General features: G+C 71.8%; 52 protein-coding genes and 1 riboswitch (1 of these 53 running past the window's edge). Of the genes, 30 read left to right on the top strand and 22 right to left on the bottom strand.

What is annotated here, in order from left to right; genetic code table 11:
* From PSH03_RS12585 to PSH03_RS12575, 3 genes are all read left to right on the top strand, one after another.
* Positions 1-382, top strand: the 3' portion of a protein-coding gene (locus PSH03_RS12585; protein WP_238689210.1) for an ABC transporter permease. It extends 1,160 nt beyond the left edge of the window; the window shows 382 of its 1,542 coding nt (coding positions 1,161-1,542); the start codon falls outside the window, past its left edge; its stop codon occupies positions 380-382.
* 94 nt (positions 383-476) lie between these two features.
* Positions 477-905: a hypothetical protein gene (locus PSH03_RS12580; protein WP_210785243.1), complete on the top strand. Its 429-nt coding sequence runs from the start codon at positions 477-479 to the stop codon at positions 903-905.
* A gap of 2 nt (positions 906-907) precedes the next feature.
* Positions 908-3,025 (top strand): bifunctional polysaccharide deacetylase/glycosyltransferase family 2 protein, encoded by a 2,118-nt coding sequence (locus PSH03_RS12575; protein ID WP_238689209.1) that lies wholly within the window; start codon positions 908-910, stop codon positions 3,023-3,025.
* Between the two features lie 33 nt (positions 3,026-3,058).
* On the opposite strand, the gene PSH03_RS12570 is transcribed toward PSH03_RS12575, so the two are convergent.
* Complete coding sequence (locus PSH03_RS12570) at positions 3,059-3,214, bottom strand: hypothetical protein (protein ID WP_210785245.1); 156 nt, start codon at positions 3,212-3,214, stop codon at positions 3,059-3,061.
* Positions 3,215-3,232: 18 nt separating this feature from the next.
* Complete coding sequence (locus PSH03_RS12565; RefSeq protein WP_238689208.1) at positions 3,233-5,329, bottom strand: S9 family peptidase; 2,097 nt, start codon at positions 5,327-5,329, stop codon at positions 3,233-3,235.
* A gap of 96 nt (positions 5,330-5,425) precedes the next feature.
* Between PSH03_RS12565 and PSH03_RS12560 the strand changes: the two genes are divergently transcribed.
* Positions 5,426-6,784, top strand: a complete 1,359-nt coding sequence (locus PSH03_RS12560; protein ID WP_210785247.1) for an FAD-binding oxidoreductase — start codon at positions 5,426-5,428, stop codon at positions 6,782-6,784.
* Between the two features lie 65 nt (positions 6,785-6,849).
* Here PSH03_RS12560 and PSH03_RS12555 read toward each other — a convergent pair whose 3' ends face one another.
* Positions 6,850-7,257, bottom strand: a complete 408-nt coding sequence (locus PSH03_RS12555) for a hypothetical protein (RefSeq protein ID WP_238689207.1) — start codon at positions 7,255-7,257, stop codon at positions 6,850-6,852.
* A 49-nt stretch (positions 7,258-7,306) separates the two neighbouring features.
* On the bottom strand, positions 7,307-9,379 hold the full coding sequence (locus PSH03_RS12550; protein WP_238689206.1) for a SpoIIE family protein phosphatase: 2,073 nt from the start codon (positions 9,377-9,379) through the stop codon (positions 7,307-7,309).
* 295 nt (positions 9,380-9,674) lie between these two features.
* Here PSH03_RS12550 and PSH03_RS12545 point away from each other — a divergent pair, with 295 nt between their 5' ends.
* A complete protein-coding gene (locus PSH03_RS12545; RefSeq protein ID WP_238689205.1) occupies positions 9,675-14,042 on the top strand; it encodes a HAMP domain-containing protein in 4,368 nt (1,455 codons plus the stop codon).
* Positions 14,039-14,593: a response regulator gene (locus PSH03_RS12540; RefSeq protein ID WP_091395745.1), complete on the top strand. Its 555-nt coding sequence runs from the start codon at positions 14,039-14,041 to the stop codon at positions 14,591-14,593. The genes PSH03_RS12545 and PSH03_RS12540 overlap by 4 nt, the downstream gene beginning before the upstream one ends.
* 14 nt (positions 14,594-14,607) lie before the next feature.
* Here the strand turns inward: PSH03_RS12540 and PSH03_RS12535 are convergent, their stop codons facing one another.
* Positions 14,608-14,943 (bottom strand): STAS domain-containing protein, encoded by a 336-nt coding sequence (locus PSH03_RS12535; protein WP_088951070.1) that lies wholly within the window; start codon positions 14,941-14,943, stop codon positions 14,608-14,610.
* Positions 14,944-15,122: 179 nt separating this feature from the next.
* Here PSH03_RS12535 and hemL point away from each other — a divergent pair, with 179 nt between their 5' ends.
* The 6 genes from hemL to ccsB are packed head-to-tail and all read left to right on the top strand — an operon-like array spanning position 15,123 to position 21,118.
* Positions 15,123-16,460: a glutamate-1-semialdehyde 2,1-aminomutase gene (gene hemL / locus PSH03_RS12530; protein WP_210785251.1), complete on the top strand. Its 1,338-nt coding sequence runs from the start codon at positions 15,123-15,125 to the stop codon at positions 16,458-16,460.
* A 6-nt stretch (positions 16,461-16,466) separates the two neighbouring features.
* Positions 16,467-17,114, top strand: a complete 648-nt coding sequence (locus PSH03_RS12525) for a histidine phosphatase family protein (RefSeq protein WP_091395739.1) — start codon at positions 16,467-16,469, stop codon at positions 17,112-17,114.
* Positions 17,114-17,683, top strand: coding sequence for a TlpA family protein disulfide reductase (locus tag PSH03_RS12520; RefSeq protein ID WP_238689204.1), 570 nt, complete (start codon positions 17,114-17,116; stop codon positions 17,681-17,683). Before PSH03_RS12525 ends, PSH03_RS12520 begins: the two co-directional genes overlap by 1 nt.
* Positions 17,683-18,501, top strand: a complete 819-nt coding sequence (locus PSH03_RS12515) for a cytochrome c biogenesis CcdA family protein (protein WP_210785253.1) — start codon at positions 17,683-17,685, stop codon at positions 18,499-18,501. Before PSH03_RS12520 ends, PSH03_RS12515 begins: the two co-directional genes overlap by 1 nt.
* Positions 18,501-20,144, top strand: coding sequence for a cytochrome c biogenesis protein ResB (resB, locus tag PSH03_RS12510; RefSeq protein WP_238689203.1), 1,644 nt, complete (start codon positions 18,501-18,503; stop codon positions 20,142-20,144). The genes PSH03_RS12515 and resB overlap by 1 nt, the downstream gene beginning before the upstream one ends.
* Entirely contained in the window at positions 20,144-21,118 is a 975-nt protein-coding gene (gene ccsB / locus PSH03_RS12505; RefSeq protein ID WP_238689202.1) for a c-type cytochrome biogenesis protein CcsB, read from the top strand. Before resB ends, ccsB begins: the two co-directional genes overlap by 1 nt.
* Before the next feature lie 60 nt (positions 21,119-21,178).
* Here the strand turns inward: ccsB and PSH03_RS12500 are convergent, their stop codons facing one another.
* Complete coding sequence (locus PSH03_RS12500; protein ID WP_238689201.1) at positions 21,179-21,655, bottom strand: MarR family winged helix-turn-helix transcriptional regulator; 477 nt, start codon at positions 21,653-21,655, stop codon at positions 21,179-21,181.
* Between the two features lie 83 nt (positions 21,656-21,738).
* Between PSH03_RS12500 and PSH03_RS12495 the strand changes: the two genes are divergently transcribed.
* On the top strand, positions 21,739-22,293 hold the full coding sequence (locus tag PSH03_RS12495) for a carboxymuconolactone decarboxylase family protein (protein WP_238689200.1): 555 nt from the start codon (positions 21,739-21,741) through the stop codon (positions 22,291-22,293).
* 24 nt (positions 22,294-22,317) lie between these two features.
* Here the strand turns inward: PSH03_RS12495 and PSH03_RS12490 are convergent, their stop codons facing one another.
* A complete protein-coding gene (locus PSH03_RS12490) occupies positions 22,318-23,193 on the bottom strand; it encodes an alpha/beta fold hydrolase (RefSeq protein WP_238689199.1) in 876 nt (291 codons plus the stop codon).
* A 150-nt stretch (positions 23,194-23,343) separates the two neighbouring features.
* Between PSH03_RS12490 and PSH03_RS12485 the strand changes: the two genes are divergently transcribed.
* Both PSH03_RS12485 and mqnP read left to right on the top strand, forming a co-directional pair.
* A complete protein-coding gene (locus PSH03_RS12485; RefSeq protein ID WP_210785259.1) occupies positions 23,344-24,804 on the top strand; it encodes a menaquinone biosynthesis decarboxylase in 1,461 nt (486 codons plus the stop codon).
* Entirely contained in the window at positions 24,804-25,715 is a 912-nt protein-coding gene (gene mqnP / locus PSH03_RS12480) for a menaquinone biosynthesis prenyltransferase MqnP (protein WP_210785260.1), read from the top strand. The genes PSH03_RS12485 and mqnP overlap by 1 nt, the downstream gene beginning before the upstream one ends.
* 21 nt (positions 25,716-25,736) lie before the next feature.
* Here the strand turns inward: mqnP and PSH03_RS12475 are convergent, their stop codons facing one another.
* On the bottom strand, positions 25,737-26,723 hold the full coding sequence (locus PSH03_RS12475; protein WP_210785261.1) for a terpene synthase family protein: 987 nt from the start codon (positions 26,721-26,723) through the stop codon (positions 25,737-25,739).
* A gap of 152 nt (positions 26,724-26,875) precedes the next feature.
* On the opposite strand from PSH03_RS12475, the gene PSH03_RS12470 reads away from it, so the two are divergent.
* Entirely contained in the window at positions 26,876-27,505 is a 630-nt protein-coding gene (locus PSH03_RS12470) for a UbiX family flavin prenyltransferase (protein WP_091395700.1), read from the top strand.
* A gap of 146 nt (positions 27,506-27,651) precedes the next feature.
* Here PSH03_RS12470 and PSH03_RS12465 read toward each other — a convergent pair whose 3' ends face one another.
* Positions 27,652-27,918, bottom strand: a complete 267-nt coding sequence (locus PSH03_RS12465) for a BldC family transcriptional regulator (protein WP_007454516.1) — start codon at positions 27,916-27,918, stop codon at positions 27,652-27,654.
* Positions 27,919-28,188: 270 nt separating this feature from the next.
* Between PSH03_RS12465 and PSH03_RS12460 the strand changes: the two genes are divergently transcribed.
* From PSH03_RS12460 to cds1, 3 genes are read left to right on the top strand one after another with little or no spacing between them, the layout of a single operon-like run.
* The gene (locus PSH03_RS12460; RefSeq protein WP_238689198.1) at positions 28,189-28,647 is read left to right on the top strand and encodes an Lrp/AsnC family transcriptional regulator; all 459 of its coding nucleotides are present in this window, start codon (positions 28,189-28,191) and stop codon (positions 28,645-28,647) included.
* Positions 28,648-28,697: 50 nt separating this feature from the next.
* The gene (locus tag PSH03_RS12455) at positions 28,698-29,528 is read left to right on the top strand and encodes an SDR family NAD(P)-dependent oxidoreductase (RefSeq protein ID WP_210785263.1); all 831 of its coding nucleotides are present in this window, start codon (positions 28,698-28,700) and stop codon (positions 29,526-29,528) included.
* A 32-nt stretch (positions 29,529-29,560) separates the two neighbouring features.
* Complete coding sequence (cds1, locus tag PSH03_RS12450; protein WP_210785264.1) at positions 29,561-30,652, top strand: L-cysteine desulfhydrase Cds1; 1,092 nt, start codon at positions 29,561-29,563, stop codon at positions 30,650-30,652.
* 86 nt (positions 30,653-30,738) lie between these two features.
* Here cds1 and PSH03_RS12445 read toward each other — a convergent pair whose 3' ends face one another.
* The 4 genes from PSH03_RS12445 to PSH03_RS12430 all read right to left on the bottom strand — a co-directional run bounded on the left by PSH03_RS12445 (position 30,739) and on the right by PSH03_RS12430 (position 36,881).
* On the bottom strand, positions 30,739-31,359 hold the full coding sequence (locus tag PSH03_RS12445) for a putative glycolipid-binding domain-containing protein (RefSeq protein ID WP_124854297.1): 621 nt from the start codon (positions 31,357-31,359) through the stop codon (positions 30,739-30,741).
* A gap of 102 nt (positions 31,360-31,461) precedes the next feature.
* Positions 31,462-33,384, bottom strand: coding sequence for a DEAD/DEAH box helicase (locus PSH03_RS12440; RefSeq protein ID WP_238689270.1), 1,923 nt, complete (start codon positions 33,382-33,384; stop codon positions 31,462-31,464).
* Between the two features lie 353 nt (positions 33,385-33,737).
* Positions 33,738-35,222 carry a hypothetical protein gene (locus PSH03_RS12435; protein ID WP_238689277.1) on the bottom strand — a complete coding sequence of 495 codons (1,485 nt, stop codon included), beginning with the start codon at positions 35,220-35,222 and terminating at the stop codon, positions 33,738-33,740.
* A 114-nt stretch (positions 35,223-35,336) separates the two neighbouring features.
* The gene (locus PSH03_RS12430) at positions 35,337-36,881 is read right to left on the bottom strand and encodes a C40 family peptidase (protein ID WP_238689197.1); all 1,545 of its coding nucleotides are present in this window, start codon (positions 36,879-36,881) and stop codon (positions 35,337-35,339) included.
* Positions 36,882-37,120: 239 nt separating this feature from the next.
* Between PSH03_RS12430 and mqnE the strand changes: the two genes are divergently transcribed.
* From mqnE to PSH03_RS12415, 3 genes are all read left to right on the top strand, one after another.
* Positions 37,121-38,290, top strand: coding sequence for an aminofutalosine synthase MqnE (gene mqnE / locus PSH03_RS12425; RefSeq protein WP_210785266.1), 1,170 nt, complete (start codon positions 37,121-37,123; stop codon positions 38,288-38,290).
* Between the two features lie 23 nt (positions 38,291-38,313).
* Entirely contained in the window at positions 38,314-38,751 is a 438-nt protein-coding gene (locus PSH03_RS12420) for a hypothetical protein (RefSeq protein ID WP_091395682.1), read from the top strand.
* A 73-nt stretch (positions 38,752-38,824) separates the two neighbouring features.
* A complete protein-coding gene (locus tag PSH03_RS12415) occupies positions 38,825-39,100 on the top strand; it encodes a DUF4229 domain-containing protein (RefSeq protein WP_210785267.1) in 276 nt (91 codons plus the stop codon).
* Between the two features lie 97 nt (positions 39,101-39,197).
* Here PSH03_RS12415 and PSH03_RS12410 read toward each other — a convergent pair whose 3' ends face one another.
* On the bottom strand, positions 39,198-40,535 hold the full coding sequence (locus PSH03_RS12410) for a C39 family peptidase (RefSeq protein ID WP_210785268.1): 1,338 nt from the start codon (positions 40,533-40,535) through the stop codon (positions 39,198-39,200).
* A 210-nt stretch (positions 40,536-40,745) separates the two neighbouring features.
* On the opposite strand from PSH03_RS12410, the gene PSH03_RS12405 reads away from it, so the two are divergent.
* The 4 genes from PSH03_RS12405 (at position 40,746) to PSH03_RS12390 (ending at position 45,932) form a co-directional block, all read left to right on the top strand.
* On the top strand, positions 40,746-42,623 hold the full coding sequence (locus PSH03_RS12405; RefSeq protein WP_238689196.1) for a M14 family metallopeptidase: 1,878 nt from the start codon (positions 40,746-40,748) through the stop codon (positions 42,621-42,623).
* 188 nt (positions 42,624-42,811) lie between these two features.
* A riboswitch (cobalamin riboswitch) is annotated at positions 42,812-42,877 on the top strand.
* Positions 42,878-42,989: 112 nt separating this feature from the next.
* Complete coding sequence (locus PSH03_RS12400) at positions 42,990-43,919, top strand: ABC transporter substrate-binding protein (protein ID WP_238689195.1); 930 nt, start codon at positions 42,990-42,992, stop codon at positions 43,917-43,919.
* A 184-nt stretch (positions 43,920-44,103) separates the two neighbouring features.
* Positions 44,104-45,132 (top strand): FecCD family ABC transporter permease, encoded by a 1,029-nt coding sequence (locus tag PSH03_RS12395; RefSeq protein WP_238687154.1) that lies wholly within the window; start codon positions 44,104-44,106, stop codon positions 45,130-45,132.
* Positions 45,129-45,932 (top strand): ABC transporter ATP-binding protein, encoded by an 804-nt coding sequence (locus PSH03_RS12390; protein WP_210785271.1) that lies wholly within the window; start codon positions 45,129-45,131, stop codon positions 45,930-45,932. Before PSH03_RS12395 ends, PSH03_RS12390 begins: the two co-directional genes overlap by 4 nt.
* A gap of 16 nt (positions 45,933-45,948) precedes the next feature.
* Here PSH03_RS12390 and PSH03_RS12385 read toward each other — a convergent pair whose 3' ends face one another.
* The 5 genes from PSH03_RS12385 to PSH03_RS12365 form a co-directional block, all read right to left on the bottom strand.
* Positions 45,949-46,713, bottom strand: coding sequence for a VOC family protein (locus tag PSH03_RS12385; protein WP_091395664.1), 765 nt, complete (start codon positions 46,711-46,713; stop codon positions 45,949-45,951).
* 93 nt (positions 46,714-46,806) lie between these two features.
* Complete coding sequence (locus PSH03_RS12380) at positions 46,807-47,544, bottom strand: ABC transporter permease (protein ID WP_210785272.1); 738 nt, start codon at positions 47,542-47,544, stop codon at positions 46,807-46,809.
* A 10-nt stretch (positions 47,545-47,554) separates the two neighbouring features.
* Positions 47,555-48,496 carry an ABC transporter ATP-binding protein gene (locus tag PSH03_RS12375; RefSeq protein WP_238689194.1) on the bottom strand — a complete coding sequence of 314 codons (942 nt, stop codon included), beginning with the start codon at positions 48,494-48,496 and terminating at the stop codon, positions 47,555-47,557.
* On the bottom strand, positions 48,493-48,804 hold the full coding sequence (locus tag PSH03_RS12370) for a transcriptional regulator (protein ID WP_091395655.1): 312 nt from the start codon (positions 48,802-48,804) through the stop codon (positions 48,493-48,495). The genes PSH03_RS12375 and PSH03_RS12370 overlap by 4 nt, the downstream gene beginning before the upstream one ends.
* Positions 48,801-49,445, bottom strand: a complete 645-nt coding sequence (locus tag PSH03_RS12365) for a transporter (RefSeq protein ID WP_210785469.1) — start codon at positions 49,443-49,445, stop codon at positions 48,801-48,803. Before PSH03_RS12365 ends, PSH03_RS12370 begins: the two co-directional genes overlap by 4 nt.
* 134 nt (positions 49,446-49,579) lie before the next feature.
* Here PSH03_RS12365 and PSH03_RS12360 point away from each other — a divergent pair, with 134 nt between their 5' ends.
* The 4 genes from PSH03_RS12360 to PSH03_RS12345 are packed head-to-tail and all read left to right on the top strand — an operon-like array spanning position 49,580 to position 51,863.
* On the top strand, positions 49,580-49,975 hold the full coding sequence (locus tag PSH03_RS12360; protein ID WP_210785470.1) for a type VII secretion target: 396 nt from the start codon (positions 49,580-49,582) through the stop codon (positions 49,973-49,975).
* Positions 49,972-50,898, top strand: coding sequence for a WXG100 family type VII secretion target (locus tag PSH03_RS12355; protein WP_238689193.1), 927 nt, complete (start codon positions 49,972-49,974; stop codon positions 50,896-50,898). Before PSH03_RS12360 ends, PSH03_RS12355 begins: the two co-directional genes overlap by 4 nt.
* A 9-nt stretch (positions 50,899-50,907) precedes the next feature.
* Positions 50,908-51,252 (top strand): YbaB/EbfC family nucleoid-associated protein, encoded by a 345-nt coding sequence (locus PSH03_RS12350; protein ID WP_238689192.1) that lies wholly within the window; start codon positions 50,908-50,910, stop codon positions 51,250-51,252.
* Positions 51,252-51,863, top strand: a complete 612-nt coding sequence (locus PSH03_RS12345) for a hypothetical protein (RefSeq protein ID WP_238689191.1) — start codon at positions 51,252-51,254, stop codon at positions 51,861-51,863. The genes PSH03_RS12350 and PSH03_RS12345 overlap by 1 nt, the downstream gene beginning before the upstream one ends.
* Here the strand turns inward: PSH03_RS12345 and PSH03_RS12340 are convergent.
* The 3 genes from PSH03_RS12340 to PSH03_RS12330 all read right to left on the bottom strand — a co-directional run.
* A complete protein-coding gene (locus PSH03_RS12340; protein WP_238689190.1) occupies positions 51,852-54,194 on the bottom strand; it encodes an AAA family ATPase in 2,343 nt (780 codons plus the stop codon). The two genes, PSH03_RS12345 and PSH03_RS12340, sit on opposite strands and share 12 nt — an antisense overlap.
* A 699-nt stretch (positions 54,195-54,893) precedes the next feature.
* Positions 54,894-56,144, bottom strand: a complete 1,251-nt coding sequence (locus tag PSH03_RS12335; protein ID WP_238689189.1) for an HNH endonuclease signature motif containing protein — start codon at positions 56,142-56,144, stop codon at positions 54,894-54,896.
* Between the two features lie 45 nt (positions 56,145-56,189).
* Positions 56,190-56,393 (bottom strand): hypothetical protein (locus PSH03_RS12330; RefSeq protein WP_238689188.1); only part of this gene is annotated, 204 nt, incomplete at its 5' end.

The following is a 56,393-nucleotide window of genomic DNA, read 5'->3' as shown; positions in this document are numbered from 1 at the left end:
CGCCACCGGGGTGCCCCGCGCCACGCTGAGCCGTTCGGTGGCCTGGCAGGCGCTGGCCCCGGCCGTGCCGGCGATCCTGCTCGCGCTCACTGTCGGCACGCTGCTCGGCCGTGGGCTCGTCGGGGAGGTCTCGACGGGCGTCTCGTCGACGGAGATCTGCGAGGCCACGGCGGCGCTCTGTGACGACCCGGCCACCCGCGAGCAGTACACCCGGATCGTGTACGCCCCCACGATCGAGCGAGCCGTTCCCGTACCCCTGGAGCACCTGGCGTGGCTCGGCGCCGGCGCGTTGGCAGCGGTGCTGGTGACGATCGGTGTCGGCCTGCTCTCCTGCGCGCCAGCACCGCCCTGGACGAGTTGCGCACGACCTGAGTCGATGTAACGCCGCTGGTGGCGGCGCCGCTGTGTGCAACGGAGACCCGGCCCATCGGGTCTCCGACGCCGGTTGCCGGCGTGGTGACGGTGGGAGTTCGCAGATGCACAGTCAACCGGGCTCTGTCCCGCCGGTGTTCGTCGACGGCACCGGGCGTCGCCGCCGGCTGACAGTCATCGCGGGCACAGCGATGGGCCTTGGCCTGCTCACCAGTCTCGTCCTGATCGCCGCGGGGCTCTTCCTGGACACTTCGGTGCCACTGCCCGGCTGGTCGGAGGACTCCCGGGGGACGCGCCCGGTGGAGGCCGGCGTGGACGGGGTCAACCCGCCTCGGTTGGCCAAGTCGCCGTCGCCGGCGGGCCGTACGTCAGCGCCGCTGCCGCGCGCCACCCCGACCAGCGACCGATCCCCGACCACGGCCGGTACGACCGCCACGGCCACCGGCACGCCATCCGCCACCGACCAACCGGGCCGTGGCGACGAGCACCGCAAGACCGCCAAGCCGAGCAGGTCGCCCGGTAAGCCGCAGTGACGATGGCGAGACACGTGGCCCGGCGAGACCCTCGGGCGCACTGGCTGCTGCTCCTGCTCGGGCTGCTCCTGCTGCTCGCGGCGCTCACCGTCAACGGCCTACTGAGCGGTCTCGCGGGCGGCTCGGGAAACGCCACCGCACAGCCCGCGCCGGACGTGCCGGCCGCCGTCGGCTCGGGTGGCCCGGTGCTACGGCTGGACCGTGCCGAACCGGTCAGTCGGGCGTTGCCGGACCACACCATCGCGCTGACCTTCGACGACGGGCCGGACCCGCGCTGGACGCCGCAGGTCCTCGACGTGCTGCGTCGGCACGGCGCCCACGCCACCTTCTTCGTGGTGGGCGCCCGGGTCAACGAGCACCCCGAACTGGTCCGGAGGATCCTTGGCGAGGGGCACGAGATCGGGTCGCACACGTTCACCCACGCCGACCTCGCCGAGGTGCCGCCGTGGCGGCGTGACCTCGAACTGTCGCTGACCCGCAAGGCGGTCGCGTCGGCCACCGGCCGGGAAGTGACCCTGCTCCGGCCGCCGTTCTCCTCGGTGCCGACGGCGCTGACCGGGTCCGAGTACGCCGCGTTGCGCGCCGCCGCCACTGCCGGGCACGTCGCGGTGCTCACCGACCTGGACACCAAGGACTGGCAGCGCCCCGGCACCGACCAGATCGTGCGCGCCGCCACTCCGAAGCGGGGACAGGGAGCGGTGGTGCTGATGCACGACGGCGGCGGTGACCGGGCGCAGACCCTCGCCGCGCTGGACCGCCTGCTGCCTGCGCTGGGCGATCAGGGCTACCGGTTCACCACCGTCTCCGCCGGCATCGACGCCTCACCGTCGATGGTTCCGGCGGGCACTGGTAGCCGGCTGAGCGGCACCGGACTGCGCTGGACCCAGACCGGTGCCCGCTGGTCCGCCGAGGTGATGAACTTCCTGCTCGCCACCGCACTCGTGCTCGGGGTGGCGCGTCTGGCCGTGCAGGTGCTCTGCGCCCAGCGGCACGTGCGCCGGGTCCGCCGGCCCCGCCGGGACCGTCCCGAGGTGCGGGTACCGGTGTCGGTGATCGTGCCCGCTTACAACGAGGCGGCGAACATCGCCGCCACGGTCCGGTCCCTGCTGGCCAGCGCGTACCCGGCGTTGGAGGTGATCGTGGTGGACGACGGGTCGGACGACGGCACTGCCGACATTGTCGAGCGGATGCGACTGCGCGGGGTGCGCGTGATCCGGCAGGCCAACGCCGGCAAGCCAGCGGCGCTGAACACGGGCATCCGGGCGGCGCGGGCGAACCTGCTGGTCCTGGTCGACGGCGATACCGTCTTCCAGCCGGACACCGTGCATCGCCTGGTGCAGGGCTTCGCCGACCCGTCGGTGGGCGCGATCAGCGGCAACACCAAGGTCGCCAACCGGCGTCGCCTGCTCGGTCGGTGGCAGCACCTGGAGTACGTGATCGGCTTCAACCTCGACCGACGGATGTACGACGTGCTGGAGTGCATGCCGACCATCCCCGGCGCGATCGGCGCGTTCCGCCGCGAGGTGCTGCTGCGGGTGGGAGGGGTGCCGTCGGACACGCTGGCCGAGGACACGGACCTCACCATGAAGGTGCTCCGGGCCGGCTGGCGGGTCGTCTACGAGGAGTCGGCCATCGCCTGGACCGAAGCCCCGTCGTCGTTGCGCCAGCTCTGGCGGCAGCGCTACCGCTGGTGCTACGGCACCATGCAGGCGATGTGGAAGCACCGGCACGCGCTGCGCGAGTCGGGTGCCGGAGGCAAACTGGGCCGACGCGGCCTGCCGTACCTCACGGTGTTCCAGATCGTGTTGCCGCTCACCGCGCCGGCGGTCGACGTGTTCGCCGTGTACGGCCTGCTCTTCCTGCCCTGGTCGACCCTCGCCCTGGCCTGGGCGGGCCTGCTGCTGCTCCAGGCGGCCACCGCCGCGTACGCGCTGCGACTGGACCGGGAGCGGTACGGCCCACTGTGGGCGCTGCCGTTCCAGCAACTGGTCTACCGGCAGCTCATGTATCTGGTGGTGGTGCAGTCGGTGGTCACCGCGTTGATCGGCAACCGGCTGCGCTGGCAGCGGATGGTGCGGACCGGCGAGGCGGCGGCGTTGGTCGGGGCCGGCCGCGGCTGACGCCACCTCGATGCGGCGTCAGCCGTCGGCCGGTCAGGTCGGGGTGTGGAAGAGGCCGGCCGACCAGGAGATCAACAGGCCGACGGCGGCGGAGCAGCAGCAGACGAGCAGAGCGGCGGCGACCACTGCGAGGATCATCCGGGCGGACGCCCTTCGGGGCGTCGGCCCCGGCTCGGTCCCGTCGGTCATCGTCGCCGCCGCCCGTCGTCAGGCCCGGCCGATGCGGTCCAGGATCCAGGCGTTGATGAACGCCTCCTCGCGCCAGGAGTCGTAGCGGCCGCTCGGGCCGCCGTGCCCGGCACCCATCTCGGTTTTCAGCAGGTAGTCGCCGCTCGGGGCGACCGCCCGCAGCCGGGCGATCCACTTCGCCGGCTCCGAGTAGAGCACCCGGGTGTCGTTGAGGCTGGTCACCGCGAGGATCGCGGGATAGTCGACGGCGGCCACGTTCTCGTACGGCGTGTAGGACTTCATGTACGCGTACACCTCGGGGTCCTCGAGGGGGTTGCCCCACTCCTCCCACTCGGTGACGGTCAGCGGCAGCGACGGGTCGAGGATCGACGTGAGCGCGTCCACGAACGGCACCTGCGCCACGATCCCGGTGAACGCGTCCGGCGCGAGGTTGGCCACCGCGCCCATCAGCAGGCCACCGGCCGAGGCGCCCCGGGCGACCAGCCGGTCGCTGGCCGTCCAGCCGGCCTTGACGAGGTGCCGGGCGCACGCCACGAAGTCGGTGAAGGTGTTCTTCTTGGCCAGCAGCTTGCCCTGGTCGTACCACCGTCGGCCCAGCTCACCGCCGCCCCGGATGTGCGCCACGGCGAACACCACGCCCCGGTCCAACAGGGACAGCCGGGCCACCGAGAACCACGGGTCCATGCTGGCCTCGTACGAGCCGTAGCCGTACAGCTCGCAGGGGGCCGAGCCGTCCCGGGGGGTGCCGACGCGGCAGACCAGTGAGATCGGCACCCGGGTGCCGTCGTCGGCGAGCGCCCAGTCCCGGTGCTGCTCGTACTCGGCCGGGTCGTACGGTCGCCCGTCCGGCCCGGGCAGCACCGGCTTCTGCTTGAGCAGCACCATCTGCCGGGTGACCAGGTCGTAGTCGTACACCGAGTCGGGGGTGATCAGCGAGGAGTAGCGCAGCCGGACCTGGCCGGTGCGGTACTCCGGGTTGGCGTCCAACCCGACGCTGTAGAGCGGCTCGGGGAAGTCGATGTCGTACCCGTCGTCACTGCCCACCGGCAGCATCCGCAGCCCGGTGAGCCCGTCGGTGCGCAGCGACACCACCAGGTGGTTGGCGAAGGCGTCGACGGCCTCCAGCCGGGTGCCGGGCGTGTGCTCGATCAACGGCACCCAGTCGCCCGGTACGTCCGCCGAGGTGAACGCCAGCGCGAAGTCCTCCGCGCCGTCGTTGTGCAGGATCAGGAAACGGTGGCCGTGGTGCTCCACGGTGTATTCGACGCCCTGTCGGCGGGGGGCGATCACGGCCGGTGCGCCGGTCGGGTTGCCGGCGGGGATCACCAGCACCTCGCTGGTCACCTTGCTGTGTACGTCGATGAGGATGAACCTCTCCGACCGGGTCAGCTCCACCCCCACCCAGAACCGCTCGTCGTCCTCCTGGTGGACCACCACGTCGTCGGCGGCGGCGGAGCCGACGGTGTGTCGCCAGACGCGGTTCGGCCGCCAGGCGTCGTCCACCGTCACGTAGAACAGCACCGAGGCGTCGGCCGACCAGGCGGTGCCGTAGAACGTGTCCGGCACCTCGTCCGGTAGCAGCTCGCCGGTGGTCAGGTCCTTCACCCGCAGGGTGAAGCGCTCGTCACCGGAGAAGTCGGTGGAGTAGGCCAGCCAGCGACCGTCCGGGCTGACGTCGAACGCGCCGAGCGAGAAGAAGTCGTGCCCCTCGGCCAGCAGGTTGCCGTCGAGCAGCACCTCCTCGCCGTCGAGCGGGGCGCCGTCCGCGCTGACCGGCGGGTCGGTCTCACCGTCGCGGACCGCCCGGCGGCACTGCACCCCGTACTGCTGTCCCTCGACCGTCCGGGTGTAGTACCAGTGCCCGCCCTTGCGGGTCGGCACGGACAGGTCGGTTTCCTGGGTGCGTCGGCGAGTCTCCTCGAACAGCTCGGCGCGCAGGTCGGCCAGGTGTGCCGTACGCGCGTCGGTGTACTCGTTCTCGGCGGTCAGGTAGGCGATCGTCTCCGGGTCGTCCTTGGCGGCGAGCCAGGCGTACTCGTCGACGACTGTGTCGCCGTGGTGGGTGCGCTCGCTGGGCACCCGCTTCGCCGCGGGCGGGGCAGTCTCGGTGGTCACGGCGGCCACGTTACCGGCCGGCAGCGGCAGCGCGCCGGACCAGCGGCATCCCGATACTCGCCACCACGGCATTCGAACACATGTACGATGGCCGGCATGGCGGCAGCAGCGAGTTCCCTCGGCCGGTCCGGAGCCCTCGAGATCACCCGGCGGTTGGCGGCGATCTGCGGTCCACCGTTCTCCCGGCTGGCCGGGCCGGCCGACGAGGTGGCGGGGCGACCGGCGCGCTGGGTGGCCGTCCCGGGCGGCCCGCACGCCGCCGCCGAGGTGCTGAGGCTGGCCGCCGTGCACGATCTGGCGGTGGTGCCCCGAGGTGCGGGCACGAAGATCGACTGGGGGGCCGCCCCCGTTCAGGTCGACATCCTGCTCGACACCGGCCGGCTGGCCGGCATCGGTCACGAGCCGGTCGACTCGCTGGTGACCGACGTCGGGGCCGGCACTCCACTGCGGGCGGTGCAGGCCACCCTGGAGCGCACCGGGCAGCGGCTCGCGATGGACGCCCCCTCACCCGGCGCGACAGTGGGCGGTGTGCTCGCCGCCGGCGAGACCGGCCCGCTGCGCCACCGCCACGGCAGCCCCTGCGACCAACTGCTCGGTGTGCGCTACCTCGCCGCCGACGGCGAGTTGATCAGCGTCGGCGGTGGCGCGCCCGGGCTCGACCTGGCCCGCCTGCTCTGCGGCTCCCAGGGCGCGCTCGGCGTGCTGGTGTCGGCGAGCCTGCGGGTGCAGCCGGTGCCGGCGAGCCGGCTCTGGGTGTCCCGCCCGGTGTGGACGCCGCTGGAGGTGCACGACCTGGTCCGGACGATCCTCGCCGCGCGGCTGGAGCCGTCGGCCATCGAGCTGGACCTGCCCGGAAGCACCCCCCGCCCACGTACGCCCTACCCGCCAGGTCACCCGGCGGCCACCGCCCGCGAGCGTCATCCGTCCATGTCCGGTCGGGCCGGCGCCCCGTCCCGGGCCGGCAGCCTGGTGGTGCTGCTGGAAGGCGGCCCCGCCGACGTCACCGAACGTGCCGAGCGGCTCGTCGGCCTGCTGCACGGGGAAGCGACGATCGCCCACTCCGCGCCGACGTGGTGGCGCCGCTACCCGTTCGCGCCCGGCGACACGGCGCTGCGCCTGGAAGTGCCCATCGGCGACCTGCACGCCGCCGTCTACGCGCTACGCGACGCGGCCGGAGCGCCGGTGCCGGTGCGCGGCTCCGCCGGGCTGGGCGTGGTGCACGCGGCACTGCCCGGGGCGCTGGCAGCCGACCGGGTGGCGTCCATCCTGGCCGCCGTCCGAGGGGTGCTGTTGGCCCGGCAGGGCCGCTGTGTGGTGGTGTCCGCTCCGGCGGCGGTCCGCCAGGCGGTCGACCTCTGGGGCGAGTTGGCCGGCCTGGCCCAGTTGCGGGCCGCGAAGCGGCACCTGGATCCGGAGCACCGACTCGCGCCCGGGCGGCTCCCCGGCGGCCTGTGAGGCTGAGCCGCCGGCCGGTGCGGCGCGCCCGGGTGAGCCGGTCGGCCGGTGCGGCCCGGCCGAGGTCAGTCCATCCACCACCGGTGCATGTCCAGCAGCGGCGGGGTGAGACGGGCCACCAGCACCAGCAGGCTGCCGACCCCGCCGGCCAGCAGCAGTGACCGGGTTGCCCGGGGCAGGGCCTCGCGCTCCCGGGCGACCATCACCCCCGCGACGATCGCCAACGGCAGCCCGAGCACCGCACCCGTCAGGTAGAGCACCGCCACCACTGGGTGGAGCACACCGAAGAAGGCCACGTCCTTCGGGTCGTACGCGCCGGTCAGCATCTCGGCCGGGCCGACGTCGGCGCTCGTCATCCGACCGATGTAGAGCAGCAGCACGGTGAGGAACCCGCCGATGGTCGCGAACTGCGCGAGGATCAGGGCCCGGACCGCCGGCCGGGAGTACGACGTGACCTGCGCGACGCTCGTCATGGCCGTCAATCTATCGAGCGGACCCGAGACCAGGGGGCCTGTGCGGCGGTCAGGTCGCGTCGTTGCGGAGCACCAGGATGGCGATGTCGTCCCGGGGCGGCTCGACCGAGAAGTTGATCGCCGCGGCCCGCAGCCGGGCGGCCACCACGTCGGCCGAATATCCGGCCAGGGGCGCTGCCGCGTCCCGCAGTCGGTCGGTGCCGAACAACTCCCGGCCGCGCCGCCGCTCGGTGACGCCATCGGTGTAGAAGATCAGCGAATCGCCCGGTCCGAGCGTGATCTCCGCCGTCGGCGAGGTGATCGTGTCGAGCAGGCCGAGCGCGGTGCCGCCGGTGCCGACGAACCCGGCGCCGCCCGCCGCGGCCAGCAACACCGGCCGGTCGTGCCCGGCGAGATGCAGCGAGACGTCCAACTGGTCACCCTCGCCCGGCCCGACCGCTGCCAGCGCCAGCGTGCAGTAGCGACCGCCACCGCGCTCGACAAGTGTCTCGTTGAGCCGTGCCAGGGCCTCCGGTAACGGTTTTCCGTCGCCGACCAGCACCCGGATCACGTCCCGGACCAGCCCGGTCACCGCGGCGGCCTGGACACCCTTGCCCGAGACGTCACCGATCACCACCAGCCAGCGCCCGTCGGGCAGCGGCACCACGTCGTAGAAGTCGCCGCCCACCTCGGCGTCGTCGCCGGTCGGCACGTACTCGGCGGCGAAACCGATCCCGTCCACCAGTGGCAGCACCGGCGGCAGCAGAGACTGCTGGAGCGTCTGCGCCACCCGACGGCGTTCGGCGTGGATCCGGGCGTTCTCGATGGCCAGCGCGGCCCGCCGGGCCACGTCCTCCAACACGGCCACCTCGTCCGGGTCGTGCCGGTGCCGCTGGTGCCGCCCCACCGCCAGGGTCCCGAGCCGCTGCCCGCGGGCGATCAGCGGGACGGCGAAACCCTCCATCGGCCCGCCCAGGGGGATCTGCGCCGCGCTGCGGGACGCCTCGCGGAGGCGGGCCTGGATCGAGTCCGGCCCGGTCTCCGCCAGCACCTTGTGCAACTGCGGAAGCATCGACTCGTCGGCGTGGCTGGCCGCCGCCAGCCGGAGCCGACCCCACTCGTCGGCGGTGTGCACCGCGCACCACTGGCCGAGTCGCGGCACCACCAACTGCGGCACCAGCGCCATGGTCAGGTCGACGTCGAGCGACTGGGCCAGCAGTTCGCTCGCCTCGGCCAGGAAGGTCAGCCACACCTGCCGGCGGACGTCGGCCCGGCGCAGCCGGTCGTTCTCCAGGTGCAGCGACAGCCGCTCGGCGGTGAGCACCGCCAACGGTTGGGCGTACGCCGACGGCGCGGCGTCCAACTCCAACTCCCCGGCGTACGGGCGGTGCACTGTCAGTGGCACCCGGAGCAGCTCGCTGCCGGGGCGGGACGGCCGACCGAAGCGGGCCAGCACCTGACGGCCCTGCCCGTCGCCCCGGTCCAGCCGGATCGTGCCGCCGGCTGCCCCCACCATCTCGGCGACCCGGCTGAGCAGGCTGGTGGCGAAATCGGGCAACGGATCGTCCCCGTGCAGGTCGGGGGCGGTCTGCATGAGTTCGCTCATCGCGCTGGCGCTCGGCGCGGACCCGTCGGTGCTGGTCCGGGGGCCGGCGTTGGCCGGTGTCGATTCGCCGATGGTGCCCGAGGCGGGCGGGTCGGCGCCGGGGCGGTCCAGCCGGAACCAGACGCCCTTGCCGGTGGGCAGGTACGTGGTGCCCCAGCGGCTGGCGAAGTGGTCGACCAGCAGTAGGCCCCGGCCCCGCACGGAGACCTCGTTGATCTCGGTGGAGTCGTTGCGGTCGCCGACGGTCAGCTCGTCGCCGGAACCGGGGGCGAAGTCGGAGACGGTGACGGTCAGCCCGACCTCGTCCGCGACGACCTCGATGTCCAGTTCGGTACGGGCGTGCTCGACGGCGTTGGTGGTCAGTTCGGTGGTGAGCAGCAGCGCCTCGTTGGCCAGCTCGTCCAGGTGTGACTCGGTCAACACCGAGCGGACCACGGCGCGGGCGGCGGCCGGGGTACGGCGGTCGGCGGGCAGCCGCACACGCCGGACGGCCCCGTCCCGGGCCCCGGCCGTCGCGGGCCCCGCCTCGGCTGACACCCCCGTATCCTCCACCGTCCCCCTGCCGGGTGCCAAGCCGATCACCGATCGTGGGCTGTCGCGTCGGTCAGCGGCACCGGCGGCAGGGAGCGGGTTGACGTGTCGAAACGACCGGTCCGGGAGCCGGGCGAGGTTTGCGGCGCGCCGTGCCGGCTCGACGCCGATCGGGCGGGTCGACGGGGCGATCGATGCCACCTGGCGGGTCGCGCACCCTGGCATCACGGCGCGCGCGGGCACAATATGGGGTGCCGGTGTGTCCGCACGGACCGGCGCCCCCCGAGTTGAGCGAGGAATGATGACCACGTCGAAGCAGTCGGTGGCGGATCCGTCCGCGCCCGACCACGAGGCGCTCCTCGGTGAGTTGGCCGAGGCACTGCGACGGATCGGGCGCGGCGACCTGAAGGTCCGGCTTCCCCGCCGGGCCGGCGCGGCCGGTGAGGTGGCGGACGCCTTCAACGAGGTGGTCTCGCTCCAGGAGCGGCAGTACCTGGACCTGCGGCGGATCAGCCGGATCGTCGGTCGCGACGGCCGGCTCACCGAGCGGCTCGACGACGAAGGGCTGGACGGCTCCTGGGCGGAGGGGCAGCGGGCGATCAACTCGCTGATCGACGACCTGGGTCGACCGACCACCGAGATCGCCCGGGTGATCGTGGCGGTCGCCGACGGTGACCTGTCCCAGCACATGGCGTTGGAGATCGACGGTCGGCCGCTGCGCGGTGAGTACCTGCGCATCGGGCGCACCGTGAACACGATGGTGGACCAGCTGTCGTCGTTCTCCAACGAGGTGACCCGGGTGGCCCGTGAGGTGGGCACCGAGGGCAAGTTGGGTGGCCAGGCCGACGTGCGGGGCGTCGCCGGCACCTGGAAGGACCTCACCGACTCGGTGAACACCATGGCGTCGAACCTGACCGGCCAGGTGCGGTCGATCTCGCAGGTGGCGACGGCGGTGGCCAAGGGCGACCTGTCGCAGAAGATCACGGTCGGCGCGCGTGGTGAGGTGGCCGAGCTGGCCGCCACGATGAACTACCTCACCGACACGCTGCGGCTCTTCGCCGAGCAGGTGACCCGGGTGGCCCGCGAGGTGGGCACCGAGGGCAAGTTGGGCGGCCAGGCCGAGGTGCCGAACGTGGCGGGCACCTGGAAGGACCTGACCGACAGCGTCAACTCGATGGCGTCGAACCTGACCGCCCAGGTCCGTAACATCGCGCAGGTCTCCACGGCGGTGGCGCGCGGCGACCTGTCGCAGAAGATCACGGTGGCGGCGCAGGGCGAGATCCTGGAGCTGAAGGACACCGTCAACACGATGGTGGACCAGTTGTCGTCGTTCGCCGACGAGGTGACCCGGGTCGCGCGTGAGGTGGGCATCGAGGGCAAGCTGGGCGGTCAGGCCCAGGTGCGCGGCGTCTCCGGCACCTGGCGGGACCTCACCGAGAACGTCAACCAGTTGGCCGGCAACCTGACCAGCCAGGTCCGCAACATCTCCCAGGTCTCCACCGCCGTGGCGAAGGGTGACCTGTCGCAGAAGATCACTGTGGACGCCCAGGGCGAGATCCTGGAGCTGAAGAACACAGTCAACACGATGGTGGACCAGTTGTCGTCGTTCGCCGACGAGGTGACCCGGGTGGCCCGTGAGGTGGGCACCGAGGGCAACCTGGGCGGCCAGGCGCAGGTGAAGGGTGTCTCCGGCACCTGGCGGGACCTGACCGACAACGTGAACTCGATGGCGTCGAACCTGACCAGCCAGGTCCGCAACATCGCCTCGGTGACCACGGCGGTGGCGAAGGGTGACCTGTCGCAGAAGATCACTGTGGATGCGCGGGGCGAGATCCTGGAGCTGAAGTCGACTGTCAACACGATGGTGGACCAGTTGTCGTCGTTCGCCGACGAGGTGACCCGGGTCGCGCGTGAGGTGGGCACCGAGGGCAAGTTGGGCGGCCAGGCGCAGGTGCGCGGGGTCGCCGGCACCTGGCGGGACCTGACCGACAACGTGAACTCGATGGCGTCGAACCTGACCGCCCAGGTCCGCAACATCGCCCAGGTCTCCACGGCGGTGGCGAAGGGTGACCTGTCGCAGAAGATCACCGTGGATGCGCGGGGCGAGATCCTGGAGCTGAAGTCGACTGTCAACACGATGGTGGACCAGTTGTCGTCGTTCGCCGACGAGGTGACCCGAGTGGCCCGCGAGGTGGGCACCGAGGGCAAGCTCGGTGGTCAGGCGCAGGTGAAGGGCGTCTCCGGCACCTGGCGGGACCTGACCGACAACGTCAACTCGATGGCGTCGAACCTGACCAGCCAGGTCCGCAACATCGCCTCGGTGACCACTGCGGTGGCGAAGGGTGACCTGTCGCAGAAGATCACCGTGGACGCCCAGGGCGAGATCCTGGAGCTGAAGTCGACAGTCAACACGATGGTGGACCAGTTGTCGTCGTTCGCCGACGAGGTGACCCGGGTGGCCCGCGAGGTCGGTATCGAGGGCAAGCTCGGTGGCCAGGCGCAGGTGAAGGGCGTCTCCGGCACCTGGCGCGACCTCACCGAGAACGTCAACCAGCTCGCCTCGACGCTGACCACGCAGTTGCGGGCCATCGCCCAGGTGTCCACCTCGGTGACCCGGGGCGACCTCACTCAGCGGATCGCGGTCAAGGCGCAGGGCGAGGTCGCCGAGCTGAAGGACAACATCAACCAGATGATCGTCACCCTCCGGGAGACGACAAAGAAGAACGCCGAGCAGGGCTGGCTGGACTCCAACCTCGCCCGGATCGGCGGCCTGTTGCAGGGCCAGCGCGACCTCGGTGAGGTCTGCCGCATGATCATGACGGAGGTGACTCCGCTGGTCGACGCCCAGCTCGGCGCCTTCTTCCTGGCCGACGACACCGACGGCAGCATGCGGCTGCGGCTGACCTCCTCGTACGGGTACGTGGCACGGGGGCACGACGTCACCTTCGGGCCGGGTGAGGGGCTGGTCGGGCAGACAGCGCTCTCCCGTCGCACGATCCGGGTCAGCGCCTCCCCGAACAGCCGGCTCACCCTGCGCTCCGGCCTGGCCGAGACACCCCCGTCCGACCTGGTGGTGCTCCCCGTCCTGTTCGAGGGCGAGCTGCTCGGGGTGATCGAGTTCGCCAGCGTGTCGGCCTTCTCCGAGCTGCACCTGTCGTTCCTGGAGCGGCTGGTGCTCACCATCGGCATCGCTGTCAACACCATCCAGGCCAACCGGCGTACGGAGGAGCTGCTGGCCCAGTCGCAGCGGCTGGCGCACGAGATGCAGGAGCAGTCGGCGGAGTTGCAGCGCACCAACGCCGAGCTGGAGGAGAAGGCCACTCTGCTGTCCGAGCAGAAGGGCAACATCGAGACGAAGAACCGGGAGATCGAGCTGGCGCGGCTGGGCCTGGAGGAGAAGGCGCAGCAGCTGACCCGGGCGTCGGCGTACAAGTCGGAGTTCCTGGCCAACATGAGCCACGAGCTGCGGACCCCGTTGAACTCGCTGTTGCTGCTGGCCCGTCTGCTGGCCGAGAACTCGGAGCAGAACCTCAGCCCGAAGCAGATCGAGTTCGCCCGGACCATCCACGGGTCCGGCTCCGACCTGCTGCGACTGATCGACGACATCCTCGACCTGTCCAAGATCGAGGCGGGCCGGATGGACGTCGAGCCGACCGAGATCCGCTTCACCGAGCTGCGCGGCTACGTCGAGCAGGCGTTCGCGCCGCAGGCCGAGGAGAAGAACCTGGACTTCCAGGTACGGGTGAGCAAGGATCTGCCGCCGGCGTTGGTGACCGACGCGCAGCGGTTGCAGCAGATCCTGCGCAACCTGCTGTCCAACGCTGTGAAGTTCACCGACAACGGTGCCGTGACGCTGCGGATCGCCCCGGCCGCGGAGAACGCGGTCTTCGACGTGCCGGCGCTGACGAACGCCCAGCAGGTGATCGCGTTCACCGTGATCGACACCGGGATCGGCATCTCCGACGACAAGCTGTCGATCATCTTCGAGGCGTTCCAGCAGGCCGACGGCACTACCAGTCGCCGGTACGGCGGCACCGGCCTGGGCCTGTCGATCAGCCGCGATCTGGCCCGACTGATCGGCGGCACCATCACCGTGTCGTCCGCGCCGGGTCAGGGCTCGACCTTCACCCTGTTCGTGCCGCAGGTGCTGGCCCCGGACGCGGTGGTAGCGCCGCAGATGCCGTCGCCGCAGCGCGCCGGCCTGCCGTCGTCGCTGCTGATGCCACCGCTGGAACTGCTGCCGGAACGGCCGGAGGCGCCGGCCACCCGTCAACTGGACGGCGCCACGGTGCTGATCGTGGACGACGACGTCCGTAACGTCTTCGCCTTGACCAGCGCGTTGGAGCTGCACGGGATGACCGTGCTGTACTCGGACAACGGGGCGGACGGTGTCCGTCTGCTGGCCGAGCATCCGGAGGTGGACATCGTGCTGATGGACGCCATGATGCCCGACCAGGACGGTTACGAGACCACCCGCCAGATTCGCCGCAACCACCGGTTCGCCGACCTTCCGGTGGTCTTCCTGACCGCGAAGGCGATGCCGGGTGACCGTGAGTCGGCGCTCGCTGCCGGGGGCAGCGACTACATCACCAAGCCGGTGGACCTGGACGACCTGATCGAACTGATGTCGTCCTGGATCAACGGCAGCCGGACCGAGGAGACTTCGTGACCCAGATGGCCAAAGCGCTGCTCGTGGACGACCGGCGGCAGAACCTGACGGCCCTGGAGGCGATCCTTCAGGGCCTGCCGGTCCAGTCCGTGGCGGTGGAGAGCGGCGAGGCGGCGCTCAAGCAGCTGCTGGTGGACGACTTCGCGGTGATCCTGTTGGATGCGCAGATGCCGGACATGGACGGCTTCGAGACGGCGAGCCACATCAAGCGCCGCGAGCGGACCCGGCACGTGCCGATCATCTTCCTCACCGCCGCCGACCGGGACGCCCAGCTCGCCCTTCGGGGCTACCAGGTGGGCGCTGTGGACTACCTCACCAAGCCGTTCGACCCGTGGGTGCTCCGGGCCAAGGTGTCGGTCTTCGTCGAGCTGTGGGTGAAGACCCGGCAACTCGCCACCCAGTCGGATCTGGTCCGGGAGCGCGACACGCAGTGGCGGCGGCTCACCGACGCTGTCGACGAGGCGACCGCGCAGCTCCGCTCGGACGACCCGGAGGTCCGTGACCGGGCGGTACGGCTGCTCGAACAGGCCCGTTGGGGCAACACCGCCTGACGCGGTGGGGCGGCTCAGCCGGTGGGCTGGTCGTTGCGGATCATCAGGGCGCTGCGCAGGCCGGTGATGTCCAGCACGCGGATCAGGAAGTCGCCAACGTGCGTCAGCATCAGCAGGCTCTGCGCGTGGCTGGCCTTGCGGCTGAGCACGACCAGGGTGCCCAGGCCCTGCGAGTCGCAGAAGGTGACGCCGCCGAGGTCGAGCACGATCTTCGGCGGCGGGTCGGCCAGCACCTCGTTGACGACGGTGGAGAGCTGGGCCGCCGTGAGCATGTCGATCTCACCGGCCAGGCGCAAGACTGCTTCGTCGCCCGTCCGGTGTAGCGTGATGGACAGTTCGGCACGATCCACCCGGTCAGCCTAGCGCGATCCGATCGACCTGGCCTGTCGAGGCCGCGAGCCGTCGCCGTCCAGGCCACGAGGCCCCCCGGGTCGGCGCTGCTGACCGGCGCGGGTCACAGGTGAGCCGGGTAACCCCACCACGGGGTGGCTGCTGGTTGACCGTCCGGCGCTGTCACAATGGCGGCATCGTGACCGACATCTTTCCCGCCGGGTCCGGCCGCTACCCAGCCGACGCGCCGGCCTCCGAGGCCCTGTTCGACCGCGCCCGCGCCATTGTGCCGGGCGGGGTGAACTCTCCTGTGCGCGCCTTCCAGGCGGTCGGCGGCACCCCGCGTTTCATGGTCCGTGGTGAGGGCCCGTGGCTGTACGACGCCGACGGTCGCCGCTACGTCGACCTGGTCTGCTCCTGGGGTCCGCTGATCCTCGGGCACGCCCACCCGGAGGTGGTGGAGGCCGTCCAGGCCGCTGCCGCCTTGGGCACCAGCTTCGGCACGCCCACGCCCGGTGAGGTGGAGTTGGCAGCCGAGATCGTCGCCCGGACCCCGGTCGAGCAGGTCCGCCTGGTCAACTCCGGCACCGAGGCGACCATGTCGGCGATCCGGCTGGCCCGCGGCTTCACCGGCCGCTCGAAGATCGTCAAGTTCGCCGGTTGCTACCACGGCCACGTCGACGCGCTGCTCGCCGCCGCCGGCTCCGGCGTGGCCACCCTGGGCCTGCCCGACTCGCCCGGCGTGACCGGCGCGGCGGCCAGCGAGACGATAGTTCTTCCGTACAACGACATCCGGGCCGTCGAGGAGGCGTTCGCCGCCGAGGGCCCGCACATCGCCGCGGTGATCACCGAGGCCGCCGCCGGCAACATGGGCGTGGTGGCCCCCCGCGACGGCTTCAACCAGCAGCTCGCCCGGATCGCGCACGCACACGGCGCCCTGCTCGTGGTGGACGAGGTGATGACCGGGTTCCGGGTCTCCCGCGCCGGGTGGCACGGCCTCGACGCCTCCGACGCCGACCTGTGGACGTACGGCAAGGTCATGGGTGGTGGCCTGCCCGCCGCGGCGTTCGGCGGGCGCGCGGACATCATGGCGCGGCTCGCGCCGGCCGGCCCGGTCTACCAGGCCGGCACCCTCTCCGGTAACCCGCTCGCCTGCGCCGCCGGCCTGGCGACCCTGCGGCTCGCCGACGACGCGCTGTACCAGCGCCTCGACGAGACGGCCGCCGTCGTGGGCAAGTTGGCGTCCGACGCGTTGGCCGCCGCCGGGGTCCCGCACCGACTGTCGTACGCGGGCAGCATGTTCTCGGTCTTCTTCACCGACGCCGACGTGGTCGACTACGACAGCGCGCGCACCCAGCAGGTGCCGGCGTTCAAGGCGTTCTTCCACGCGATGCTCGCCGCCGGCGTCTACCTGCCGCCGAGCGCGTTCGAGTCGTGGTTCGTGTCGGCGGCGCTCGACGACGCCGCTCTGGAACACATCGCCGACGCGCTGCCGACGGCGGCGAACGCGGCGGCAGCGGCCGGTCACGGGGGGTAGAAGACCTTGAGCAAGACGGTGGTCCACGTGCTTCGGCACGGCGAGGTGTACAACCCCGACCAGATCCTCTACGGCCGGCTGCCCGGTTTCCGACTCTCCGAGCTGGGCGTGCAGATGGCCAAGGCCGCCGCGCAGGGCCTGGCCGAGCGGGAGATCGTGCACGTGGTGGCCAGTCCGCTGGAGCGCGCCCAGCAGACCGCCGAGCCGATCGCCGCCCAGTTCGGGCTGCCGGTCGGGGTGGACGAGCGGCTGATCGAGAGCGCCAACTGGTTCGAGGGCAAGAAGGTCTCCCCGGGTGACGGATCGTTCCGCGACCCGCGCAACTGGTGGGTGCTGCGCGATCCGGTGACCCCCTCCTGGGGTGAGGCGTACCGGGTGATCGCCGAGCGGATGTTCGCCGCCGTGCACGCCGCCCGGGTCGCCGCCGAGGGACGCGAGGCGGTGCTGGTGTCGCACCAGCTCCCGATCTGGACGTTGCGCCGTTACGTCGAGCGCAAGCGGCTCTGGCACGACCCGCGCAAGCGGCAGTGCGGGCTGGCGAGCCTCACCTCGTTCCACTTCGACGGCGCGAAGGTGGCGGGCATCGGCTACAGCGAGCCGGCCGCGCACCTGATCGCTCTCTCCGCGACCGCCCGGACGGCCAAGGGGGCCTGATGAACGCCCGGAGGTGGACCGCCGGTCTGCTCGCCACCGTCGCCGCGGTGGCGCTGGTCGGCTGCACGTCGTCGAAGGCGCAGGAGAAGACCTGCACGACCACCACCGACGGGATCTTCGAGTGCGCACCGGACCAGCGCTCAACACCCCCGAAGGTCGCCGGTGAGCTGCTGCTCGGCGGCAGCTACGACGTCAGCGAGGCGCGCGGTCAGGTCGTGGTGGTCAACTTCTGGGGTTCCTGGTGCGCGCCGTGCCGCGCCGAGGCGGACGACCTGGAAGCCGTCTACCAGGCCACCAAGGGTTCCGGGGTGACCTTCCTCGGCATCAACGTCCAGGATTCGCGGGACAAGGCCAAGGCGTTCGAGAAGGGCCGGGTCACCTATCCGAGCCTGTTCGACCCGGCCAGCAAGACGGCACTTTCGCTGGACATCCCGCCGAACAGCGTGCCGGCGACGGTGGTGCTCGACCGGGACGGCCGGATCGCGGCGGTGATCCGGGCCGCCGTCAAGCAGGAGGGCCTGCAACCGATCGTCGAACGGATCGCCGCCGAGAAGTCGGCGTCGAACTGATGGGTGAGACCTTCGAGCAACTGGCCCTCAGCGGGCCGCTGCTGCTCGCCATCGGCGCGGCGGCGCTCGCCGGCCTGGTCAGCTTCCTCTCCCCGTGCGTGCTTCCGCTCGTCCCCGGCTACCTGTCGTACGTGACCGGTCTGGCCGGCGCCGACCTGGAGGGCCGGCGGCCGGAGGCCGATCCCGCGCCCGCCGGCGGGGGTGTCGCGGTCAAGGAGCGGGTCGCGCGAGCCGGCGCGGTCAAGGGCCGGGTGCTCGCCGGGACGCTGCTCTTCATCGGCGGCTTCACAGTCGTCTTCGTGGCCACCGCGATCCTCTTCGCCAGCATCGGCCGGGTGTTCTTCGACTACGAGCGCGAGTTGCAGGTCGGCGTCGGCGTGCTGATCATCGTGGCGGGGTTGAGCTACCTCGGGATGATCCCGGCCCTGCAACGGGAGTTCCGGATCTCCCGGCTGCCGTCGGCCGGGCTGCTCGGCGCACCGGTCTTCGGGGCGGTCTTCGCGCTCAGTTGGGTGCCCTGCACCGGCCCCACCCTCGGCGCGGTGATGGGCATGGCCACCGCCAGCGGCCAGAGCGACCGAGCCGTGGTGCTCGCCGTGGCGTACTGCCTCGGGTTGGGGATACCGTTCATCGTCTTCGGGCTGGGCTTCGAACGCCTGCTCGGGGTCTTTCGCGCCGTCCGGCGCAACAGCCGCTGGGTCACCCGGGTCGGCGGCGCCCTGCTCATCCTGATCGGTCTGGCCCTGGTCACCGGCGGATGGCAGAGCTTCGTGATCTGGCTGCAGACCACCGTCGGGGTGGGCGAGGTGAGCATCTGATGACGGTCGTCGACGACCGACCGGAGACCGCGGCGCCCGCGCCACGTCGCCGACCGAACCGGCTGCTGGCCCTGCTGCGCAACTCGTGGCGGCAGCTCACCAGCATGCGTACGGCGCTGATCCTGCTCTTCCTGCTCGCGATCGCCGCCATTCCCGGCTCGGTGCTGCCGCAGCGCGGGATCAGCCCGGAGAAGGTCAACGAGTACTTCGTCGACCACCCGGACTGGGCCCCCCGACTGGACCGGATCGGCGCGTTCGAGGTCTTCGGGTCGGTCTGGTTCTCCGCGATCTACCTGCTGCTGTTCACCTCCCTGATCGGCTGCATCACGCCCCGGCTGCGCGACCACATCCGCACGCTGCGGTCCCGTCCGCCGGCCGCGCCGAAGCGGATGGCCCGGCTGCCGCAGCACACAGTGCTGCCAGCTCCGCCCGGTGGGGCGGCGGCGATCGCCGAGGCGCTGCGCAAGCGCCGCTGGCGCGTCGAGGTGCGCGGCGACGAGGTCTCCGCCGAGAAGGGCTACCTCAAGGAGACCGGCAACCTGCTTTTCCACACCTCGCTGATCGCGGTGCTGATCGGGGTGGCGCTCGGCTCCTGGTACGGCTGGAGCGGCAACCGGCTGCTGGTGGCCGGCGCGGACAACGCGTTCTGCAACACCCGCCAGCAGTACGCCGAGGCGAAGCTCGGCCCCCAGGTGGACAGCGCCGACCTGCCCGGCTTCTGCCTGCGGCTGGACGACTTCGAGGCCCGGTTCCTGGCGTCCGGCCAGCCGGAGTTCTTCAATGCCACTGTCACCGTCGACGGTCCGGACGAGCCGACCCGCAGGGCCGACTTCTCGGTGAACTCGCCGCTGCGCCTGAACGACGCGAGCGTCTACCTGCTCGGCCACGGGTACGCCCCGGTGATCCGCTACACCGACCGGTTCGGCAACAGCCAGATCAGCGACGAGCCGTTCCTGACCACCGGCGACATGGGCCTGACCAGCGAGGGGCTGGCGGCCTTCCCGGACGCGAACGTCGACCCGGCGACCGGCCAGCGCGCACCGGATCTGCAGATGGCGTTCACCGGCATCTACCTGCCCACCGCGCCCGAGCAGGCGCCGTTCGTCCGCTCGCAGTACCCGACCGAGCGCAACCCGGCGCTGAACCTGGTCGCCTACCGGGGCAACCTCGGCCTGGACGCCGGCATCCCCGGCTCGGTCTACCAACTCGACCAGCGGCAGGTGCGGGCCGGCAAGGTCAAGGAGGTCGGCACCAAACTGCTCCGTAAGGGCGAGACCTGGAAGCTGGACGACGGCACGACAGTCGAGTTTCTGGGCACCGAGCGGTACGTCACCCTCTCCATCCGGCACGATCCCGGCTCGACGATGCTGCTGGTCAGCTGCGGCGTCCTGCTGGTCGGGCTGATGGGTTCGCTGTTCGGGAAGCGCCGTCGGGTGTTCTTCCGGGTGGTGCCGGCCGACCCCGGGGAAGGATCTCCGACGAGCGGTAGTAGCTTGATGGAGGTCGGTGGGTTGCCGCGTACCGACTATCCAGGGTTCGCCGACGAGTTCACCCAGCTGGTCGCCGCCGTCAGCGGTGCCGAACGGGCTGGTGCTGGCACTGACTCCGCTGACCGGGCCGGCGTGCGAGAAGGAGCCGAGTGATGTCCGCACTCTCCGACAATCTGGTGACGTTCGCGATCCTGGCGTACCTGATCGCGATGATCGGCCACGCCGTCGAGTACGCGCTGGGCAACGTGCGTACCCGGGTCGCCACGGCGGCTCCGGTGCGCGAGTTGGTCGGTGCCGGCGGCGGCGGTGTCCTCTCGAAGTCGCCCGCGCCGGTCCCCTCGTCACCCACTGCCGACCGCTCCGCCGGGCGGGCTCGGCTCGCGGGCCTGATCGGGGTGGGCGCCACAGCGGTCGCCGCCGCGCTGCACCTGGCGGCGCTGGTGACCCGTGGGCTCGCGGCGGACCGGATGCCCTGGGGCAACATGTACGAGTTCGTGCTCACCGTGACGTTCATCGGGGTGGCCGCCTGGTTGGTGGTGCTCTGGAAGCGACAGTCGCTGCGCAAGCTCGGGCTCTTCCTCACCCTGGTGATGGTGTTGCTGGTCGCCACCGCCGAGTTGGTGCTGTACGTGCCGATCGTGCCGCTGGTCCCGGCGCTGAACTCGTACTGGTTCATCATCCACGTCTCGACGATCGTCTTCGCGTCCGGCATCTTCCTGCTCGGCGTGGTGCCGGCGGTCGGTTTCCTGATGCGCAACGGGTACGAGCAGGGCAAGCGGAGCTTCCCGTACACCCTGGCCAAGCGGATGCCCGGCGCGGCCGGGCTGGAGCGGCTGACCTTCGCGCTGCACGCCTTCGCGTTCCCGATCTTCACCTTCGCGGTGATCGCCGGTGCCATCTGGGCCGAGGCGGCCTGGGGTCGGCCGTGGGGCTGGGACCCGAAGGAGACCTGGGCGTTCATCTCCTGGGTGGTGTACGCCGGCTACCTGCACGCGCGCGCGACGCCGAGCGTGAAGCGCAACGTGGCCACCTGGATCGCGGTGCTCGGCTTCCTCACCATGCTGATGAACCTGTTCGGCGTGAACATCTTCTTCACCGGCCTGCACTCGTACGGCGGGCTGGACTGACCTGTTCGATGACGCGCGGGCCGGCCACGGAATCGTCCGCGACCGGCCGGCAGCCGACGATCAGCCGCCGAACCAGCCGGGCACGTCGAGTCGGAACCAGTTGGCCGAGGCCATCGTGCCGAGGTCGTCTTCCATCGCGGTGACCCGTTCCGGGCCGAGCGTCTCGGCCCACTGTGCACGCAGCCGGTCGAAGATCTCGGCCGAGCGGCGTAGCCCGTCGGCGCCGCGCGGTGTCACCCGCACCAATCGGCGTCGGGCGTCGGAGGGGTCGTCGACCCGCTCCAGGTAGCCGACGGCCACCAACCGGTCGACGGTCTTGCCGGCGGCCTGCTTGGAGATGCCCAGCCGCTGGCCCAGCTCGGTGGCGGTGGTGCCGTCCGCGCCGACGGCCTGGAGCACGAACCCGTGCAGCGGTCGCAGCTCCGGATGCCCCTCCCGGGCCAGCTCGGCGTGCAGGTCGTCGATCAGCGTCCGGAAGCCGGCCAGCAGCAGCAGCGGCAGCGCGAAGCCGGGACGCGCGGGATCAGCGGTTGCCATGTTCGACAACCACGTTTACTATTTCGTCAACCACGTTGACTATCATAACGTCCGCCGAACCAGGCTCCGGAAAGCAGGTCACCATGCCCGTCTTCACCGCTCACACCGCTGAGACCGCACCCACCGCCGCCCGTCGGTCCATCGAGGGAGTACGCGGCAGGTTCGGCTGGCTGCCCACCCCGGTGGCGCTGATGGCCGACTCGCCGCAGTTGCTCACCGGCTTCCTCACCGCCAGCACGGGCTTCGAGCAGACCGACCTCGCCCCGCTGGACCGGGAGGTGGTCATCCTGACGGTCTCCACGAGTCACGAATGCCATTTCTGCGTCGCCCTGCACACCGGCAAGCTCACCGGACTCGGCGCGACCCCCGAGTTGATCACCGCGCTGCGTGCCGGCTCGGTGCTGCCCGACCCGCGCCTGGAGGCGCTGCGCCGCTTCACGCTGGCCGTGCTCGACCACCGGGGCGCAGTGCCCGACGACGAGATGGACGACTTCCTGGCCGCCGGCTACCAGCCCCGGCACGCGCTGGACGTGGTCCTCGGCGTCGGCGCGTACACCATGTCCACCTTCGCCAACCGGCTCACCCGGGCACCGCTCGACCCGCCACTGGCCGCCCACGCCTGGACGCCCGCCGCCTGACCGAAGACGCTGGCGGGCCGCGGTTCAGGCCGCCTGAAGGAAGTCGCGCAGCAGGGCGAGCATCTCGTCCGGGCGCTCCTCGTACAGCCAGTGCCCGCAGTCCTCGATCACCTCGCCGCGGACCGTGTCGGCGTACCGGCGGACCTGCTCGGCGACCTGCCCGCCGAGGCTGGCCGCCGCCCCGACGGCCAGCACCGGCATGGTCAGCTTCGTGCCCCGGTACGCTGCGTTGTCGGCGATGTCCTGCTCGAACGCCCGGAAGTAGGCGAAGCTGGCCCGCAGGTGCGCCGGGTCGCGCAGGTGGCTGGCGAACTCCTCGATGTCGGGCGCGGCGATGCTGCCCTTGCGCACCATCAGCGCGTCGGTGAACTTGTCCACCCAGAGCGACTCCCGCGCGTCGACCAACGCCTCCGGAAGCCCGTTGCCGAGGGAGAAGTAGCCGAAGTTCCACACCCCGGGCCCGGCCGAGGTGAGCGCGGGGAACGTGTAGATGCTCTCGTCGGGGATCGGCGCCTCGCTGAGCACCAGCCGACTCACCCGCTGCGGATGGGCGGCGGCGTACGCGTACGCCACCATGGTCCCCAGGTCGTGCCCGACCAGCCGAAGGTCGCCGGCCAGGCCGAGCTGGTCGAGTAGTCCGTGCAGGTCGGCGGCGACAGTCTTCTTGTCGTACCCGCCGTCCGGGGCGTCGCTGCCCCCGAAGCCGCGCAGGTCGGGCGCGACCACGTCGAAGGAGCGCCCCAACTCGGGCAGCAGGTGCCGCCACATGTACCAACACTGCGGGTACCCGTGCAGCAGCACCAGTGGCGGGCCGGCGCCGCCACGGACGTAGTTCATGGTGATCTGGCCGACCCGAGCCCGTTGCTCGGTGAACCCCGCCGGAACCCGTTCCCCGCCCATCGCCGCCCCCGTCCGTCGCCCCGGCCCTCTGCCGCCTGCCCGGCTACCCGCTCAAGCGCCCGCCATGCCCCGAGGCGCTGACGGCGGGTGATCGCGAGCGTCACAGCACCCGGCTTGGGTCGTGCGGGAGCCGGTGGGAGACTGGGCGGCATGGCGGCTCGTGGCTTCCCGTACACCGATCTCAAGGACTTCATCGCGGCGCTGGAGCGCGCGGGGGAGTTACGCCGGATCGACGTCCCGGTCGATCCGACCCTGGAGATCAGCGAGGTGGTCACCCGCACGGTGCGGGCCGGCGGCCCGGCGCTGCTCTTCGAGCGTCCGACCCGGGGCGAGATGCCGGTGGCGATCAACCTGTTCGGCACCGAGAAGCGGATGGCGATGGCCCTCGGCGTCGACTCGCTGGACGAGGTCGGTGCCCGGATCGGCGCGATGATCAAGCCGGAGCTGCCGGTCGGCTGGTCGGGCATCCGGGAGGGCCTCGGCAAGGTCATGCAGCTCAAGTCGGTGCCGCCGCGCAAGGTGAAGACCGCTCCCTGCCAGGAGGTCGTCTACCGGGGTGAGGACGTCGACCTCAACCGGCTGCCGGGGTTGCAGGTCTGGCCCGACGACGGCGGGATCTTCCACAACTACGGGCTGACCCACACCAAGCACCCGGAGACCGGCAAGCGCAACCTCGGCCTGTACCGACTCCAGCAGCACGGCCGCAACACCCTGGGCATGCACTGGCAGATCCACAAGGACTCGACGGCGCACCACGCGGTCGCCGAGCGGCTCGGGCAGCGCCTGCCGGTCGCGATCGCGATCGGCTGCGACCCGGTCGTCTCGTACGCGGCCAGCGCGCCGCTGCCCAGCGACATCGACGAGTACCTGTTCGCCGGGTTCCTGCGCGGCGAGCGGGTGGAGATGGTCGACTGCCTCACCGTGCCGTTGCAGGTGCCGGCGCACGCGCAGATCGTGCTGGAGGGCTACCTGGAGCCGGGTGAGCGGCTGCCCGAGGGGCCGTTCGGCGACCACACCGGCTTCTACACGCCGGTCGAGCCGTTCCCCGTGCTGCACATCGAGGCGATGACCATGCAGCGCAAGCCGGTCTACCACTCGATCGTCACCTCGAAGCCGCCGCAGGAGGACCACGGCCTCGGCAAGGCCACCGAGCGGATCTTCCAGCCGCTGCTCAAGCTGATGATCCCGGACATCGTCGACTACGACCTGCCGGCCGCCGGGGTCTTCCACAACTGCGCGATCGTCTCGATCCGCAAGCGCTACCCGAAGCACGCGCAGAAGGTGATGAACGCGATCTGGGGCGCGCACCTAATGTCGCTGACCAAGCTGATCGTGATCGTCGACGAGGACTGCGACGTGCACGACTACAACGAGGTCGCCTTCCGGGCCTTCGGCAACGTCGACTACGCCCGCGACCTGCTGCTCACCCAGGGTCCGGTGGACCACCTCGACCACTCGTCGTACCAGCAGTTCTGGGGCGGTAAGGCCGGCGTCGACGCGACCCGCAAGCTGCCCACCGAGGGCTACACCCGCGGTTGGCCGGAGGAAATGAGCATGAGCCCGGAAGTCACGGCCCTCGTCGACAAGCGGTGGAAGGAGTACGGAATCTGATGGCCGTCATCGACGCACCGACGGCGAGGCCGGGCCGGACCAGGTCCTTCCTGAAGCTCGTCGCCGTCGAGCACTCCGTCTTCGCGCTGCCGTTCGCGTTCCTCTCCGCGCTGGCCGCGATGCAGGGTGCCGGCGGGCGGGTACGGTGGCTCGACCTGCTGCTGATCACCGTGGCGATGGTCGGGGCGCGGACGTTCGCGATGGCCGCCAACCGGATCCTCGACCGCAAGATCGACGCGCGGAATCCGCGTACCGCCGGTCGGGAACTGGTCACCGGAGCGGTGAGCGTGCGGACGGCCTGGACCGGCGCGGCCGTCGCACTTGTGGTCTTCCTCGTCGCCGCCGCCCTGCTCAACCCGCTCTGCCTGGTGCTCGCGCCGCTCGCCGTGGTGCCGCTGGTCGTCTACCCCTACGCCAAGCGGTTCACCAACTGGCCGCACGCCATCCTCGGCATCGCCCAGGCGGTCGGCCCGGTCGGCGCCTGGCTGGCGGTCACCGGCACCCTGGACGGCTCCGGGCCGGCCTGGCTGCTCGGCGCGGCAGTGGGGCTGTGGATCGGCGGCTTCGACCTGATCTACGCCTGCCAGGACTCCGAGGTCGACCGGGAGATCGGCGTGCACAGCGTGCCCGCCCGGTACGGTCGGCGCTTCGCGCTGCACGCCTCCTCTGTCGCGCACGTGGTGACCTTCGCGCTGTTCGTCTGGTTCGGTGCGCTGATCGGTCTCGGCTGGCTCTGGTGGATCGGGCTGGCGCTGACCGCTGTGGCGTTCGCCTACCAGCACCTGGTGGTCACCCCGACCGACCTCAGCAAGGTCAACCGGGCGTTCTTCACCGCCAACGGGTTCGTCGGCATCGCACTGTTCCTCTTCGCCCTGCTCGACCTGGTGGTCCGGCTCGGGCTACGGCTCTGAGGCCGGGTGGTCCGGCTCGGCCTACGGCCCTGGGGCCGGCGGGCTGGTGCTGACCGGGTAGCGGGCGCTCTCGAAGGTCCAGTCGATGGTCCCGCGCACGGCGTTCGCGATCCCGTCGAGATGGTCGGCGACCGCCTCGTCCAAGGCTGGGCCGAACGACGGCACCGCGGCTCGCAACGCGACGAAGCGCCGCATCGCCTCCCGCCAGTGCTCGGCAGCCCGTTCGGCCGCCTCCGTCTCCGGCACGCCCAGTTCGGCCCCGATGGCGAGGACCAGGTTGTGCCCGCCGGCGGTCACCCGGTCGCGTTCCAGCGAGGCCAGGTCGTTGTACCAGGAGAGCAGATCGTTGCCGGTGCGGGCGATCTGACGCACCAGCGGGTGGTGGTAGACCGGGTCGGGCAGTGGCCGGCCGCTGACGAACTCCACGAGCGGGTACGACACCTCCGCCGCCGAGGTCGACCGACGTAGCTCGACGTACTCGGCCACGCTCGGACGGCGGCCGGCCTCCTTGGTGACGGCCTCCTGCCAGGTGCCGTCGAGGTGTCGGGCCACCGCGTCGGCGAAACGCTGCCGCCACCGTGCCGGCATCCGGCGGCGCGGCTCCCGCCAGGCCAGCACCAGCAGTCGCCGCAGCGGGCCGGTCAGCCCGGCCTGCCGCAGCCGGGTGCCGTCGTGCAGCAGCGCCAGGGTGCCGTTGCGCAGCGCCCGGATCTGCTCCGGCGTCAACCGACTTGGCCCGTCGCAGGCGTCGTCGACCAGGAAGAACCAGGTGAACAGCGCGGCCAGCACCCGCAGGTCGGCCTCGGTCGCCGCCGGGTAGAGCCGCGCGGCGTACCTGGCGAAGGCGCCCCGGGACAGCCGGCGCAGCGCGGCGTCGTCCAGTGGAAGGCCAAGCTCGGGCAGCAGACCGAGCAGCCAGTCCTGCACACGATCGGTGTGTGGTGGTGGAAGCCGGGGCGGAATCGGACATTCGGCACGCAGCGCCCGGAGGATCTCGCCGGTCGTCACCGATGCCTCCTCTTCGAGATGGTTCCGGTGCGAATCGCCAGCGGCAGCATGTCAGGTCGATGGGATGCGCAGGTACCCCGTCCGACATGTCGGACCAGACCAACCCCGGGGGTGCCCACCAGCGGACCAGCCGGACCAGGCAGGCTGGGGGCATGCGGGAACCATGGGTGGTCGGGGTCTCCGGTGCCTCCGGCACGCCGTACGCGGCGGCCGTCATCGGCGGGCTGCTCGACGCGGGCGAGCCGGTGGACCTGATCGTGTCCCGGGCGGCACGACTCACAGTGCTCGACGAGACCGGCCGACCCTTCCGTGACGGGCACTGGGCCGAGGACCTCGCCGCCTGGCTGGATCGGGACCTGACCACGGCGGATGTGCGGCACTGGCCGGCCGGCGACCTGGCCGCCGGGCCGAGCAGCGGCTCCTACCGGGTACGCGGGATGGCGGTGGTCCCGGCCAGCACGGCCGCCTGCGCGGGCATCGCGATCGGGCTCTCCAAGGACCTGTTGCAGCGCGCCGCAGAGGTCAACCTCAAGGAACGCCGTCCCGTGGTGCTGGTCCCCCGGGAGACACCGGTGACCCGCAGCCATCTGGAGCACCTCATCGCCCTGCACGACGCTGGCGCGGTGGTGCTGCCGGCCAGCCCCGGCTTCTACGGTGCCGGGGCTGCGGCCAGCGCGCAGCAGCTGGTCGACTTCGTGGCCGGCAAGGTGCTGGACGCGCTCGGCGTCCCGCACACCCTGTTCCGGCGGTGGTCCGGCCAGCTCGGCGCAGCCCGAAGCTGAGCCGGCGTAGCCGGAAGCGAAGCCGTCCCGCTCGCGCTGGCATCGTTGCCGCTGCTCAGCACGAGCGGTGCCGCCGCCCGGCGGTTGGTCGAAGCGGGACGCGGACCGGACTGGTGTCCGGTCCGCGTGGCGTTGTCCGCACCAGTTCAGTACATGCCGGCGTTGGCCGGACCCGGCCCCGTGGATGCCGCCGGCCCCACATTGCGTGGCTTGCCGACCTCATCCACCTCGTCCAGCATGCCCTCCCCCTCAAGCAGGGCTCGCACCTCGGATTCCCGAAACCGGCGATGCCCGCCTGGAGTCCGGATGCTTCCTATCCGGCCGGCCGCCGCCCATCTCGTCACAGTTTTCGGGTCTACCCGAAACAGCGCGGCGACCTCACCCGGTGTCAGCAGGCGATCTCCAGTGTCCACAGCCCCCTCCTCGCGTCGACGAAGCCCCCGGCTGAACACACTGCCCCCGGCTGGTGCGTAGCCCAGAGCCGTCATGAGGGACGTATGGCAATTACAGCACCAGGGACATGGCCTGTCCGCCCAAACGCGAAAAATGCACTGAGTGGGGAGTTAGTAATGTTACTGGTGCTACCTCTGCCCTGACCGGCGGTTTATGAACAGTGACTCACCGCTCAGTCCAACGGGTGCCGAAGGCCGCACGTTACGTGTCAGCGGTTAAGGTCACTCTCTGTGGATGCCATCGACCTGAGCCTTGTCGACCTGCTGCGCGGCAACGCCCGACTCTCGTACGCCGAGATGGCCCGACAGGTGGGCCTCTCGGCCCCGGCCGTGCACGAGCGGGTCGGCAAGCTGGAGAGCAGCGGCGTGGTCCGGGGCTACCGCGCGGACGTGGCCCCGGAGTCGATCGGGCTGGGTGTCACCGCGTTGATCGGCATCGTGGAGGACTCCGGCGCCGACAGCGACGACATGCTCGAGTCGCTGCGGGTGCTGCCCGAGATCGAGTCCTGCTACTTCATGGCCGGCGTGGAGTCGTTCCTGCTCAAGGCGCGGGTCGGCACGATCGCCGAGCTGGAGCAGTTGATCGTGCGGTTGAACCGGACGCCGGGGGTGGCCTCCACCCGTACCGCCATCGCGCTCTCCACGAAGTGGGAGAACCGCCCCCAGCCGGTCGGCCCGCCCGCGGCCTGACCGCCGCGTACCCCTGGTGTCGCCCGGGCGGCCGGCGGTAGCGTGCGCCGATGACCCCGCCGGCGCGTCCCGTGGCCGTGGTGACCGGCGCTGCCGGCGGCCTGGGCCGCGCCATCGCCACCGCGCTGCACACCGACGGTTGGTCGGTGCTGCTCACCGACCTCGACCCGGTGGCGGTGCGGAGCGCCGCTGCGCCGCTCGGCGGCTGGTCGGCCGCCCTGGACGTCCGGGACGAGGACGCCTGCGCCGCCGTCGCCGCGAACGCGGCAGGTCGGGGCGACCTCGCCCTCTGGGTCAACAACGCCGGAATCCTGGTCACCGGGGCGTCGTGGGAGCACGACGCCGCGACCCGCCGTCGGGTGCTCGACGTGAACACCCACGGTGCCATGAACGGCACCCTGGCCGCGCTGACAGTGATGCGCGGGCAGGGCCACGGCCACGTGCTCAACGTCGTCTCGTTGGCCGGGCTGGTCGCCGCGCCCGGCGAGACGGTGTACGCGGCCAGCAAGCACGCCCTGCTGGCGTTCAGCCTCGGCACCCTGTCCGACCTGCGGATGGCCGGGTACCGGCGGGTGCACGTCTCCTGCCTCTGCCCGGACGGCATCTGGACACCGATGCTGCACGACCGGCTGGACGACCCGGGGGCGGTGGCCTCGTTCACCGGATCGATGCTGACCGCGCAGCAGGTGGCGGCCCGGGCGGTCCGGCTGGCCCGCCGGCCACGTCCGGTGGTCAGCCTGCCCCGCTGGCGGGGAGCCCAGGTACGCCTGTTGGACGCACTGCCAAGGCTGGCTGTCGCACTCACCCCGCTCGTCCGGGCCGCCGGCCGCGCCGGTCAGCGCCGCCAACGCCGCAGGTCAACGCCACCGGACCCGCGCTGACCACCGCTGGCCCGCTTGCTAGGTTTCCGAGCGTGACTCATCTCGATCGGTGCGACGAATCCAGCCGAACCTGGGTGACCGAGGCGATCGCCGCTGTCGAGGCAGACGCGAACCGGTCCGCCGACACCCACCTGCTGCCGTTCCCGCTGCCCCGGGAATGGGGGATCGACCTCTACCTCAAGGACGAGTCGTCACACCCCACCGGCTCGCTGAAGCACCGGCTGGCCCGCTCGCTGTTCCTCTACGGGCTCTGCAACGGCTGGATCGGGCCGCGCACCACGATCGTCGAGGCGTCGTCGGGTTCCACTGCGGTCTCCGAGGCGTACTTCGCCCGGATGCTGGGCCTGCCGTTCATCGCGGTGATGCCCGCCTCCACCTCGCCCGAGAAGATCACGCAGATCGAGTTCCAGGGCGGTCGGTGCCACCTGGTGGACGACCCGGCGAGCGTGGTGGTCGAGGCCCGGTGGCTCGCCGAGGACTCCGGTGGGCACTTCATGGACCAGTTCACCTACGCCGAGCGGGCGACCGACTGGCGGGGCAACAACAACATCGCTGAGTCGATCTACGCGCAGTTGGAGCTGGAGCGGCACCCGATTCCCGCCTGGGTAGTGGTGGGCGCCGGCACCGGGGGCACCAGCGCGACCATCGGCCGCTACGCCCGGTACCGCAGGCTCGCCACCAAGCTCTGCGTCGTCGACCCGGAGAACTCGGCGTTCTACCCGGCCTGGCTGGCCGCCGACTGGTCGGTACGCACCGGGAAGGGGTCCCGCATCGAGGGGATCGGCCGGCCCACGGTGGAGGCGTCGTTCCTGCCCTCGGTGGTGGACCGGATGGTCCAGGTGCCGGACGCGGCGTCACTGGCCGCCATGCGCGCCGGATCGGCGCTGCTCGGCCGCCGGGTGGGCGGGTCCACCGGAACCAACCTGTGGGGCGCGTTCGGCCTGATCGCCGGGATGCTCGCCGAGCGTCGGACCGGCTCGGTGGTCACCCTGATCTGCGACCCGGGCGACCGGTACGCGGACACGTACTACGCCGACGACTGGGTGGCCGCCCAGGGCCTCGACCTGACCCCGCACCTGGCCACCATCGACCGCTTCCTGGCCAGCGGTGCCTGGCCCGCCTGAGGCGGCCAGCGGGACCTGCCTGGGGCCGTCAGCGGGGCCTGGTCCTCTGAGGCCGATCGGCCGGGCCTGGCCCGCCGGCCCGGTGATCAGCGCGGGTCGATCCGTTCGGCCAGCCCGGGGTAGCGCACCACGTAGCCGCTGTCGTCCAGGTCGATGTCGGCAGTGAAGGTGCCGCTGGCGAAGCGCACCCGACCCGGCCCGAGCCCGGTGTAGATCTGCTCGGCCGGCACCACCTCCAGGCCGGGCAGCAGCACCCAGGCGACGGTGATCCGGTGCGCCACGTCGGCCGGCTCGGCCGCCATCCGAAGCCGGTGGACCGGCAGGGTGTTGAACAGCGGCGAACCGCTCAGGTCGACGTCGAGCGCGTCGGCCAGCCGGTCCGGGTCGTCCGTACCCGGCAGACCGGCCCGGCGGTGACCGGCCGCGACCAGGGCCGCGTCCAGGTCGCCCTGCTCGGCGGTGGTCACCCGCCAGCGGCCGGCGGCCCGCTCCAGGGTCACCCGGCGCAGCCAGCCGAGACCCTCTGCCTCGACCTCGACCCGGGTGGTGGCCCAGTCCGGCGTGGTGGTCAGCTGGTAGCGGGCGGTCCACGGGATCGGGTCCACGGCGAGCAGAGTGCCCCGGGCCGCCAACCCGTGGCCGTCGTCGAGCAGGACCTGCTCGCTGCCGGCGGTGTCAGTCCGGGACCAGAAGATTGACTTCGGCATGGTCGGCATGAGCCGGACGTTACGCGACCTGCTCGGTATCGGCAGGGCATGCGCGAACGCCGCCGCGAAGCCTGGGCTTCACGACGGCGTTCGGTGGATCAATCAGTGGGTACGCGCTGCCGGTCGCCCGCCGAAACCGCGCCGATCGTCACGTGGGCGGTCCTCGCGGGGCCGGTCGTCGCGGGGCCGGTCGTCCCGGACCCGGCTCTCCGGGCGGAACCCACCCCGAGCGTCCCGGTCGCCGAAGCGCCGCTCACCCTGCGGCCGGTCGCCGAAGCGCCGCTCGCCGGTGGGCCGGTCGCCCCGACCGTCGCGGTCACCGAACTGCGGCCGGTCGCCGAACCGCCGCTCGCCCTGCGGCCGGTCGCCGTGTCCCCGGGTGTCCCGATCGGCGTAACGCCGCTCGCCCTGCGGGCGGTCGCTGTAGCTCCGGTCGCCCTGCGGCCGGTCGCTGTGCTGCCGGTCGCCGAAGCGCCGCTCACCCTGCGGGCGGTCGCTGTAGCTCCGGTCGCCCTGCGGCCGGTCGCCGAAGCGGCGCTCGCCGGTGGGCCGATCGCCGTAGCGACGCTCGCCCTGCGGCCGGTCACCGTAGCCCCGGTCGCCCTGCGGCCGGTCACCGTAGCCCCGCTCGCCCTGCGGCCGGTCGCTGTAGCTCCGGTCGCCCTGCGGGCGGTCGCCGAAGCGGCGCTCGCCGGTGGGCCGGTCGCCGAAGCGCCGGTCGCCCTGCGGCCGGTCGCCGAAGCGGCGCTCGCCTCCCGTGCGGTCACCGAACCGACGCGGGCCGCCGGAGCGGTCGTCGAACCGGCGCGACCCGCCGGAGCGGTCGCCGTAGCCCCGGGGCTCCGCCTCGACGCGGACCGGGACGCCACTGGGCTCGCGGGCGCCGACCAGCTCGGCCAACGCCGCGTCCCCGACCCGGACCCGGGTCTCGGCCGGCGCGACGCCGGCCTTCTCCATCATCGCCAGGGTGGTGCGGCGCTGCTTGGGCAGCACCAGCGTGGCGACAGCGCCCGACTCGCCGGCCCGGGCGGTACGCCCCGCGCGGTGCAGGTAGTCCTTGGGGTCCTTCGGCGGGTCGACGTGCAGCACCAGGGTGACCCCGTCGACGTGGATGCCTCGCGCCGCCACGTCCGTGGCGACCAGCACGTTCATCCGGCCCTCACGGAACTCGGCGAGCGTCTTGGTGCGCATCCGCTGGGTCTTGCCGCCGTGCAACCCACCGGCGCGTACGCCGACGGCCGCGAGCTGCTCGACCAGCCGGTCCACCCCGAGCTGGGTACGGGCGAAGACCATTGTCCGACCGTCCCGGGCGGCGATCGAGGCCGCCACCGGGAACTTCTCGTGCGGCGGGATCAACAGCATGTGGTGGTCCATGGTGGACACCGAGGCGGTGGACGGCGCCGTGGAGTGGGTGACCGGGTCGGTCATGAACCGCCTGACCAACGCGTCGACGTCACCGTCCAGGGTGGCCGAGAACAGCAGCCGCTGACCGTTCGCTGGCGTCTTAGCCAGCAGATCGGTCACCTCGGGCAGGAAGCCCATGTCGGCCATCTGGTCGGCCTCGTCGAGCACCGTGACCTCGACGTCGTCGAGCTGGCAGATGCCCCGCTCGATGAGGTCGCCGAGCCGGCCCGGGGTGGCCACGATGATCTCCACGCCGCGGCGCAGCGCGTCGATCTGACGGTCGTACGGAACGCCGCCGACGGCGGTCTTGAGGAAGATGCCGACGGACTTGCCCAGCGGCACCAGGGCGTCGTTGACCTGCATGGCCAGCTCGCGGGTGGGCACCAGGACCAGGGCGCGCGGACGCATCGGCCGGGCCCGGTTGCGGTTGGCCAGCCGGGCGATCATCGGCAGCCCGAAGGCGAGCGTCTTGCCCGAACCGGTCTGCCCGCGGCCCAGCACGTCGCGGCCGGCGAGCGCGTCCGGAACGGTGGCCCGCTGGATCTCGAACGGGCTGGTGATGCCCTGCTGCGCCAGCGCGCGGACCAGCGGCTCGGGCAGGCCGAGAGCGGCGAAGCTCATCGGCTCGGCGGTCTCGGTCGGCTCGGCCTGCGCGGTCGCCACCGGCGCGGTGCCGGCCTCGCTCGGGGGGACGTCGAGCTGCTCCCGGGCGGCGTCGGCCGCCGGGACTGAGTTGAAAACGGACGTAACGGTGCTGGGGTCAGCAGAGGTGGTCAACAAAAACCTTTCGAGCGGGGCGCATCTTCGCGATGGCCTGCCGCGGCTTTACCGCCGGATCGCCCGCAAGATCGCCCAGGGGCGCACACCACGCGCGCCGGGTCAGTGATCTCAGCCAGTGTACGGCGGTCTGGCGAAGCCGCCAGCCGGTTGACCGACCGTAGTGGGCGGACTCACCATCGCTGGCGCTCGCTGGCTCACCCCTTGAGCACGCTGCCCACCAGACCGTCCAGGGCGTCGCCGGCCAGCAGGACGACCATGACACTGATCGCCACCAGCAGCCCCAGAGCGGCGGCCAGGACGATCATCACCCGGGCGTTACTGGACCGCTCGGCCGGCGTGTCGGACCAACCCTGGGCCAGGATGTGCCCGGTCAGCGAGCCGGAGGTCTCCACCGCGTTGGCGGGTATCGCGACAGTGGTGAAGCCGGCGCCCTCGCCGTTGCCGTAGACGGTGCCGGCCAAATCGGTGCGACTGTCGTGCCGTCCACCACGGGCGCCGGCAGCGTCCCGTCCGGCGGAACCACCCGGTGGGCCGCTCGCCGGCGCTGTCATGCGGGAGTTTCCGGTGTTCCCGGTCGACGAAGAGGCCCCGGCGGCGGACGGTGGCCAGCTCGGCAGCGCTGGCGCGGGCACCACCGGTGGCGCGGAGGGAGCTGACCCGGCCCATCCGGCACCGGACGTCGGGCGGGTCGCCCCACCGGGGGACGGCCACCCGGCCGGCGGTGCGGAGACCGAAGCGCTGGCTCGTACGCCGGGCGTGTCGGTCATCGCGGGCGGCGGCGGAAACGGCGGTGCCGGCATCGGGCCGGGCGGCGCCGGTGGTGCCGGCACCGGCGGACCGGGTGGCGGCAGCGGCGGGCTCGGGACGGGCGGCGTCGGCGGGCCGGGGATGGGCGGCACCGGCGAGGGCGGCGGGGTCGGCGGGCCCGGAACGGGCGGAACCGGACCGGGCGGCGGCGTGGGTCGAGGACCCGGCGTCGGCACCGGGTCGGGCGGGTACGGACCCGGGGCCGGCGCGGGCTCCGGTTCCGGTGGCGACGGCTGGGTCGGCCCGGGGCCGGGTGGCGTGGGGTCCGGTTCCGGCTCCGGAGTCGACGGCGTCGGAGGCTGGGCCGGCTCGGCGCCCACCGGCGTGGCTCGATAGACGGCGGGCGCGCTCTCGCGACGGTCCGGGGTGCCCAGGGCGCTGGCAGTGCCCCGGCTGCTGCTCGGAACCGTGGCGCTGGCCCGGGCCGACGCGGAGGAGTCGCTTCGCTGGCCCGGCAACGACACGTCGGCCGGGCTGGCCGAGCCGGTCGCACGGTAGGTGGTCGCGGTGACCGGAGCGCTGGCCGGCAGGTCACTGCGGGAAGCCCCGGCGGTCCCGACGCTGGCACGTGCGCGGACCGGTGCGGCGGCCGGGCTCTGTCGCTCGTCGCCCGCCGATGCGTCGTCATCGGCGTCGGTCGAGGCGTCCGCGCCGACCACTGCCGTGCCGCTGCCGACCGTGCCGCTGACAGCCGGGGCGGCGTCGCTGTCAGCGGAGCCGGCGGCCGTCGAGCCGGTGTCGCTGCCTGTCGAGCTGGTGGCAGCCGGGCTGGCGTCGCTGGCGGCCACCGGGTCGGCGGTGTCCGGCCCTGGTGGACCGGCCTGGTCGACCACGGGGTCGACAGTCTCCGCCGGATCTCTCTGCTCGGCCATTTCCGCCCTCCGCGCCATGCTCGCACCCGGACCCGTGACGTCGGGTCGGATGTGCCTGGTTGTCACGGTGCCACAGATCTTCCCGAGCGGACAGCCGGAGCCGGTCGTGGCGGATCAGCCCGTGGCGCTGGGGCTGCCCGTCGCGCTGCCACTGGCCGTCGCGCTCGTGCTGGCCTTCGGCGTGGTCGTCGGAGACGCGCTGGCCGTCGCGCTCGTGCTGGCCTTCGGCGTCGTCGTCGGAGTGGTGGTCGGGGTGTTCGACGGCTTCGGCGTGGTGGTGAGGGTGGGGGTGGGCGTCGGCGTCGGGGTGGTCGTCAGCGTGGGCGTCGGCGTCGGCGTCGGCTTGGTGGGCTTCGTGGGCTTCGTGGGCGTCGGCTTGGTGGTCTTCGTGGGCGACGGCGTCGGCTTCGGGGTCGAGACGGGCGGGGTCGGGTTGGTCACGACCGGTGCCGGCACCGCGCCGATCACCCGGGTGGCGGCGTACAACCGGGACCAGCGGACGACCGAGATCTTGACGACGTCGCCAGTGGTGGGCGCCTGCACCATCTTGCCGTTGCCGATGTACATGCCGACGTGGTGGATCGTCGTCCAGCTGCTGCCCGAGGCGAAGAAGAGCAGATCGCCGGGGAGTAGCGCGCTCTGCGGGACGGTACGGCCCCGGGTGGCGGCGTACTGGTCGCGGGAGACCCGGGGCAGGTCGAAGTAGTCGGCGCCGGGGGACCGGTACGCCGCCCACATCAGGCCGGAGCAGTCGAACTGGTTCGGCCCCTCCTCGGACCACTTGTACGGGTCGCCGAGCTGGGCGAGCGCGTACCGGACCGCGGCCAGTGCCCGGGGGTGCGCGGCCATGCCGCTGATGCTCTGGTTGGAGACGTAGCCGGCGCCGATCTGCTGCTCGGCGGCTTCCTGCTGACGTTCGATCTCGATCAGCGCGGCGGCGTTGTCCCGGCGCAGCTTGAGCAGGCTCGCCTCGGCGGTGCGGAGCGCCGTCTCACCGGCGGTGAACTCCGCCTCGGCGGCGACGAGCAGATCCTTGGCCTGGCTGTGCTTCTGGTACGCGGCCTGCTCGCCGGCGCGGGCCCGGGACAGCTCCCCGGCCACGCCTGTGGTGCCGCCGTCGACCTTCTCGCCACGGGTGATCGCCTGGAGGCGGCTGAGCCCGCGGATGTCCTGGGCGAAGTCGCCCGGCGGCAGCGCGGCGGCGGCCTTGACGGCCTCGGCGGCGGCGGTGTCGGCCGTCTGCTGGGCCCGGAGCAGGGCATCCTGTGCGGTTGCCAGGGCCTTGCCGGCCGCGTCGAGCTGCGCCTGGGCGTCGACGCGTTTCTGCCGACTCACCAGCAACGCCTCGCCGAGCGCGCCGACCTGGACCTCACCGGCGGAGATCGCGGTGGCCAGCGGACCGTTGCCGATGTTGACCACCGGAGGGGCGGGCACGCCGGCGACCGGCGCGCCGCCGGGCAGCTGAATCGAGCCGGTGACCGCCGGGCGCGAACCGGTGTCCGGCACTGTGGTCGGCACGCCGGGCTCCGCGTACGCGGGGGTGGCCAGCACGGCCGCGGCGATCGCGCCGAGCAGGGCGGCCCAGAGCTTCGGACGTAGGACCGGCGAGATCACCGGGCTCCGTCGTCGCTGCCGTCGCCCGCGCCCGCTGTAGACCATGCCGCTCCCCGTCCAACCGCTCGTCGCCGCGCTCGGTGGGCGCGACCGCCGGGACGGTACCAGTGTGTGTGTTCCGCCCCACCTTGTTACTACCGCACCGCGCCACTCATGTCGATGCGTTGTCGGGTTACGGGAGGCTGAGAGTCTGGTGAAGTGGGTCGCTGCCGGTGACCGTGCCGCCGGGCCCGTCGGCGCCGCGACGTACGCTCGATCCGGACCGCAGGTGGAAGGGACGTGCCATGGACGCCGGACTCAAGCGTGAGCTCGAAGCGAAGGTGTACGCCGGTGAGCGGCTGACCCGGGAGGACGGGGTCGCCCTCTACGAGAGCGACGACCTGACCTGGCTGGGGCGGCTGGCGCACCACAAGCGCACCGAGCTGAACGGCGACCGGGTGATGTTCAACGTCAACCGGCACCTCAACCTGACGAACGTCTGTTCGGCGTCGTGCGCGTACTGCTCGTTCCAGCGCAAGCCGGGCGAGAAGGACGCGTACACGATGCGCATCGACGAGGCGGTCCGCAAGGCCAAGGAGATGGAGGACGAGCAGCTCACCGAGTTGCACATCGTCAACGGCCTGCACCCCACGCTGCCCTGGCGTTACTACCCGAAGGTGCTGCGCGAGCTGAAGGCGGCGCTGCCGAACGTCAAGCTCAAGTGCTTCACGGCGACCGAGGTGCAGTGGTTCGAGAAGATCAGCGGCCTGAGCGCCGACGAGATCCTCGACGAGCTGATGGACGCCGGCCTGGAGTCGCTGACCGGTGGCGGCGCGGAGATCTTCGACTGGGAGGTCCGGCAGCACATCGTCGACCACGCCTGCCACTGGGAAGACTGGTCACGCATCCACGCCCTGGCGCACAGCAAGGGCATGAAGACCCCGGCGACGATGCTGTACGGCCACATCGAGGAGCCCCGGCACCGCGTCGACCACGTGCTGCGGCTGCGCGAGCTGCAGGACGAGACCGGCGGCTTCGCGGTCTTCATCCCGCTGCGCTACCAGCACGACTTCGTCGACTCGGCGGACGGCAAGATCCGTAACCGGATCCAGGCGCGCACCACGATGGCCTCGCCGGCCGAGTCGCTGAAGACGTTCGCCGTCTCCCGGCTGCTCTTCGACAACGTGCCGCACCTGAAGAACTTCTGGGTGATGCACGGGCTGTCGGTGGCGCAGCTCTCGCTGAACTTCGGCGTGGACGACCTGGACGGCTCCGTCGTCGAATACAAGATCACCCACGACGCCGACTCGTACGGCACCCCGAACACCATGCACCGGGACGACCTGCTGCACCTGATCTGGGACGCCGGCTTCCAGCCCGTCGAGCGGGACACCCGCTACAACGTGGTCCGGGAGTACGACAAGGCCCCGTCGCTGGCGCAGCGGCGCGCCGAGCCGCAGCAGGTCTGGGCCTGAGCCACCACGTACCCTCGCAGTCGATGACCGAGCAACGAGGACCTGAGCAGCAGAGCGGCTTTCCCCGCCGGGACGCCGAGGGCCGCATCCGTACCCTGGGCGATCTGCTCGGGGTGTGCCTGGCCGGCCTGGTCATCGGCGTGCTCGCGCTGGTGCTGTTCGACTGGGCGTTCGCCTCGATCGGCGCCGGCGACTTCGGGCACACGAACGGTTGGCTGGCGGTGATCCTGCCGGCCTGGCTGTTCTGGGACGACTTCCGGGCCTGGGAGTTCGGCGCGGCCCGGGTGGTGGCCGCGGTGGTCGCCGCCGCCGTCGGGGTGTTCGCCGGGCTGCTGATCGCCGGTCTGGGCGCGGGGTTGCCGCCGCTGCTCTCCGGCGCGTTGGCGGCCGGGGCGTTCACAGTGGCGTACGCGGCCCTCTGGTTCCCGGGTGTCCGCTGGCTGGCCCGCCGGACCGGCTGACCACGACCGCCCGTCGGGCGGTTCGACCCTTCCGCCGGCAGCGGCGGGCGACGGAGAGAACGGAGTGGTGCAGGTGAGCGCCGCGCTGAAGTACACGCTGGGCCGGATCGGGCTGTTCGTCGCCGTGCTCGCGGGCCTCTGGCTGATCGACATGAACGTGTTCCTGAAGCTGATGCTGGCGCTGGTGTTCTCCGCCGCGCTCTCCTTCTTCCTGCTGCGCGGGTGGCGGGACGAGATGGCCGGGGAGATCGCCGAAGCAGCCGAGCGCCGCCGCACCGAGAAGGAACGCCTCCGCTCCGCCCTAGCCGGCGAAGACGACCAGCCCCCCACCGACCAGCCCTCCCGTTGACCAAGAGGTTTGCGTCACGGAATCGGCTTCCGGTGACGCAAACCTCTTGATCACCCGCGTTCGGCGGGGCCGAGCGGGTGGGGCCGGGCCGGGTGGCCTACCAGTTGGTGGAGCCGGGGACCTTGGGCCAGGGCTTCGCGGTGGGCTTGATCAGGTACGCGATGCCGCCGGAGCCGCCGGAGACGCCGCCGCTGGCGTTGGTGCGCTTGGTGCGCAGCCAGATCTGCTCGAACTGCGCACGCTTGTAGACGTTGCGCACCACGTCGTTGCTGGACGAGGCCGGGTCGTTGACGATCACGTCGCCGTCGGCGGTGAAGCCGACCACCACGAAGAGGTGCCCGGAGGTGCCGTAGTTCGCCCCGTCCAGCTCACTGGCGAGGAAGGACTGGCTGGTCACGACGGGGATGCCGGCGGCGATGAAACGCTCCAGCTCGTCCAGCGAGTGCAGCCGGGTCACCCGGCCCTCCAGCCCGGGGAAGCTGGCCGCGTACGCGGTGTTGAACGGCCAGTTGCCCGCGCCGTCGTACGCGTAGTCGTAGGTCATCCGGGCGGCGTGGTTGACCGTCGGGTCGGGGTAGGTCGGGTCCACCCAGGAGGTGTCGGCCGCCGACGGTTTGCGTCCCCAGTACTCGACCACCATCTCCGTCGAGGTGGGTGAACACCACGCCTCGCCGCCGCCGTCGTACTCGGGGTAGTGCCCGGAGTGCACGTTCTGCGAGTAGCGCGGCACCGGCAGTTCCCGACCCCAGGCGATGTGCCCGGCGCTCGGCGGCACCGTGAACCGGTCCGGCACCGTGGAGCTCATCGCGCCCAACATCCGGACCACCGGGGCGGCGCTCTGCCCGGGTGTGCGGTAGAGGGTCAGCTTGAGCTGGTACGAACGCAGCAGCACCCCGGCGGCGGCGTCGTCGATGCTGAAGGTGTCGGTCCAGATCGTCGACCAGGGGTCGCCCTGCCGGTTGACGCTGGTCCGCAAGATGTCGGTGTCGCCGGACGCCCAGCGACCCAGGACGTACCACGGGGTCTGGTCGCCGCTGGTGTAGCTGCCCTGCATCTCCACCTGGATCCAGGTGCCGGCGGGGGTCTCCGCGTTCCAGGAGGCGATCAGCTCGGTGGCGTCGAACCCGACCCGGGTCACCGGCGAGGTCCAGGTGCCGTACTCCCAGGTGCGGGTGGCGCCGGTGTGCGGGTCCGCGTACTCGATGGTGCCGGCCGGACGGGCCAGGGTGACGCCCGCTCGGGCGCCGGGCACGACGCGGGTGCCGTCCCGGCTGCCCCGGTGCCAGTCGGCGGGCCCGGACCAGTCCTGGTAGGTGATCTGCTCGTCGTGGGCGGGGGCGGGCGGGTGGACCGCCAGCGCGGGCGCGGCGCTGGTGAGCAGGGTGAGCGTGGTGACGCCGGCGAGGGCGGCCGCGCGCAGGCGGGATCTGGCCATTGGTGCTCCGCGGTGTCGAGGGGGCATCGTCGCTGGTCAGTTTTCCGCTTGGAGAGAAGTTTCGCCAGACGTTGACTGATGGAAAATCATTGCCGCCACGATGATCCACCTGGGATGGCCAACGCAGCGATCAATATTGATATGACCATGTGACAGGTGGTGAAGTGTCCTTCACCGAGCGGGATCTCCCGCCCATCGAGGAGGTAGTCCATGGCCCTCCGCACGCCCACCCCCCTCCGCCGTGTCCTGGTGCTCGCTGTCATCACCGGGCTGGGCATCGTCACCGTCGCCGCCGGCCCGGTCGCCGCCCGACCGGCACCGGACCGCACCGCTGAGCAGGCCGCCGCCGGCTACCGGGTGCTCGGGCCCCGGACCCTCGCCGACCGCAACGCGGTGGCCCGCACCGGAGCCGCCATCGACTACTCCGAACACGGCGTGCTGCACATCTCGGCCACCGCGGGCGAGGCCGCCGCGATCGGCAAGCTCGGCTTCCGGCTGGAACCGCTCGCCCCGCCACCCAACGCCGAGCGCGGTGCCGGCGACTTCGGCGCGCTGGCCTTTCCGCCGGCCGACTCGAACTACCACGACTACGCGGAACTGACCGCCGTCGTGAACCAGGTCGTCGCCGACCACCCGGCGATCGCCCGCAAGATCAGCATCGGTTCGTCGTACGAGGGCCGCGACCTGATGGCCGTGAAGATCTCCGACAACGTCGGCACCGACGAGAACGAGCCGGAGATCCTGTTCAACTCCCAGCAGCACGCCCGTGAGCACCTGACCGTCGAGATGGCGATCTACCTGCTCAACCTCTTCACCGACGGCTACGGCAGCGACTCCCGGATCACCAACATCGTCAACGGCCGGGAGCTCTGGATCGTCCCGACGGTCAACCCGGACGGCAGCGAGTACGACATCGCCACCGGGTCGTACCGCTCCTGGCGCAAGAACCGGCAGCCCAACAGCGGCTCGTCAAACGTCGGCACCGACCTGAACCGCAACTGGTCCTACAACTGGGGATGCTGCGGCGGCTCGTCCGGCAGCACCTCGTCGGAGACCTACCGGGGGCCGTCGGCGTTCTCCGCGCCCGAGACGCAGGCGCTGCGCACCTTCGTCAACGGCCGGGTGGTCGGCGGTGTGCAGCAGATCAAGGCCAACATCGACTTCCACACGTACTCGCAGTTGGTGCTCTGGCCCTACGGCTACACCACAGCGAACACCGCGACCGGGATGAACGCGGACCAGTACAACACCTTCGCCACCATCGGTCAGCAGATGGCGGCCACCAACGGCTACACGCCGGAACAGTCCAGCGACCTCTACATCACCGACGGGGACAGCATCGACTGGATGTGGGCCACCCACAACATCTGGGCGTACACGTTCGAGATGTACCCGGGTTCGTCCGGTGGTGGCGGCTTCTACCCGCCCGACGAAGTGATCCCGGCGCAGACCTCGCGCAACCGGGAGGCGGTGCTGATCCTCAGCGAGTACGCCGACTGCCCGTACCGGGCCATCGGCAAGCAGTCGCAGTACTGCGGCGGCGGTGGCGGCACCACTGTCTGGTCGGACACCTTCGAGACCGCCACCGGCTGGACCATCAACCCGGCCGGCACCGACACCGCCACCCTCGGCGGGTTCGAGCGGGGCGCCGCCCAGGCGACCACGTCCTCCGGGGCCAAGCAGCTCACCCCGTACGCCGGGTCCAACGACCTGGTCACCGGCCGGCTCGCCGGCGCGGCGGCCGGCGACTACGACGTGGACGGCGGCGTGACCAGCGCCCGGTCACCGGCGGTGACCCTGCCGTCGTCCGGCACGCTGACCCTGTCGCTCGCCTGGTACCTGGCGCACGGCTCGAACGCCTCGTCGGCGGACTACCTGCGGGTGAGCGTGGTGCACAACGGCGGCACCACGGCGCTGCTCACCCAGGCCGGCGCGGCCAGCAACCGCAACGGGAGTTGGGCGGTAGCCAACCTCAACCTCACCCCGTACGCCGGCCAGTCGGTCCGCGTGCTCGTCGAGGCGGCGGACGCGTCCGGAGCCAGCCTGGTGGAGGCGGCTGTGGACAACGTCACCATCACGTCCTCCTGATCGGGTGGGGCCCCGTCCCGCCCCGGCGGGGCCCCACCACCCGCTCCGAAACCCCAGGATCTCGGACATAAGTCTCCCGGCCCCGCCTGGTGCGGGTGTCCGAGGTATCGACGACTGCCGACCGGCCCTTGATCGATCCGGCACGTCCTGGCGGTGCGCTACCGTCTTAGCGACCAGTCCGCAGCGAAGCCGGTGCGAAACCCGGCGCTGTCCCGCAACTGTGATGCCCCACCGGTAGGTGGGGACGAGCCAGGTCGCCTACGGATCGGTCGCGAAACGCGCTCTCGAGGAAGGGCGCCTCGTGGGCGGGCGTACGAAAGTCCCTGTCGGCGAAGCACCACACTCCTCGACCGACAGGAGGCCCCCATGTTCAGACGTACCCCTCGGCTCTTCGCGGCGACCCTCGCGGTCACCGCGCTCGCTCTCGGTGCCTGCGCCGAGAAGGCCGACGACCAGCCGAGCGCCGGCACCGCTGCCGCCGCCTACCCGGTCACCGTCGGCGCGCTCACCCTCGACAAGCGCCCCGAGAAGATCGTCGTGCTGTCGCCCACGGCGACCGAGATGCTCTTCGCGATCGGTGCCGGCCCGCAGGTGACCGCCGTCGACGACCAGTCGAACTACCCGGCCGACGTGCCCAAGACCGACCTCTCCGCCTTCCAGCCGAACGCGGAGGCGATCGCCGGTAAGAACCCCGACCTGGTGGTGCTCTCCGACGACCGCAACAAGATCGTCGAACAGCTCGGCAAGCTGAAGATTCCGGTGTACCAGACCCCGGCGGCGGTCACGCTCGACGACTCGTACCGGCAGATCACCGAGCTGGGCACGCTGACCGGGCACGCCGACCAGGCCACCGACGTCGCCACTCGGATGAAGGACGACATCGCCAAGCTGGTCAAGGACCTGCCGCAGCGCGCCGAGAAGCTCACCTACTTCCACGAACTGGGCCCGGAGCTGTACAGCGCCACCAGCAAGACCTTCATCGGCTCGCTCTACAGCCAGGCCGGTCTGACCAACATCGCCGACCCGGCCGACGCGGACGGTAAGAACTTCGGCTACCCGCAGCTGTCCCAGGAGTTCATCGTCAAGGCCGACCCGGACTTCGTCTTCCTGGCCGATGCCAAGTGCTGCCAGCAGAGCGCCGACACGGTCAAGGCGCGCAGTGGCTGGGCCGGCCTCACCGCGGTGAAGAACAACCAGGTCGTCGCCCTCGACGATGACATCGCCTCCCGCTGGGGCCCACGGGTCGTGGACCTGCTCCGGGTCATCATCGGCGCGGTCGCCAAGGTGCCCGCGTGACCGTCGTCCGTCGGTGACCGGGCCGCGACAGGTGTCCGATCCGGCACCAACCGGTCGGCCGGCCGAGCCGCCGCCGTCGTCCCCGCGGGCCGAGCCACGTTCCGCGGCCCGGCCCGCCGGGCTGCCGTCCTCCGGGGCCCGGCGGGCTGGGCTGCCGTCCGGGGCCAGGCCCGCCGGGCTGCGCATGCGGTGGCTGGTCGCCGGGTTGGTCGCGGTGCTCGTCGCGCTCGTCGTCGGGGTGTCCCTCGGCCCGGTGAGCCTGCCCCCGGGCAGCGTCGCCGCCGAGCTGCTCAACCTGTTTCCCGGGGTGCACCTCGACAGCGGGCTGACCGAGCGTGAGATCGCGATCGTCACCGAGCTGCGCCTGCCCCGGGTGGTGCTGGGCCTGCTCGTCGGCGGTCTGCTCGCCCTCGCCGGTGGTTGCTACCAGGGCGTGTTCCGCAACCCGCTGGCCGACCCGTACCTGCTCGGTGTGGCCGCCGGCGCCGGCCTCGCGGTCACCGCGGCGATCGCTCTCGGCGGCGCCGGCCGGCAGGGCACGCTCTCCGGGTTGCCGATGACCATTCCGCTGGCCGCGTTCGCCGGTTCGCTGCTCGCCGTCACCATGACCTACGTGCTCGGCGCGGCCGGTGGGCGACGCGGGTCACCGGCCATGCTGATCCTGGCCGGGGTGGCGGTTTCCGCGTTCCTCTCCGCCGGGCAGACGTACCTCCTGCAACGACACGCCGACAGCATCCAGCCGGTCTACTCCTGGTTGCTCGGTCGGCTGGCCACCGCCGGATGGCACGACGTGCTGCTGGTGCTGCCGTACGCCGCGCTGACCACAGTCGTGGTGCTGCTGCACCGCCGCGAGCTGGACGTCCTCGCGGTCGGCGACGACGAGGCGAGAAGTCTGGGCCTGCACCCGCAGCGCACCCGATACCTGTTGATCGCCGCGGCCTCGCTGGGCACCGCCGCGGCGGTCTCCGCGACCGGTCTGATCGGCTTCGTCGGCATCATCGTGCCGCACACCGTCCGGCTGCTCGCCGGGTCCAGCTACCGGGTGATCCTGCCGATGTCACTGCTGTTCGGCGGCGCGTTCCTGGCGCTGACCGACGTGGTGGCCCGCACCGTCGCCGCTCCGTCCGAGCTGCCGATCGGAGTGGTGACCGCCCTGCTGGGCGGCCCGTTCTTCGTCCTCGTGCTGCGGACCGCCCGGCGAGTGCTCACGTGAGCCGCGAACCCGCCGCCGGCACGCCGGCCGTCGAGGTGCGTGGGCTGCACGTCGCCCTCGGTGGCACGCCGATCCTGACCGGCGTCGACCTCACCGTCGCCGTCGGCGAGTGGGTCACAGTGATCGGCCCGAACGGCGCCGGCAAATCCACCCTGTTGCGGGCCGTCGGCGGCCTGCTGCCCGCGCCGAAGGCGATCACTCTCTTCGGTACGCCGAGTGCCGCGCTGCGCCGTCGGGACCGCGCCCGGATAGTGGCCACTGTGGCACAGTCCCCGGTGGTGCCGCCCGGCATGTCGGTGCTGGACTACGTGCTGCTCGGCCGCACCCCGTACATTCCGACCCTGGGCCGGGAGTCGACAGCCGACGTCGACGCCGTGCACGAGGTGCTGGGGCGGTTGGACCTCGCCGGCTTCCACCGTCGCGAGCTGGCCACCCTCTCCGGCGGCGAACGGCAGCGGGTGTTCCTCGCCCGCGCGCTCGCCCAGGGCGCGACGCTGCTGCTGCTCGACGAGCCGACCAGCGCGCTCGACATCGGCCACCAGCAGGACGTGCTCGAAGTCGTCGACCAGCTTCGCCGCGAGCACGGCCTGACCGTGCTGGCCACGATGCACGACCTCTCGCTGGCCGGTGAGTACGCCGACCGGATGGTGATGCTCGCCGCCGGTCAGGTGGTGGCCGCCGGGACTCCGCCCGAGGTGCTGACCGAGGAGCTGCTCGCCACCCACTACCGGGCCAGCGTCCGGGTGGTCCCCGGCGCCCACGGCCCCCTGGTGGTCCCCGTGCGTCCCACCCGCCCGTGAGCACGCAGGCGCTGGGTCAGGGGCCCAGGTCGATGACGGAGAAGAGGGCGCCCTGGGGGTCGCGGAGGGCGGCGAAGCGGCCCGCCGGGATGTCGCGGGGCGGGACCAGGATCGTTCCGCCCAGCTCGGCGGCGCGGGCCGCGGCGGCGTCCGCGTCGGCCACCGCGAAGTACACCGTCCAGTACGCGGGCAGGTCGGCCGGGAAGTCGTCGGCCAGCGGCGGCATCATCCCGGCGACGATCTGGGTCCCGAGCCGCCACCCGGTGTACGTCATCGCGCCCACCGCCTGGTCGTCGGGCTGCCAGCCGAACACCAGCTCGTAGAAGACCTTCGCGCCCTCGGGGTCGGGGGTGACCAGCTCGTTCCAGCTCATCGCGCCCGGCACGTTGAACACCTCGGCACCGGCCATGGCCAGTGGCTGCCAGACGCTGAACGTGGCGCCGGCCGGATCGGCGAAGACTGCCATCCAGCCCCGGTCGAAGACCTCGAACGGGGGTACGACGACCTGCCCGCCGGCCCGCTCGACCCGGCCGGCGACCAGTTCTGCGTCGTCGGTGGCGAGGTACGTCGACCAGATCGGAATCTGGTCCGGTATCGCGGGCGGGCCGGCGCCGGCCACCGGCTTACCGTCGAGCAGGAAGACCGTGTAACCGCCCGCCTCGGGCTCCGGGGTGACCTGGCCGGTCCACCCGAACAGCTCCGGGTAGAAGCGCCGCGCGTCGGTCAGGTCCGGGGTGGCCAGGTCGGCCCAGCAGGGCGTACCCGGCGGGACGGTGCTCACGTCAAGACCCCTCTCGGCCCGGCGGCCACGGCGGCCCCCTGCCGGAATCCTGGCACCGTCCCGCCGCGGCCCGGGGCGGAAACGGACGAATCGTCAGCTGAACCGGCGACCCTCGTCCCGCCGGTAGGCCCAGCCGGCGAGTGCGGCGAGCAGCACCACCCAGACACCGAGCATGATCAGTGCCAGCGGCTCCACGTCGTAGTCGGCCACCGACGCCCACATCAGTTCGGCAGCGCCCCGGGTGGGCAGGTACGGCGCGATCGTCTCGATGAAACCGGGCGCGTCGCCCGGCGCGGAGAGCAGGCCGCCGCCGAACGCGAGCGGCAGGAAGAGCACCTGCGCCACCACGATCGCCGCCTTGCTCGGCAGCGAGTAGCCGATGGCGAGCCCCATCAGCGTGAACGGCACCGAGATGACCGCCACGGTGCCGAGAGCCAGCAGGAACGCTGCCGGGGTGACCTGGGCCGCGGTCAGCGTCGCGCCGATCACCACGACCGGGATCAGCGAGAGGTAGGTCAGCGCCAGACCGGCCAGCACCCGGCCGGCGAACCGCGGCGCGGGCCCGGCCGGCAGGGTCCGGGTGTACGGGTTCCAGGGCTGGTCGCGGTCCTCGGCGACACCGACGCCGTACTGGAAGATGTTGGCGCTCATCACCGAGAAGGTGATCATCGACGCGGTGGCGTAGGTGGCACCGACCGCGTCGTCACCGGCGAACGGCACCACGAAGAAGATCATGGCGGCGGCCGGAAAGAACGCGCTGCCGAACACTGCCACCGGGATCCGGATGATCTCCAGGAGTTGGTAGCGGGCGTGGACCAGGGCGAGCTGCACTGTCGCCTCCTCAGACTGTGGTGGGTCGGCCGCCGGCAGCGGCGGTGGTGGGTCGGTCGGTGCCGGCGGGCACGTCTCCGCTGGTCGCTTCTCCGCTGGTGATGGCGAGGAACGCCTCCTCCAGCGAGGTCGGCCGTACCTCCAGGTCGGTGAACGGGGTCTGGGTGGTGACCAGCGCGCGGACCAGCTCGTCGGCGTCGGTGGTGAGCAGGTGCAGCCGACCGTCGACCCGTTCGGTGCGCACCACCCCGGGCAGGTCGGGCAGGCTGTCGGCGATCAGGCTGACCCGGCGGACGCCCACGATGCCGCGCACCGCGTCCACTGTGTCGTCGGCGAGCACCCGGCCCTGCCCGATGACCACCACCCGGTGGGCGAGCGCCTCCACCTCCTCCAGGTAGTGGCTGCTCAACAGCACGGTGCCGCCGTCGTCGTGAAATGCCCGGATCGCCGCCCACAGGGTGTGCCGGGCGGCCACGTCCAGGCCCGTGGTGGGTTCGTCGAGCAGCACCAGCCGGGGCCGGCCGACGAACGCCAACGCCACCGCCAACCGGCGGCGTTGCCCGCCGGAGAGCCCACCGGTCTGCCGCCGGGCCAGGTCGGCGAGACCGAAACGGTCGAGCAGCTCAGCCCGGGGCACCGGGTCGGGGTAGTGCGCGGAGACGAAGTCGACCACCTCGCCGACGCGCAGCGTGCCGGGCAGGCCGGTCTCCTGCGGGGTGACCCCGATCTGCCGACGGCTCGCCGGGTCGCGAGGGTCGCGACCGAACAGCTCGACCCGCCCGGAGCTGGGGCGGCGCAAGCCCACCAGCAGGTTCATCAGGGTGCTCTTGCCGGCGCCGTTCGGCCCGAGCAGGCCGACCAGCTCACCGGCCCGGACCTCCAGGTCGACACGATCGAGGGCGAGGACGTCGCCGTACCGGCGGCTGGCCTGTTCGGCGCGGGCGAGGGTCATGGCTGCTCCTTCGACGGGGCGGGGTCGAGCAGGGCGCGGATCGCTTCGGTGTACTCCTCGAACGCCAGCCGACCTCGCCGGCTGAGCCCGACCAGGGTCGCCGGGGTGCGCCCACGATGGGTCTTGCTGATTTCCACGTAGCCGGCGTCCTCGAGTTTGCGCAGGTGCACCGAGAGGTTGCCGGCGGTCATCGCGAGCAGCTCCTGTAGGCGGGGGAAAGCGATCTTGTCGCCGACGTTGAGTGCGGAGAGGCTGGCGACCACCCGCAGCCGGGCCTGCGCGTGGATGACCGGATCCAGCTCGGTCACGGCTGCTGCCGCTGTCGCTGTCGCCGCCGGGCGAGCGCGCCGGCCACCAGCATTCCGCCGCCGCCGGCCACCGCCACGACGAGCGCGTGCCAGCCCGGCCCGGCGATCGCACCGATCAGGTTGATCACACTGATCCAGACGCCGAGGCGGAACAGGTCCTGGTCCAGCCAGACCGCCCCGCCGGCCATGTGCAGCGCACCGGTCAGCCCGACGGCGGTCGCCGACCAGAGCAGCGCCGCCAGGTCGTGCGGCAGGTGCTCGGAGATCCGGCCCAGCCCCGCGTAGACGCTCACCGAACCGAGGGCCCAGGCGTACCCGTACCACTGCCCCCGACGGGCGGAGTCGCCGCTCACCTGGTCGTAGGCCCGCACGCTGACCACCGCCTGGGTCGCTCCGGCGGCCGCGAGCAGTACGAAGAGGACGGTCAGCGGCAGCCAGCTCGGCAGGTGGACCAGCGCCCGGTCACCCGGGGGGAATCGCAGGAAGAACAGCCCGAAACCGACCAGCCAGGCGACACTCCACGGCCAGTAGAGCAGGCGGGCGTCGGGGTCGAGCCGGCGTGCCGTCGCCGACCGCTGGTCCTGGATCAGCCGGAGCGCCGCCGCGGCGTCAGTGGGTGGTGAGTCATCGTCGGGGTCCACGCAAACTACTTTAAGACACAAAGTCGAGGTGGGTGACCCCGCCATCACCGACGGGACCCCCGATAACGGCGAGCAGTGCCTATGGTGGTCAGTCGTGACGACTGATCCGTCGCACAGGCCACAGGGGAGGGTTCGTGTCAAGCCCGAGCAATGAGCTGGAGGTCCAGCCGGAGGCTCTGACGGCGTTCGCCGCCGGGGCCAAGGATCGGGCGGCCCGTTTCCGCGAGCTGCACCGCGCCTTCGGTGACGGGCACGTGCCACGGCACGCCTTCGGAGTGATGCCGGCGTCCTTCAACCTCGCGGCGACGTACGCCGAGCAGTTCGAGGCGTGCCTGCAAGGGCTCGCCGACGGCGCCGAGATGATGGCGGACATCGCCGAGGGGCTCACCGACACCGCCGCCGCCTACACCGGCACCGACGCGGCCAACACCGACCTGTTCGTGCCCGGCCGCCCGCCCGCTCCCGACGTCATCGCGCCCGGCCCCTGGTCGGGTGGCATCGGCGCTCCGAACGGTTCGGTGCCGGCGTGAGCACCGAGGCGTTGCAGCGCAACAAGACCTACTTCGAGCAGATCGTCTCGGGCACGCCCGAACCCTTCAAGCCGCTCTCCAACGCGGTGCTCTGGCCGTTCGAGCAACTGCTGGAGCTGGTCGCCGGCGAACCGGACGACCTGATGCGGGCGGCGCAGCTCTGCCTGGACACCGGCGCGGCGGTACGGGAGATCGCCGGTGACCAGATCGCCGACCGGGCCCGGTTGCGCGGCGCGTGGACCGGCGACGCCGCAGAGGGCTTCCATGCTTCGATGGAGTCGGTGGAGGCGGCGATCGAGGAGCTGGCCCAAGGGCTCGACGGCACCAAGGACGTGCTGGTCGAGGCGGCGAACGCGGCGGTGGACGCGTTCAATCTGCTGGTCGAGCTGATCCTCGAGTTCCTGCTCTGGTTCCTCACCGAGGTGATCATCGCGGCGGTGGCCGCGGCGCTGAGCGCCGGCGTCTCGTTGGCCGCCACCGTGGTCCGGGTGCTGGCCCGGCTGGCCACCACAGTGGGTCGGATGGTCAAGATCGTCGCCCGGTTCGCCGAGGTGCTCACCCGCCTCGCCGCCCGGCTGGGCAAGGTCGCCGGCCAGCTTCGCAAGTACGCGGACACCGTCATGGAGCTCAAGCAGCGGAAGAAGCAGTACAAGCTGCTCAGCAAGGGCGGCTGGACGCCCGAGGGGCGTGCCTTCCAGGTCGAGAAGTTCAAGACCCTCTTTCCGGGCAAGTTCGTCATCAACCAGGTCTCGCCGGTCAACATCCCCGGTTTCGGCGGCGCTCTGCTGGACACCGGCGTGGGCCTGCACGACATCTCCGACGGGCAGAAGGACCGCAACTACCTGGTCGACGGCACGTACAGCGAGGACCTGGGCCCGTACACAGCGGGTGTGCAGAATGTCTTCGACTCCATCCTGAACTGAGAGGCAGCCATGACCTTCCCCGCCCTGGACCGAATCGAGGCGCTGGCTCGCAACCTGGACGGATGGCAGCGGCAACTCGCTGACCGGATGGCGGAGTTGGAGCAGACCAGCGCCGAGGGCGTGAGCGACTCCGGCCTGGTACGGGTCACCGCCGCGGCCGACGGCAAGATCGTTTCTACCGAGCTGAACGCGCGGGCGATGCGACTGGACTCCTACAGCCTGGCCGAGGAGTTCACCGCAGCCGCCAACCGGGCGCAGGAGGCCGCCGCGGCCCAGGTCCGGGAGTTGGTCGGCGAGGTCATCGGCGATCCAGGAGCCGGTCCGCGTCGGTCCGCCGGCCACGAGGGGCGCTGATGACGGCCGACGAAAGTCAGGCACGGTACGTCGAGGGGATCACTCGACTGCTGGGGGCCGGCGAACAGGTGCGCGCGGTGGCCCAGGTGCGAGCGGGCGGCGGGCTGACGCCGGCGCCGCCCTCGCAGCCGTCGGCCCCGCCCGCCACCGGTGGCCCGGGCGTCCTGGGTGTCCTGCTCAACGTGCTGTCACCGAACATCACCTTCGGTCGGGCGGACAACGCCGTCGACTGGCTCTTCTTCGGTGTCGGAGGTCGAGGTGAGCCAGATTCCCAGGCATCCGTGCTGCACCATGCCCTGACGGTGGCGACGAAGGGCTCCGGCCTCCGAACCCTCGTGCTGGGGGTCACCGACCAGCGGCTGCTGCTCGGTGCGACCGCACCAGTCGGGCTGCTCTCCGGCTCCGCGGCGGACGAGCAGGCGCAGGCCGACGTCGAACTGCTCGGGTCCGTCCCGCGAACGACCGTCGCCGCCCGGGTCGGCAGGTACCGGTTGAACTGGAAGCGGCTGCGGATCGACTTCGCCGACGGGTCGTGGCTGTCGTTCCACGTGCCGCTGGCCGACTCCAGCCGCCCGCTGCGGGAGGTCGCGGCAGCCCTGTCAGCCGGCTGACCCGCCGACGAGCGGGGCAGGCAGCGGCGCGACGTGCAGCACCGCCAGCCGGGACACCGCCCGGGTGAGCACCACGTACAACCGGTGCAGCCCCCGCGGCTCGGCCGCGACGATCGCGGCCGGCTCAACCACCACCACATGGTCGTACTCAAGGCCCTTGACCAGCGTCGCCGGCACCACGGTGACCCGCTCCGCGGCCGCCACGTCGTCGGCGGTCGCGGTCTCGACACCGGCCTCGGCCAGCGCCGCGCGAAGGCCGTCGACCGCGTCGTCCGCGGCGATCACACCGACCGAGCCGTCGTGCGCGAGCGCCGCGCGCACCTCGGCCACCGTCGCCGAGGTCAGGTCGGTCACCGTACGCACGTCCAGGCCGCCGTCGTGGCGCAGCGACTCGGCCGGCGGTACGTCCACCGCGAGCGCCGGAAGCAGCAGGTTCGCGAATGCGACGACTGCCGCGGGTACCCGGAAACCGACTGTCAACGGGACCACCACCGCGTCCGGCTTGCCCAGGTGGGCGAGGGATTCCCTCCAGTCCGTCGCCGCCCACGGCGCGGTGCCCTGGGCGAGGTCACCGAGGAGCGTGACCGAGCCGTGCTCGCTGCGCCGAGCGATGGCCCGACACTGCATCGGGGAGAGATCCTGCGCCTCGTCCACCACCACATGCCCGAATCCGGAGAGCCGTTCCAGCAACCCGGTCGCCTCGTCGATCAGCACCGCGTCGGCGGCGGTCCAACGGGTCGCCTTCGGCGTTCGGGCCGGCTTCACCCAGCTCAACTGCGCCTGCTCGGCGTCGCTGAGCAGCCCGTCCGCCGCCGCGGCGAGCCGGGCCGGATCGGAGAACAAGCCGTGCACCAGCCCTTCCGGGGTGAGCGCCGGCCAGACCGCGTCCAGGAAATCGAGCACGGGCCGGCAGCGGCTCATCCGGCGCAGCCAGGCATCGCTGGGCGACTCCGCACGCCGCGCCTCGGCCTGCCGTTGCAGCAGACTCACCACCCGCGCCTGGACACGTTCCCGACCCGTGCCGTACGGCAGCCCCTCCCGGCGGGTCTCCTCGACGATCCGGTGCAACGGCTCCACCCCGATCCGCCAACGGAACGAGCCGTCCGACACCGTGATCGACTCGGTCGGGGTGCCGATCTGCCCCTGCACCGCGCGCCGCAGCACGCTCGCCATCCGTACGTCGTGTTTGAGCGCGGCCACCGCCGGCGCCTCGACCGCCCGAACCGCCACCCGGGAGATCAACTCCTCTACCGTGGCCTGCTCGACCTCGACCTCGCCGAGCGCCGGCAGCACTGCCGCGATGTACGACAGGAACGCCCGGTTCGGCCCGACGATCAGCACACCCGCCCGCCGCAACCGCTCCCGATGCAGGTAGAGCAGGTACGCGGCCCGGTGCAGACCCACCGCCGTCTTTCCCGTACCCGGCGCGCCCTGCACACAGATCGAGTCGGCGAGGTCAGCCCGGACCAGCTCGTCCTGCTCCGGCTGGATCGTGGCGACGATGTCCCGCATCGGCCCGACGCGTGGGCGCTCGATCTCGGCGGTGAGGATCCGACTGGTCGTACCGAGCTCTTCGCCCCGGTCCAACCGCTCATCCTCGAAGCTGGTCAGCACACCATTGCTGAAACCGAACCGCCGCCGAACCGCCACCCCCTGCGGATCCCGCACACTCGCCCGGTAGAACGAGCGGGAGACCGGTGCCCGCCAGTCCAGCACCAACGGCTCACCACGCTCATCGGTGACATGCCGCCGCCCCACGTGATACCGCCGACCGTGATGATCGCCGCTGGCGTCGGGCGCGGTCGTGTCGTTGGCGGGCCTGTTGGCTGTGGGCCTGTCGCTCGTGCTGCTGTCGTCCGTGGGCCCGCGGTTGGGGCTGCCGCTGTTCGTGGCCCCGCTGTTGGTGGTGCTGCTGTCGGTGGTCCCGTTGTTGGAGGTCCTGCGCTCGACGGTCCCGTTGTCCGTGGCGCTGCTGTCCGTGGCGGTGCTGTCCCTGGCGGTGCTGTCCCTGGCGGTGCTGTCCGTGGCGCTGCTGTTGTTTGGGGCGGCGGCGAAGTCGAGGCGGCCGAAGAAGAGCGGAGTGGTCGGGTCGTCGGCCAGCTCGGCGACCCGGCGGGCCAGGGTGCGGCCGAGCGTCTCGGCCGCGTACGCGTCGCCGGCCACCTGGTCACCGGTGGCGAAGAGAGACTCGGCCCGCTCCCGCATCCGACCCAGCGCCGCCCGCGAGGTGGTGAGGTGTGCGCGTTCGGCGGCCAGGTCCGCGTCGAGGTCGGTGTCGAGGTCGGTGTCGGTGTCGGGGTCGAGCTGGGTGTCGAGGTCAAGTGCGGGCATGCTGACGTCCCATCGTTCACATCTGCTGCGCGCTCGCGTGTCCGGGGGCGGATGGCCGGCCGCCCGGCGCGAAGACGTCCGTTCCGGTGCAGCTCACCTCGGCCGTCAAGCGGGCTGCAACCCTACGCTCCTCAAACCGGCGCATCCAGCGAATTACCGACGCGACCACCCGTCCGAGACGGCGTGTCGCCCGGTCGGGTGTCGCTGGGCGACCACGCCCTGCCCCGCGCCGTGCTTTCTCATGCCGCGACCGCCGCGACGCCGGTGACCGACTCGGCTTTCAGGGAGTCGCGGTGTCTGGGCCGGTGCAACGCCCCGGTTCTCAGGAAGCCGAGTTGATCACCGGGAGACACAGCTTGGACGGCAGGGACAGCAGGGTTGTCGCGGTGGCCGGTGGCAAGCCGCGGTAGCAAGGCACGGTGGTGAGGCTGCGGTGGTGAGGCGGTCGCGGTGGCGGTGGCGGTGGCAAGCCGCGGTAGCAAGGCACGGTGGTGAGGCTGAGGTGGTGAGGCGGTGGCGGTGGCGGTGGCGACTGCGGTGGCGGTGGCTGGCAAGGCGCGGTGGCGAGGCCGTGGCGGTGGTGAGGCCGTGGCGGTCGCGGTGGCGACTGCGGTCGCGGCGGCAAGGCGCGGTGACGGTGGCGACCGCGGCGGCGGTCGCCAGACGCAGGCGCGGGCGGCGTGGGCGTGGTTGGCGGCATCAGCAGCGCAGGCGGTAGAGGTTGCGACGAGGGGTGCGCAGTGGGTCGAGCCAGCTGGGCGGGAGGAATTCAGGTCGACCGTCCGCCGCGAGACGGACCGTCCAGTCGCCGCGGTGGATGAACCGGTGGTGGTAGCCGCAGAGCAGCACCGCATTGCCCAGCGCCGTCACCCCACCGTCGGCCCAGTGTCGGATGTGGTGACCGTCGCACCATCTCGGCGGCCGATCACAACCAGGAAAGGCGCAACCGCCGTCCCGCAGGACCAGCGCGCGCCGCAACGGGCCGGTGAAGAGCCGGCGCTGCCGGCCGACGTCCAGGACCTGACTGTTGCCGTCCAGCACGACCGGCAGCACGCCCGCATCGCAGGCCAGGCGGCGGACCGCCCCGGGGGTGAGGCGCGTGCCGGTCTCCAGTGTTCCGGCGCGTACGCCGTTGACCAGTTCCTCCAGCGAAACGGTCACCACCAGCTGAGGACGGTCGCCGCCGTTGTCGGGCAGCTGGCCGGTGCGTAGCGCCAGTCGGCAGATCTCGCCCAACGCGTCGGCGCGGCGCTGACCAGGACTGCGGTCATCCTGCTCACCGGTTGGGGTGCAGAGCGGATCGATGGCCTCGCGCAGCAGGCTCGCGGTTTCGGTGTCGAGGTTGCCGCTGAGGCGTACCTGGCCGTTTCGTTGCTCGGAGAGCGTGACGTGCCGGCGGGCCTCGGCTCGCTCGGTGGCCCGCTCCAGAGCCTTCAACTCAGCCTGGTCGGCCAACTCCGGGGCGACGTGCGCGAGGACGCGCTCGCCGAGCCGGCTCAGGCTTGTCGGATCGAAACGGTCGGCCCAGGTGACCAGTAGTTGGGTGGCCTTGTCCGCCACTTCGGGACCGGCTTCGACCGGGAGAGCGGCGATCGTCTCGGCCACCACCCGACCCTGCTCGACGGTGATGGCACCGCTGAGCAGCGCGTCGCGCACCGCTGGCGGGGCGGCGTCGATGGTGGCGGCGAGCTGGACCAGCTGGCGGGCGCTGCGACCCGAGAGCCGCAGCCGCTCCCGAAGCCAGACCGCAGTGGACGAGGCGCCCTGGGTGACCGCCAGCCCGCGACCGTCCAACTCACGGACCAGACCGAGTTGAACGGCGGCCAACCGCTGCGCCAACACCTGAGTCGCGTCGAGAGAAGCAAGCAGCTCGTCATCGGAGAGCGCCCAGAGCGCGGTCTCGGCGCAGTCGTCAACTGCCCCATCCACCTGCGCCAACGCCTCCAACATGAGAGCAGAATAGAACTGGTGTACGACACTTTGGAGTCGTCCTGATCAATGAGTGCAATTAATTTCGTCGATCATCGTGAGCTGCCCGCTTGTCGTGCCCGCTTGCGCGTCCGCTGAGCCGCGCCGTGCTCGCTGAGCCGCGCCGTGCTCGCCGAGCCGCCGCGCCGCCGAACCGCCGCGCCGCCGAACCGCCGTGCCGCGAAGTCTCCCCGCCGTGCCCTGCCGCGCCGCGCCGCGCCGCGCCGCGCC

It is taken from the genome of Micromonospora salmantinae, from assembly GCF_022230905.1.
Lineage (GTDB): Bacteria > Actinomycetota > Actinomycetes > Mycobacteriales > Micromonosporaceae > Micromonospora > Micromonospora salmantinae.
This window is presented reverse-complemented; position numbering and strand designations above follow the sequence as displayed.

What these genes read in the sequence shown, in the direction of transcription:
- PSH03_RS12400 (WP_238689195.1), top strand. Translation starts at nt 42,990, where the DNA reads ATGTTCAGACGTACCCCTCGGCTCTTCGCGGCGACCCTCGCGGTCACC.
- PSH03_RS12580 (WP_210785243.1), top strand. Translation starts at nt 477, where the DNA reads ATGCACAGTCAACCGGGCTCTGTCCCGCCGGTGTTCGTCGACGGCACC.
- PSH03_RS12490 (WP_238689199.1), bottom strand. Translation starts at nt 23,193, where the DNA reads ATGGGCGGGGAACGGGTTCCGGCGGGGTTCACCGAGCAACGGGCTCGG.
- PSH03_RS12345 (WP_238689191.1), top strand. Translation starts at nt 51,252, where the DNA reads ATGACGGCCGACGAAAGTCAGGCACGGTACGTCGAGGGGATCACTCGA.
- PSH03_RS12545 (WP_238689205.1), top strand. Translation starts at nt 9,675, where the DNA reads ATGACCACGTCGAAGCAGTCGGTGGCGGATCCGTCCGCGCCCGACCAC.
- PSH03_RS12495 (WP_238689200.1), top strand. Translation starts at nt 21,739, where the DNA reads ATGCCCGTCTTCACCGCTCACACCGCTGAGACCGCACCCACCGCCGCC.
- PSH03_RS12455 (WP_210785263.1), top strand. Translation starts at nt 28,698, where the DNA reads ATGACCCCGCCGGCGCGTCCCGTGGCCGTGGTGACCGGCGCTGCCGGC.
- PSH03_RS12405 (WP_238689196.1), top strand. Translation starts at nt 40,746, where the DNA reads ATGGCCCTCCGCACGCCCACCCCCCTCCGCCGTGTCCTGGTGCTCGCT.
- PSH03_RS12515 (WP_210785253.1), top strand. Translation starts at nt 17,683, where the DNA reads ATGGGTGAGACCTTCGAGCAACTGGCCCTCAGCGGGCCGCTGCTGCTC.
- mqnE (WP_210785266.1), top strand. Translation starts at nt 37,121, where the DNA reads ATGGACGCCGGACTCAAGCGTGAGCTCGAAGCGAAGGTGTACGCCGGT.
- PSH03_RS12430 (WP_238689197.1), bottom strand. Translation starts at nt 36,881, where the DNA reads ATGGTCTACAGCGGGCGCGGGCGACGGCAGCGACGACGGAGCCCGGTG.
- PSH03_RS12410 (WP_210785268.1), bottom strand. Translation starts at nt 40,535, where the DNA reads ATGGCCAGATCCCGCCTGCGCGCGGCCGCCCTCGCCGGCGTCACCACG.
- PSH03_RS12570 (WP_210785245.1), bottom strand. Translation starts at nt 3,214, where the DNA reads ATGACCGACGGGACCGAGCCGGGGCCGACGCCCCGAAGGGCGTCCGCC.
- PSH03_RS12500 (WP_238689201.1), bottom strand. Translation starts at nt 21,655, where the DNA reads ATGGCAACCGCTGATCCCGCGCGTCCCGGCTTCGCGCTGCCGCTGCTG.
- PSH03_RS12335 (WP_238689189.1), bottom strand. Translation starts at nt 56,144, where the DNA reads ATGTTGGAGGCGTTGGCGCAGGTGGATGGGGCAGTTGACGACTGCGCC.
- PSH03_RS12375 (WP_238689194.1), bottom strand. Translation starts at nt 48,496, where the DNA reads ATGACCCTCGCCCGCGCCGAACAGGCCAGCCGCCGGTACGGCGACGTC.
- PSH03_RS12340 (WP_238689190.1), bottom strand. Translation starts at nt 54,194, where the DNA reads ATGCCCGCACTTGACCTCGACACCCAGCTCGACCCCGACACCGACACC.
- PSH03_RS12560 (WP_210785247.1), top strand. Translation starts at nt 5,426, where the DNA reads ATGGCGGCAGCAGCGAGTTCCCTCGGCCGGTCCGGAGCCCTCGAGATC.
- PSH03_RS12575 (WP_238689209.1), top strand. Translation starts at nt 908, where the DNA reads ATGGCGAGACACGTGGCCCGGCGAGACCCTCGGGCGCACTGGCTGCTG.
- PSH03_RS12435 (WP_238689277.1), bottom strand. Translation starts at nt 35,222, where the DNA reads ATGGCCGAGCAGAGAGATCCGGCGGAGACTGTCGACCCCGTGGTCGAC.
- resB (WP_238689203.1), top strand. Translation starts at nt 18,501, where the DNA reads ATGACGGTCGTCGACGACCGACCGGAGACCGCGGCGCCCGCGCCACGT.
- PSH03_RS12445 (WP_124854297.1), bottom strand. Translation starts at nt 31,359, where the DNA reads ATGCCGAAGTCAATCTTCTGGTCCCGGACTGACACCGCCGGCAGCGAG.
- PSH03_RS12485 (WP_210785259.1), top strand. Translation starts at nt 23,344, where the DNA reads ATGGCGGCTCGTGGCTTCCCGTACACCGATCTCAAGGACTTCATCGCG.
- PSH03_RS12420 (WP_091395682.1), top strand. Translation starts at nt 38,314, where the DNA reads ATGACCGAGCAACGAGGACCTGAGCAGCAGAGCGGCTTTCCCCGCCGG.
- PSH03_RS12350 (WP_238689192.1), top strand. Translation starts at nt 50,908, where the DNA reads ATGACCTTCCCCGCCCTGGACCGAATCGAGGCGCTGGCTCGCAACCTG.
- PSH03_RS12440 (WP_238689270.1), bottom strand. Translation starts at nt 33,384, where the DNA reads ATGAGCTTCGCCGCTCTCGGCCTGCCCGAGCCGCTGGTCCGCGCGCTG.
- PSH03_RS12470 (WP_091395700.1), top strand. Translation starts at nt 26,876, where the DNA reads ATGCGGGAACCATGGGTGGTCGGGGTCTCCGGTGCCTCCGGCACGCCG.
- PSH03_RS12520 (WP_238689204.1), top strand. Translation starts at nt 17,114, where the DNA reads ATGAACGCCCGGAGGTGGACCGCCGGTCTGCTCGCCACCGTCGCCGCG.
- mqnP (WP_210785260.1), top strand. Translation starts at nt 24,804, where the DNA reads ATGGCCGTCATCGACGCACCGACGGCGAGGCCGGGCCGGACCAGGTCC.
- PSH03_RS12395 (WP_238687154.1), top strand. Translation starts at nt 44,104, where the DNA reads ATGCGGTGGCTGGTCGCCGGGTTGGTCGCGGTGCTCGTCGCGCTCGTC.
- PSH03_RS12555 (WP_238689207.1), bottom strand. Translation starts at nt 7,257, where the DNA reads ATGACGAGCGTCGCGCAGGTCACGTCGTACTCCCGGCCGGCGGTCCGG.
- ccsB (WP_238689202.1), top strand. Translation starts at nt 20,144, where the DNA reads ATGTCCGCACTCTCCGACAATCTGGTGACGTTCGCGATCCTGGCGTAC.